57 protein-coding genes and 3 pseudogenes (2 of these 60 cut by a window edge) are annotated in these 56776 nt (G+C 52.5%); 29 read left to right on the top strand and 31 right to left on the bottom strand.

What is annotated here, in order from left to right; translation table 11 throughout:
- Both J1G48_RS21650 and J1G48_RS21645 read right to left on the bottom strand, forming a co-directional pair.
- On the bottom strand, positions 1–31 hold the 5' portion of the coding sequence (locus J1G48_RS21650) for an AzlD domain-containing protein (protein ID WP_000527677.1). Its footprint begins 293 nt before the window's first position; only the first 31 of its 324 coding nucleotides appear in the window; its start codon is at positions 29–31; its stop codon lies off the left edge, out of view.
- Complete coding sequence (locus tag J1G48_RS21645) at positions 31–690, bottom strand: AzlC family ABC transporter permease (RefSeq protein WP_000683586.1); 660 nt, start codon at positions 688–690, stop codon at positions 31–33. Before J1G48_RS21645 ends, J1G48_RS21650 begins: the two co-directional genes overlap by 1 nt.
- Positions 691–790: 100 nt before the next feature.
- Here J1G48_RS21645 and J1G48_RS21640 point away from each other — a divergent pair, with 100 nt between their 5' ends.
- Positions 791–1339 (top strand): XRE family transcriptional regulator, encoded by a 549-nt coding sequence (locus J1G48_RS21640; protein ID WP_001517951.1) that lies wholly within the window; start codon positions 791–793, stop codon positions 1337–1339.
- An 88-nt stretch (positions 1340–1427) separates the two neighbouring features.
- Here the strand turns inward: J1G48_RS21640 and rhaM are convergent, their stop codons facing one another.
- The 5 genes from rhaM to rhaB form a co-directional block, all read right to left on the bottom strand.
- Positions 1428–1742, bottom strand: coding sequence for an L-rhamnose mutarotase (gene rhaM, locus J1G48_RS21635; protein WP_000619478.1), 315 nt, complete (start codon positions 1740–1742; stop codon positions 1428–1430).
- A complete protein-coding gene (gene fucO, locus J1G48_RS21630) occupies positions 1739–2887 on the bottom strand; it encodes a lactaldehyde reductase (protein ID WP_000009264.1) in 1149 nt (382 codons plus the stop codon). The genes rhaM and fucO overlap by 4 nt, the downstream gene beginning before the upstream one ends.
- 126 nt (positions 2888–3013) lie before the next feature.
- A complete protein-coding gene (gene rhaD, locus J1G48_RS21625; protein ID WP_001179690.1) occupies positions 3014–3841 on the bottom strand; it encodes a rhamnulose-1-phosphate aldolase in 828 nt (275 codons plus the stop codon).
- Between the two features lie 142 nt (positions 3842–3983).
- Positions 3984–5243 (bottom strand): L-rhamnose isomerase, encoded by a 1260-nt coding sequence (locus tag J1G48_RS21620; protein WP_000211478.1) that lies wholly within the window; start codon positions 5241–5243, stop codon positions 3984–3986.
- Positions 5240–6709: a rhamnulokinase gene (gene rhaB, locus J1G48_RS21615; RefSeq protein ID WP_000143967.1), complete on the bottom strand. Its 1470-nt coding sequence runs from the start codon at positions 6707–6709 to the stop codon at positions 5240–5242. Before rhaB ends, J1G48_RS21620 begins: the two co-directional genes overlap by 4 nt.
- 287 nt (positions 6710–6996) lie before the next feature.
- Between rhaB and rhaS the strand changes: the two genes are divergently transcribed.
- Positions 6997–7833: an HTH-type transcriptional activator RhaS gene (gene rhaS, locus J1G48_RS21610; protein ID WP_000217112.1), complete on the top strand. Its 837-nt coding sequence runs from the start codon at positions 6997–6999 to the stop codon at positions 7831–7833.
- 152 nt (positions 7834–7985) lie between these two features.
- On the top strand, positions 7986–8834 hold the full coding sequence (gene rhaR / locus J1G48_RS21605) for an HTH-type transcriptional activator RhaR (RefSeq protein WP_000013290.1): 849 nt from the start codon (positions 7986–7988) through the stop codon (positions 8832–8834).
- Here rhaR and rhaT read toward each other — a convergent pair.
- Entirely contained in the window at positions 8831–9865 is a 1035-nt protein-coding gene (rhaT, locus tag J1G48_RS21600) for an L-rhamnose/proton symporter RhaT (RefSeq protein WP_000063533.1), read from the bottom strand. The two genes, rhaR and rhaT, sit on opposite strands and share 4 nt — an antisense overlap.
- A 618-nt stretch (positions 9866–10483) precedes the next feature.
- On the opposite strand from rhaT, the gene J1G48_RS21595 reads away from it, so the two are divergent.
- Positions 10484–11167 carry an oligogalacturonate-specific porin KdgM family protein gene (locus tag J1G48_RS21595; protein ID WP_000378721.1) on the top strand — a complete coding sequence of 228 codons (684 nt, stop codon included), beginning with the start codon at positions 10484–10486 and terminating at the stop codon, positions 11165–11167.
- Between the two features lie 156 nt (positions 11168–11323).
- On the opposite strand, the gene J1G48_RS21590 is transcribed toward J1G48_RS21595, so the two are convergent.
- On the bottom strand, positions 11324–12586 hold the full coding sequence (locus tag J1G48_RS21590) for a TRAP transporter large permease (RefSeq protein ID WP_001687840.1): 1263 nt from the start codon (positions 12584–12586) through the stop codon (positions 11324–11326).
- Positions 12540–13214: pseudogene (dctP, locus tag J1G48_RS21585) on the bottom strand (TRAP transporter substrate-binding protein DctP); the annotation flags it as partial. The pseudogene dctP and the gene J1G48_RS21590, both read right to left, overlap by 47 nt.
- A 329-nt stretch (positions 13215–13543) precedes the next feature.
- Here dctP and sodA point away from each other — a divergent pair.
- From sodA to J1G48_RS21565, 4 genes are all read left to right on the top strand, one after another.
- Complete coding sequence (sodA, locus tag J1G48_RS21580) at positions 13544–14164, top strand: superoxide dismutase [Mn] (protein ID WP_000122629.1); 621 nt, start codon at positions 13544–13546, stop codon at positions 14162–14164.
- 69 nt (positions 14165–14233) lie between these two features.
- Complete coding sequence (yiiM, locus tag J1G48_RS21575) at positions 14234–14923, top strand: 6-hydroxyaminopurine reductase (RefSeq protein ID WP_000559218.1); 690 nt, start codon at positions 14234–14236, stop codon at positions 14921–14923.
- An 11-nt stretch (positions 14924–14934) separates the two neighbouring features.
- A complete protein-coding gene (locus J1G48_RS21570) occupies positions 14935–15330 on the top strand; it encodes a nuclear transport factor 2 family protein (RefSeq protein WP_000133442.1) in 396 nt (131 codons plus the stop codon).
- Between the two features lie 120 nt (positions 15331–15450).
- The gene (locus J1G48_RS21565; RefSeq protein WP_000338671.1) at positions 15451–15654 is read left to right on the top strand and encodes a hypothetical protein; all 204 of its coding nucleotides are present in this window, start codon (positions 15451–15453) and stop codon (positions 15652–15654) included.
- 47 nt (positions 15655–15701) lie between these two features.
- On the opposite strand, the gene cpxA is transcribed toward J1G48_RS21565, so the two are convergent.
- Together cpxA and cpxR are read right to left on the bottom strand one after the other, a co-directional pair.
- On the bottom strand, positions 15702–17075 hold the full coding sequence (gene cpxA, locus J1G48_RS21560; RefSeq protein WP_000580402.1) for an envelope stress sensor histidine kinase CpxA: 1374 nt from the start codon (positions 17073–17075) through the stop codon (positions 15702–15704).
- Positions 17072–17770, bottom strand: coding sequence for an envelope stress response regulator transcription factor CpxR (gene cpxR, locus J1G48_RS21555; RefSeq protein WP_001033731.1), 699 nt, complete (start codon positions 17768–17770; stop codon positions 17072–17074). The genes cpxA and cpxR overlap by 4 nt, the downstream gene beginning before the upstream one ends.
- Before the next feature lie 150 nt (positions 17771–17920).
- Between cpxR and cpxP the strand changes: the two genes are divergently transcribed.
- The 11 genes and pseudogenes from cpxP to J1G48_RS21500 form a co-directional block, all read left to right on the top strand.
- Positions 17921–18421 carry a cell-envelope stress modulator CpxP gene (cpxP, locus tag J1G48_RS21550; RefSeq protein WP_001233463.1) on the top strand — a complete coding sequence of 167 codons (501 nt, stop codon included), beginning with the start codon at positions 17921–17923 and terminating at the stop codon, positions 18419–18421.
- Positions 18422–18568: 147 nt separating this feature from the next.
- A complete protein-coding gene (fieF, locus tag J1G48_RS21545) occupies positions 18569–19471 on the top strand; it encodes a CDF family cation-efflux transporter FieF (protein WP_001077320.1) in 903 nt (300 codons plus the stop codon).
- A gap of 184 nt (positions 19472–19655) precedes the next feature.
- Complete coding sequence (gene pfkA, locus J1G48_RS21540; RefSeq protein WP_000591793.1) at positions 19656–20618, top strand: 6-phosphofructokinase; 963 nt, start codon at positions 19656–19658, stop codon at positions 20616–20618.
- 203 nt (positions 20619–20821) lie between these two features.
- The gene (locus J1G48_RS21535) at positions 20822–21811 is read left to right on the top strand and encodes a sulfate ABC transporter substrate-binding protein (RefSeq protein WP_000758714.1); all 990 of its coding nucleotides are present in this window, start codon (positions 20822–20824) and stop codon (positions 21809–21811) included.
- A gap of 100 nt (positions 21812–21911) precedes the next feature.
- The gene (locus J1G48_RS21530) at positions 21912–22667 is read left to right on the top strand and encodes a CDP-diacylglycerol diphosphatase (RefSeq protein ID WP_000750762.1); all 756 of its coding nucleotides are present in this window, start codon (positions 21912–21914) and stop codon (positions 22665–22667) included.
- Between the two features lie 263 nt (positions 22668–22930).
- Positions 22931–24265, top strand: a complete 1335-nt coding sequence (locus tag J1G48_RS21525) for an MFS transporter (RefSeq protein WP_000777316.1) — start codon at positions 22931–22933, stop codon at positions 24263–24265.
- Positions 24266–24275: 10 nt separating this feature from the next.
- The gene (locus J1G48_RS21520) at positions 24276–25235 is read left to right on the top strand and encodes an aminoimidazole riboside kinase (protein ID WP_000646505.1); all 960 of its coding nucleotides are present in this window, start codon (positions 24276–24278) and stop codon (positions 25233–25235) included.
- 9 nt (positions 25236–25244) lie between these two features.
- Positions 25245–26285 (top strand): ADP-ribosylglycohydrolase family protein, encoded by a 1041-nt coding sequence (locus tag J1G48_RS21515; RefSeq protein WP_000557882.1) that lies wholly within the window; start codon positions 25245–25247, stop codon positions 26283–26285.
- Positions 26286–26347: 62 nt separating this feature from the next.
- Entirely contained in the window at positions 26348–27070 is a 723-nt protein-coding gene (locus J1G48_RS21510; RefSeq protein WP_001535809.1) for a GntR family transcriptional regulator, read from the top strand.
- 97 nt (positions 27071–27167) lie between these two features.
- Positions 27168–27287 (top strand): annotated as a pseudogene (locus tag J1G48_RS21505) (hypothetical protein); the annotation flags it as partial.
- A gap of 57 nt (positions 27288–27344) precedes the next feature.
- Positions 27345–27485, top strand: a pseudogene (locus J1G48_RS21500) (CDP-diacylglycerol diphosphatase); the annotation flags it as partial.
- Between the two features lie 89 nt (positions 27486–27574).
- On the opposite strand, the gene J1G48_RS21495 reads toward J1G48_RS21500, so the two are convergent.
- From J1G48_RS21495 to lsrR, 3 genes are all read right to left on the bottom strand, one after another.
- Entirely contained in the window at positions 27575–27925 is a 351-nt protein-coding gene (locus J1G48_RS21495) for a cupin domain-containing protein (RefSeq protein ID WP_001173083.1), read from the bottom strand.
- Between the two features lie 13 nt (positions 27926–27938).
- Positions 27939–29531: an autoinducer-2 kinase gene (lsrK, locus tag J1G48_RS21490; protein WP_000113085.1), complete on the bottom strand. Its 1593-nt coding sequence runs from the start codon at positions 29529–29531 to the stop codon at positions 27939–27941.
- Positions 29532–29617: 86 nt separating this feature from the next.
- Positions 29618–30577, bottom strand: a complete 960-nt coding sequence (gene lsrR / locus J1G48_RS21485) for a transcriptional regulator LsrR (protein ID WP_001283049.1) — start codon at positions 30575–30577, stop codon at positions 29618–29620.
- A gap of 256 nt (positions 30578–30833) precedes the next feature.
- Here lsrR and lsrA point away from each other — a divergent pair, with 256 nt between their 5' ends.
- From lsrA to J1G48_RS21450, 7 genes are all read left to right on the top strand, one after another.
- Positions 30834–32369 carry an autoinducer 2 ABC transporter ATP-binding protein LsrA gene (gene lsrA / locus J1G48_RS21480; protein WP_001167248.1) on the top strand — a complete coding sequence of 512 codons (1536 nt, stop codon included), beginning with the start codon at positions 30834–30836 and terminating at the stop codon, positions 32367–32369.
- Complete coding sequence (gene lsrC / locus J1G48_RS21475; protein ID WP_000911134.1) at positions 32363–33406, top strand: autoinducer 2 ABC transporter permease LsrC; 1044 nt, start codon at positions 32363–32365, stop codon at positions 33404–33406. The genes lsrA and lsrC overlap by 7 nt, the downstream gene beginning before the upstream one ends.
- The gene (gene lsrD / locus J1G48_RS21470; protein WP_000981831.1) at positions 33403–34404 is read left to right on the top strand and encodes an autoinducer 2 ABC transporter permease LsrD; all 1002 of its coding nucleotides are present in this window, start codon (positions 33403–33405) and stop codon (positions 34402–34404) included. Before lsrC ends, lsrD begins: the two co-directional genes overlap by 4 nt.
- Positions 34405–34432: 28 nt before the next feature.
- The gene (lsrB, locus tag J1G48_RS21465) at positions 34433–35455 is read left to right on the top strand and encodes an autoinducer 2 ABC transporter substrate-binding protein LsrB (protein WP_000090743.1); all 1023 of its coding nucleotides are present in this window, start codon (positions 34433–34435) and stop codon (positions 35453–35455) included.
- Between the two features lie 28 nt (positions 35456–35483).
- On the top strand, positions 35484–36359 hold the full coding sequence (lsrF, locus tag J1G48_RS21460) for a 3-hydroxy-5-phosphonooxypentane-2,4-dione thiolase (protein ID WP_000774146.1): 876 nt from the start codon (positions 35484–35486) through the stop codon (positions 36357–36359).
- An 81-nt stretch (positions 36360–36440) separates the two neighbouring features.
- Complete coding sequence (gene lsrG, locus J1G48_RS21455) at positions 36441–36731, top strand: (4S)-4-hydroxy-5-phosphonooxypentane-2,3-dione isomerase (protein WP_001543603.1); 291 nt, start codon at positions 36441–36443, stop codon at positions 36729–36731.
- A 9-nt stretch (positions 36732–36740) separates the two neighbouring features.
- Positions 36741–37505: an epimerase gene (locus tag J1G48_RS21450; protein WP_001088050.1), complete on the top strand. Its 765-nt coding sequence runs from the start codon at positions 36741–36743 to the stop codon at positions 37503–37505.
- A gap of 91 nt (positions 37506–37596) precedes the next feature.
- Here J1G48_RS21450 and tpiA read toward each other — a convergent pair whose 3' ends face one another.
- On the bottom strand, positions 37597–38364 hold the full coding sequence (tpiA, locus tag J1G48_RS21445; protein WP_001216335.1) for a triose-phosphate isomerase: 768 nt from the start codon (positions 38362–38364) through the stop codon (positions 37597–37599).
- A 112-nt stretch (positions 38365–38476) separates the two neighbouring features.
- The gene (locus J1G48_RS21440; RefSeq protein ID WP_000802241.1) at positions 38477–39073 is read right to left on the bottom strand and encodes a YiiQ family protein; all 597 of its coding nucleotides are present in this window, start codon (positions 39071–39073) and stop codon (positions 38477–38479) included.
- Positions 39074–39173: 100 nt separating this feature from the next.
- Between J1G48_RS21440 and J1G48_RS21435 the strand changes: the two genes are divergently transcribed.
- Complete coding sequence (locus tag J1G48_RS21435; RefSeq protein WP_000155231.1) at positions 39174–39602, top strand: DUF805 domain-containing protein; 429 nt, start codon at positions 39174–39176, stop codon at positions 39600–39602.
- 105 nt (positions 39603–39707) lie between these two features.
- Here the strand turns inward: J1G48_RS21435 and fpr are convergent, their stop codons facing one another.
- The 4 genes from fpr to J1G48_RS21415 form a co-directional block, all read right to left on the bottom strand.
- Positions 39708–40454 carry a ferredoxin--NADP(+) reductase gene (fpr, locus tag J1G48_RS21430; RefSeq protein ID WP_000796303.1) on the bottom strand — a complete coding sequence of 249 codons (747 nt, stop codon included), beginning with the start codon at positions 40452–40454 and terminating at the stop codon, positions 39708–39710.
- A gap of 96 nt (positions 40455–40550) precedes the next feature.
- Positions 40551–41561 carry a class II fructose-bisphosphatase gene (gene glpX / locus J1G48_RS21425; RefSeq protein ID WP_001250624.1) on the bottom strand — a complete coding sequence of 337 codons (1011 nt, stop codon included), beginning with the start codon at positions 41559–41561 and terminating at the stop codon, positions 40551–40553.
- Positions 41562–41672: 111 nt separating this feature from the next.
- Positions 41673–43181 carry a glycerol kinase GlpK gene (gene glpK / locus J1G48_RS21420; RefSeq protein ID WP_000136809.1) on the bottom strand — a complete coding sequence of 503 codons (1509 nt, stop codon included), beginning with the start codon at positions 43179–43181 and terminating at the stop codon, positions 41673–41675.
- Between the two features lie 20 nt (positions 43182–43201).
- Positions 43202–44047 carry an MIP/aquaporin family protein gene (locus tag J1G48_RS21415; RefSeq protein ID WP_000084285.1) on the bottom strand — a complete coding sequence of 282 codons (846 nt, stop codon included), beginning with the start codon at positions 44045–44047 and terminating at the stop codon, positions 43202–43204.
- A gap of 398 nt (positions 44048–44445) precedes the next feature.
- On the opposite strand from J1G48_RS21415, the gene zapB reads away from it, so the two are divergent.
- A complete protein-coding gene (gene zapB / locus J1G48_RS21410) occupies positions 44446–44685 on the top strand; it encodes a septal ring assembly protein ZapB (RefSeq protein ID WP_000051370.1) in 240 nt (79 codons plus the stop codon).
- Positions 44686–44906: 221 nt separating this feature from the next.
- Here zapB and rraA read toward each other — a convergent pair whose 3' ends face one another.
- The 7 genes from rraA to priA form a co-directional block, all read right to left on the bottom strand.
- Positions 44907–45392, bottom strand: coding sequence for a ribonuclease E activity regulator RraA (rraA, locus tag J1G48_RS21405; RefSeq protein WP_000872918.1), 486 nt, complete (start codon positions 45390–45392; stop codon positions 44907–44909).
- A 92-nt stretch (positions 45393–45484) separates the two neighbouring features.
- Complete coding sequence (gene menA, locus J1G48_RS21400) at positions 45485–46414, bottom strand: 1,4-dihydroxy-2-naphthoate polyprenyltransferase (protein ID WP_000139637.1); 930 nt, start codon at positions 46412–46414, stop codon at positions 45485–45487.
- A gap of 66 nt (positions 46415–46480) precedes the next feature.
- Entirely contained in the window at positions 46481–47812 is a 1332-nt protein-coding gene (gene hslU / locus J1G48_RS21395; RefSeq protein ID WP_001293360.1) for an HslU--HslV peptidase ATPase subunit, read from the bottom strand.
- Positions 47813–47821: 9 nt separating this feature from the next.
- Positions 47822–48352, bottom strand: coding sequence for an ATP-dependent protease subunit HslV (gene hslV / locus J1G48_RS21390; RefSeq protein WP_000208240.1), 531 nt, complete (start codon positions 48350–48352; stop codon positions 47822–47824).
- A 91-nt stretch (positions 48353–48443) separates the two neighbouring features.
- Positions 48444–49418, bottom strand: coding sequence for a cell division protein FtsN (gene ftsN, locus J1G48_RS21385; RefSeq protein WP_000068812.1), 975 nt, complete (start codon positions 49416–49418; stop codon positions 48444–48446).
- A 93-nt stretch (positions 49419–49511) separates the two neighbouring features.
- Positions 49512–50537, bottom strand: a complete 1026-nt coding sequence (cytR, locus tag J1G48_RS21380; protein WP_000841337.1) for a DNA-binding transcriptional regulator CytR — start codon at positions 50535–50537, stop codon at positions 49512–49514.
- Between the two features lie 154 nt (positions 50538–50691).
- A complete protein-coding gene (gene priA / locus J1G48_RS21375; RefSeq protein ID WP_000109382.1) occupies positions 50692–52890 on the bottom strand; it encodes a primosomal protein N' in 2199 nt (732 codons plus the stop codon).
- Between the two features lie 203 nt (positions 52891–53093).
- Between priA and rpmE the strand changes: the two genes are divergently transcribed.
- Complete coding sequence (rpmE, locus tag J1G48_RS21370) at positions 53094–53306, top strand: 50S ribosomal protein L31 (RefSeq protein WP_000715284.1); 213 nt, start codon at positions 53094–53096, stop codon at positions 53304–53306.
- Positions 53307–53350: 44 nt separating this feature from the next.
- On the opposite strand, the gene J1G48_RS21365 is transcribed toward rpmE, so the two are convergent.
- From J1G48_RS21365 to metJ, 3 genes are all read right to left on the bottom strand, one after another.
- Positions 53351–54013 carry a TIGR02117 family protein gene (locus J1G48_RS21365; protein WP_000792803.1) on the bottom strand — a complete coding sequence of 221 codons (663 nt, stop codon included), beginning with the start codon at positions 54011–54013 and terminating at the stop codon, positions 53351–53353.
- 200 nt (positions 54014–54213) lie between these two features.
- Positions 54214–56004 carry an aryl-sulfate sulfotransferase gene (locus J1G48_RS21360; RefSeq protein WP_000899631.1) on the bottom strand — a complete coding sequence of 597 codons (1791 nt, stop codon included), beginning with the start codon at positions 56002–56004 and terminating at the stop codon, positions 54214–54216.
- Positions 56005–56460: 456 nt separating this feature from the next.
- Positions 56461–56776, bottom strand: partial view of a met regulon transcriptional regulator MetJ gene (metJ, locus tag J1G48_RS21355; RefSeq protein WP_000852811.1) — the 3' portion only. The gene runs 2 nt beyond the window's last position; 316 of the gene's 318 nt are visible here — the last part of the coding sequence; the start codon is cut by the window's right edge — 1 of its three bases falls inside, at position 56776; the stop codon is at positions 56461–56463.

The following is a 56776-nucleotide window of genomic DNA, read 5'->3' as shown; positions in this document are numbered from 1 at the left end:
TACCGATAATAAATAGCGTCATATTGCCCATTATTTTTTCCTCGCCAGTAGGCCAAGCAGCGAAAGCAACACCGGCAATCCGGCAGCTACAAAGGGAACGGCGGCAAGCGACAGCGCGGCGCCGCTGCAACCACGAATCAATGTGGTGCGGTTTTTAAACGCCGGGATCACCAGCGCCAGTAAGATTGCCGGGAATACGGCATCCAGACCGATGGTTTCTGGGGCCGGAAGCAGTTTGCCGACACCAGCGCCAATCAGTGTGCCAATCGGCCAGAATAGGGCGACGCCCAGACCGCATAGCCAGTAGGCGGCTTTACGTTGTTCGGGTGTTTTTTGCGACAGGCCGAACACCACGCTCTCATCATTCATAATATGGCAGCCGAAAAAGCTGGCGGCGCGGGTGCCAACCAAATCGCGCACCGTTACGCCAAACGGCACGTGGCGCGCATTCACCAGCAGTCCTGCCGCCGCCGCCGCTAACGGATTGCCGCCGCTGGCAACAATGCCGATAAACATAAATTCGGACGCGCCCGCCAGCACAAAAATAGAGAGGACAAACGGCACCCACAGTGGGAAACCGTAGGCCATCGCCAGTGAGCCATAGGACATGCCGACGACGCCCACGGCCAGGCACACTAAAAATATCGCTTTTATCGTGTCTCCCTTGAGACAGGAAAAATAGTGTTTCATCTTCTTTAGTCATATCGAACGAATTTTCATTATAATGAACGGAACAGATTTGCTTTACAAGACGAACATTTCGTTCGTTATAGTGAACGTTGGATGCTTTATGACACAACCTATTAGCGTCATTGCCAGAAGTCTGGTACGCGAACGCCAGCGAACCGGACTGTCGCTGGCGGAGATTGCGCGGCGCGCAGGCATCGCTAAATCTACGCTTTCACAACTGGAAGCAGGGAACGGCAACCCCAGCCTGGAGACGTTATGGTCGCTATGCGTCGCGCTCGACATTCCCTTTGCCAGGCTGCTGGAGCCGCAGGTACAAAAAACGCAGGTGATTCGCCGCGGAGAAGGCACCAAAGTGGTGGCGGAGCAGGCGCATTATCAGGCGATATTACTGGCGGCATGTCCGCCCGGCGCGCGGCGTGATATCTATCTGCTGTTGACGCAGCCGGGGGCCGACCGGATCTCTCACCCGCATCCGCCGGGGTCGGTGGAACATATTATTGTTACGCAGGGAAAAGCCCTCGTCGGCTTAACCGAGGCGCCGGAAGAGCTGGCGGAGGGCGATTACATTTGTTATCCCGGCGATCAGGCGCATATCTTTAAAGCGCTGGAACCGGATACTCAGGCTATCCTGGTAGCGGAGCAGAATTGAAATTGCCGGATGGCGGCGTAACCGCCTTATCCGGCCTACAAAAAATAAAACCGTAGGCCCGGTAAGCTTGCGCCACCGGGCACACGACTTACTGCAGATAGAACACCTCTTTTAGCTCTGCGCTGACCGGGCTGTTATCCGGATTCGCGGGCATAACGTCACGCATATGTTTCCACCAACGCTGGCAAACGTCGGTGCTGGCAACGGCGTTCCAGCGCTCCTCGGATTCAATCTCAACGGTGGCGAACAGCAGATTGCGCTCCTGATCGAGATAAATCGCGTAGTGATGCGCGCCGTGAGATTTTAATACGGCTTCCAGCTCCGGCCAGATTGGGTTATGACGACGCTGATACTCCTCGTGCGCGTCGGCATTTACCTGCATCACAAAGGCTTTGCGGATCATAACGCCTCCAGGTACAGCCCGCGAACTTCATCGCGGCTGGCGGTGCGCGGGTTACACGGCGCGCACGGGTCGGCGAGGGCTTTATCCAGCCAGCCTTCGATATCTTCTTTTGTGACGCCCAGCTTGCTGAAACCTTCTGGAATGCCGACGCGTTTGCTCAGCGTACGGATAGCGTTAATCGCTTCCTGACTTGCGGCTTCGTCAGACATACCGCGCGTCTCTACGCCCATCGCCTGTGCGATACGGGCAAAACGCGCGACGGCGTTCGGACGGTTAAAGTTCTCGACAATTGGCAGCAGGATAGCGTTGCAGACTCCGTGCGGCAGGTTGTGAGTTGCGCCCGGCTGGTGCGCCAGCGCGTGAACCAGCCCCAAACCGGCGCTGTTGAACGCCATACCCGCCAGGTACTGGCCGAATGCCATTTGCTCACGGGCTTCGAGGTTATGGCCATCGTCAACCGCTTTCGGTAGCCACAAATTGATTAAGCGAATCGCTTCCAGCGCGTTAGCGTCGGTAAGCGGATGCGCGCCAACGGAGACATAGGCTTCCACCGCATGGGTCAGGGCATCCATGCCGGTTGCGGCGGTCACAGACGCCGGGATTTCCAGCATGACGCTGGCGTCATCCACGGCGATATCCGGGATGATGTTCGGGTCGATGATTACCTCTTTGACCTTACGGGAAGAGTCGATAATCACCGCGTTGCTGGTCATCTCTGCCGCGGTACCTGCCGTAGTATTAATCGCTACCAGCGGTACGCCGGCGTTTTTCACTTTGCCGACGCCGGAGTAGGCGGTAGATGGGCCTGGGTTGGCGGTGAGGATTTTCACCGCTTTTGCGGTATCGATCGGGCTGCCGCCGCCGAAGGCGATAATGTAGTCACATTCTGCGCTCTGATACGCCGCAAAACCTTTCTGCACCAGCTCTTCTGTCGGATTTGGGAACACCTCATCAAACAGGTGGTAAGACATTTGATGTTCATCCAGTGCGCTAAACAGGCTATCCAGCAGGCCCTGCTTTACCAGTTGACCATCGGTAACGATCAGCGCTTTGCCCCATTGCTTATTCGCCACGAGGTTCACCATATCGGCAATCGCTCCAGCGCCATGCAGGCTAATTTTTGGCAGTGCCAACATAAAGCTCATCACTATTCTCCTTAAAAAAATTCCCTGTTGCCCGATGGCGCTACGCTTATCGGGCCTACGGTAAAATGCGCACCGACCTGTAGGCCGGATAAGGCAAAGCCGCATCCGGCGTTGAGTTGGGAGGTATCAGTACAGCGCTACGGCGCTGGCCAGCGGTGTCACGCCAAAACGTTTGCCGAGTGCGACCAGTTCTTCGCGCGTGATGGTCTGCTTCATACCGCCCATCGAATAGATTTTGACTAATACCTCAGCGGATTTCTCTGCGGTATCTATCAAACCGAAGGTTTCATCCAGCGTAGGTCCGCTTCCGAACACGCCGTGGAACGGCCACAGCACCAGCGAATGTTTCTGCATTTCTTGCGCGGTGGCCTGGCCGATTTCATCGGTGCCTGGCACCATCCACGGCAGAATGCCGACACCGTCCGGGAATACCACCAGACATTCGGTGCTGCCTTCCCACAGTTTGCGGGTGATCAGCGCAGTGTTGTTTTCCAGTACGTAGGTGAGGGCGATCAGGTTAGTCGCATGGCAATGCATAATGACGCGGTCTTTGCCGTGGGTGGCTTTGATGCGTTCGCAGTGGGAAAGGAAATGCGCCGGGAGTTCAGAGGTGGGTACCGCGTCGTGGGTTAAGCCCCACAGAATGTGGTAGCCTGCGCCGTCGCTGTCGATTTTGACCACGCCTAAATTGGCTGCCGGATCGAGCTGCACGTTGCGGAAGAATTTGCCGGAACCGGTAACGATAAACGGCGTATTCGCCAGCAGCGGCATGGGTTGACTTAGCGCGATATAGCGTGGTTTTTCGTGGAAATTAGTCGCAAAAGGCGCGATATCGGCTTCATCCAGACGCAGCGTCAGGTTACCGCCATTACGTTCGTCCCACCCTTTCAGCCACGCATCAGACGTGGCTTTAATCATGCCCTGGACAAACCAGGAATCGGTAATATTTTGCATGTTCGTGTTCCCATTTATTGCCCGAAGGTTATTCGGGTCTTACGTAGGCCGGATAAGCGCAGCGCCATCCGGCAATCGTGTTTCATTTATTGCCGGATGGCGACGCGGGCGTCTTATCCGGCCTACAGATCAGGTGTCGCTGTCAGCTACGTTTGCTCAGGATCTCTTTTTCGTAGGTGCGAACGCTGTCCAGCCACTGGCTGCCAGTCGGCGTGTCGTGACGCTGGCAATACATTTCCCAGACGGCCTGCCACGGCAGGGATTTTTGCTCTTCCAGCAGCGCCAGACGCACGGTGTAATCGCCGCTGGCCTCAAGCTGACGCAGTTGATCTGTGGGTTCCAGCAGAGCGCGCAGCAGCGCTTTTTTCATGTTGCGGGTACCGATAACCCACGCGGCGACACGGTTGATAGAGGCGTCGAAGAAATCCAGGCCGATATGCACACGGTCGAACAGGTTATGACGGACGATCTCGCTGGCAATTGCCTGGGTTTCATCGTCCAGGAGCACCACGTGGTCGCTATCCCAGCGTACCGGGCGGCTGACGTGCAGCAGCAGCCGTGGCACGTAGAGCATGGCGGCGGAAATTTTGTCGGAAATCACTTCGGTGGGATGGAAGTGGCCCGCATCAAGGCACAGCGCGGTCTGACGGCTGGTGGCGTAGCCCATGTAGAACTCATTGGAGCCGACGGTGTAGCTTTCCGCGCCGATGCCAAACAGTTTGCTCTCAACGGCGTCGATGTGGTGCGCCGGGTCGAATTTCTCGCTAATGACCTCATCCAGCGCTTCCAACAGGCGCTGGCGCGGGGCTAAACGGTCGACGGTAATGTCTTTCATGCCGTCCGGAATCCAGATGTTCATCACCGACGGCGTACCGAGCTGCTCACCAAAGTATGCCGAGACGCGGCGGCTGGCTTTGCAGTGATCGATCCAGAACTGGCGAATTTTCGCGTCGGGATGAGAGAGGGTAAAACCGTCAGCGCTCAGTGGATGAGAAAAACAGGTGGGGTTGAAATCCAGCCCCAGCCGGTTCGCTTTCGCCCACTCCACCCAGTTTTTAAAATGCTCCGGTTTGATCTGGTCGCGAGCAACCGGCGTATCCGACTCAAGGTAAATGGCGTGTAGGTTCAGCCGTTTTGGGCCTGGGATCAGACGCAGCGCCTGTTCCAGATCGGCGCGCAGTTCGGTGGCGTTACGCGCTTTGCCCGGATAGTTGCCGGTCGATTGAATTCCGCCCGTCAGCGAACCTTCCGGGTTCTCGAATCCGGCAACATCGTCGCCCTGCCAGCAGTGCATGGAAACCGGCAGGCGATCGAGCTGGCGCAGCGCCTCCTCGACATCAATACCTACTGCGGCGAAACGTTGTTTTGCCAGTTCCCAGGCTTGTTCCAGTTGAGTGGTCATGCGCAAAGCTCCTTTGTCTGTCGTTTGGGTTGAAACTGCGCAACGTGGCGGGCAATTTCACTATCAGGATTAGGGATATAGGTTGTCAGGTCGTAGTTAGCGCTGACGACCTGACGGAAGTCATCGACGTTGTTTAATTCGTCGAGGGTCATAAGCTGAATACCAATATTGCCAAGGGTGGAGGCTTCAACCGGCCCGGCCATCACGCGAATGCCACATGCATCGGCGCACAACTGGTTGAGTAGCGAGTTTTGGCATCCGCCGCCGACAATATGCAGTTGGGTAAATTTTTCACCGCGCAGATTTGCCAGTTCGTGCAGAATGTCGGCATACAAAAGCGCCAGACTGTCGAAAATGCAGCGCGCCAGTTCGGCATCGCTGACGGGAACGGGCTGGTCGGTCTCGCGACAGGCGGCCTGGATTTCAGCGCGCATATCGTCAGGATTGATAAAGCGATCGTCATTCGGGTTAATCAGGAAACGGCAGGCCGGCAGCGCTTCTGTTTGGGCGATAAGCGCAGGCAGATCGGTAATGCGCCGTTCTTTCAGCACACGCTGGAGCAGCCACAAACCCATAATGTTTTTCAGTACCCGATAACGCCCTTCCGCGCCGCCTTCGTTGGTGATATTGGCGGCCAGCGCCTCATCAGTGGTGTAGGGCATTTTGCTTTCAAAACCCATCAATGACCAGGTGCCTGAAGACAGGTAAGCGCTATGTTTATTTGCCAGCGGAGAGGCAATAACGGCGCTGGCGGTATCGTGGCTGGCGACGGCTACCACCGGAATACGGTTGCCCTGCGGGCAAATCCAGTCGCCGATAACATTGCCAGGGTGCGAGGGGCGGCCGAACCAGCTCTTTTTCGCGCCGGTCCACGCCAGCAGGGTATCGTCCCAGTCATCGGTATTGATATTGACCAACTGGGTGGTCGTGGCGTTGGTGTATTCCCAGTTCATTTCACCGGTCAGGCGGTAGCTGAAATAATCGGGCATCAGCAGCGCATGAGCGACCTGCGCCGTTAACTCAGGCTGTTGTTTCGTCAGCGCGCGTAGCTGATAGATGGTGTTAAACGGCAGAAACTGAATCCCGCTGCGGCGATAGATTTCGCTTTTGCCGATCTGGACCAGCGCTTGCGGCATGATGCCCGTGGTACGGTTATCGCGGTAGGAGACCGGCAGGCCGACACGCTGACCTTGTTTATCCAGCAGGACATAATCGACGCCCCAGGTGTCGATGCCGATGCTGTCGATAAGAATGCCTTCATTGCAGACTTTCTTCAGACCAAGACGGATATCCTTTTCCAGACTGTCGATGTCCCAGGTGTCAAACCCGTCTGTTTTTTGTAGGCAGTTCACAAAACGGTGAATTTCACGTAGCGTCAGGGTACGGTGTTTGCTGTCGTAACGCGCCAGCATCACGCGCCCGCTGGATGCGCCGAGATCAACCGCGACACAATGGCGAAAAGTCATAATCAGGTCCTTCTTAGAGTCATTGCGCACAGTCTAAAAAAGCCCTCAAAGACCTACCTTCTCGTTACTGACAGGAAAATGAGCCGCTGGCAACAAGGCAAAGATGAACGTGATAGCGTTCACAGTTTCTACTAATAGGCCGGTGTGATGTCGTCCGCATTTCCCGCTTTTTCCCGCCTTTTCTTGAAAAAAAGACCATGTTTGCGCGCTTTAGCGTCAAAAATTTAAGGTGAGGCCGATAACCCTTAATTACTATTCGGACATGTTGAATTCAGGAGGAAGCAACCATGACCGTACTGCATAGCGTGGATTTTTTTCCATCAGGTAAAGCGCCCGTGGCGATTGAACCTCGTCTGCCGCAAGCCGCTTTCCCTGAACATCATCATGATTTTCATGAAATCGTGATTGTGGAACACGGTACGGGCATTCATGTATTCAACGGGCAGCCGTATACCATCAGCGGCGGTACCGTGTGTTTTGTTCGCGATCACGACCGGCATTTATATGAACATACCGACAACCTATGCCTGACGAATGTACTGTGGCGTTCACCGGACGCCTTCCAGTTTCTGGCGGGGTTGGATCAATTGCTGCCGCAGGAGCAGGATGGTTACTATCCTTCTCACTGGCGGGTGAATCAGAGTGTGTTGCAGCAGGTGCGCCAGTTGGTCGGTCTGATGGAGCGCGCCGGAGACGGCATGGATGCGCCTGCCGTGGCGAATCGCGAAATTTTGTTTATGCAACTACTGGTGTTGTTACGCCGCAGTAGCCTGATGGAAGGCGCGACCAATAACGACGCCAAACTCAACCAACTGATGGCATGGCTGGAAGACCATTTTGCGGAGGAGGTCTGCTGGGAGGCGGTAGCTGAACAGTTTTCGCTGTCGCTACGCACGCTGCATCGTCAGCTTAAACAGCATACCGGGCTGACGCCGCAACGTTACCTTAATCGCCTGCGTTTGATCAAAGCCCGGCATTTATTGCGCCATAGCGATCATAGCGTGACAGAAATCGCGTACCGCTGCGGTTTTGGCGACAGTAACCACTTTTCGACTCTGTTTCGCCGAGAATTTAACTGGTCGCCGCGGGATATCCGTCAGGGACGCGATGCGATAATCCAGTAACGCGAACGCTATCAACGTTTTCGTCGCCAATATGCTGATAATTATACCCTTTAATACCGGATGGCGGCTGCGCCTTACCTGGCCTACGGCGGCGAGCGGTAGACAGAATAAGCGTAGCGCCATCCGGCAAGCATTCAACATGAGGTGCTGCGGTGGCAAATCAGTTAATCCTTTTGAAAAAAGATTTTTTTACTGATGAGCAGCAGGCCGTTACGGTTGCCGATCGCTATCCACAGGATGTTTTTGCGGAACATACGCATGAGTTTTGTGAACTGGTGATGGTCTGGCGGGGCAATGGCCTACACGTTCTTAATGAGCGCCCATACAGAATTACCCGCGGCGATCTGTTTTACATTCGTGCTGAAGACAAACACTCCTATACCTCCGTTAACGATCTGGTGCTGCAAAATATCATTTACTGCCCGGAGCGTTTGAAACTCAATGTAAACTGGCAGGCGATGATTCCCGGCTTTCAGGGAGCGCAGTGGCATCCTCACTGGCGGCTGGGCAGTATGGGAATGAATCAGGCGCGGCAGGTCATTAACCAGCTTGAACATGAGAGTAATGGACGCGATCCGCTGGCGAATGAGATGGCGGAATTGCTGTTTGGTCAACTGGTGATGACGTTAAAACGGCATCGCTACGCGACCGACGATCTTCCGGCAACCTCCCGAGAAACCCTGTTGGATAAATTAATTACCGCTTTGGCTAATAGCCTTGAGTGTCCCTTTGCGCTGGATGCGTTTTGCCAGCAGGAACAATGCAGCGAACGGGTGCTGCGGCAGCAGTTTCGCGCCCAAACCGGGATGACGATTAATCAATATTTACGCCAGGTCCGTATTTGCCACGCGCAGTATCTGCTTCAGCATAGCCCGCTGATGATTAGCGAGATTTCGATGCAGTGCGGTTTTGAAGATAGTAATTATTTTTCAGTGGTGTTCACGCGGGAAACCGGGATGACGCCGAGCCAATGGCGCCATCTCAGTAATCAAAGCGATTAACTGGCCATGCCTAAACCGACAATATTCGCCGCGATAATAATTACCACGCAGCCGAGGCTTAATACGGCAACGGGACGGCGGCCAGCATTTTTCCACTCTTTTAGCACCAGACCGACAAGCCCCCCGCACAGCACATAGAAGCTCATGTGCAGCATCCAGCTCATGTAGTCATATTGCGCTGGAATGCGCGCGTGACCCCAGGCATAGAAAAAGAACTGCAAATACCACATCAGACCGCCAAGCGCGGACAGCAGAATATTGCTGATAATCAACGGTCTTGCCAGCGAGAAGTCGGCTTTTATCGACAGATTTTGTACTTTTGCCAGGCGGATAAAACAGAAACCGAGGTTAACCAGCGCGCCGCCGCCCATAATCACCACGTAACTCGGCAGCGCGACATAGAGCGGGTCAACGCCAAGCGCGGCAGCAGCTTCATGCATCGGTTTCGCGGCGTTCATGGCAAAAGACATCCCCGCCGAGAAAATACCGCACATCACTGCCAGCAGAAGCCCTTTCTTCAGATTGAACTCCTCCGCTTTAATGCCCATTTTGCGTTCTTTTAACTGTCCGGCGCGCGTCACAATCCCGACGCCGATCAGCGCGACAAAAACGCCAAGTAGCGTCATGCGTCCCCCTTCGGTATGGATTAACACATCGAAGTTACCGTTGATGATAGGCGTCATCAGCGTGCCGACGATAAGCGTAATGCCGATAGCGATGCCGATACCCATGGACATCCCGAGATAACGCATGGTCAGACCGTAATTAATATTGCCGATGCCCCACATGGCGCCGAACAGAAAAACCGGTAAAAGGGTGGAGAGGTTAAACTGCCCATAATAGGCCCAGAAATCAGGCAGTAACAGAGCGCTAATTGCCCACGGCAGAATAAGCCATGAGACGATGCCGCCCACTGACCACATGGTTTCCCATGACCACTGTTTCACTTGCTTGAACGGGGCATAGAAGCAGGCTGCACTGGCCGCCCCTATCAAATGCCAGAAAATACCCATCGTAATCGCGTTACTCATGACATGTTCCTCATTATTTTTTATGGACGGGATACCCCTTCCGTTTGCATGAGTTTAAAAATTACGCAGCCTGGTAACCTTATAACGATTGCCGCCGTTGGGTGTATTCTGGCAATCAGCACGTTAATGAAGTGATTAACTTCACGTTTTAAAAAAGTCGGAGCGCATCGTGACCGTCTGGATGTTATTTAAATCAGTGGATAATATTTTTTTTCTAAAATACCTTCATCATAACGACACGAAACGACTTAGCTGGCAGTAATGCAAAGAAAACGCTGCGTGAGATCACATAATGGGAATAGTCTGACTTACCGTTTGATAAAAGGGTAGTTATACAGTAATTATTTAGTTGTTTTATTTGTATTTACAATTTAAATATATTGAAATTAACGTTAGGAATCAATGAAATATAAATATAAGGAAATCCCTATATTGGCGTTGTTGATGGAGTTTTGATTTTTATTTTATATGACGAATATGAATTTCATTTATTTTATTTTGCTTTTTGAATATTATCCCAATTTTAAATTAAAGATCTTTGTCTATATTGTCGCCATTCACATTGCGTATTATGGTTGTAATGGTCTGACATGAAACAACGTTTTAATTTTAAATTAAATGGATTCTGTTATGAGAAAATCTCTTTTCTTACTATTACCTCTTGTTGTAACAAATGCGCATGCAGTATATGTCGATGTTCGTCATGAATATCTTGATGATAGTAAAGCTAACTATGACCGTGCGTATATTTCTCATCGGTTTGCGAATGGTGTTGGTTTTGCGATAGAAGCTATCTCAAAATCAGGCGGGGATGACACCAATAAAGCGTTTAATGACCTGGAAACACAGGGCAACGAATATACGATAAGCTACCAATTTAAAACCGGTGATGTCGCCTGGCAACCGGGTTTCGTGCTGGAAACAGGCAACGGTTACTCTACCTATAAGCCTTACTTCCGCGCGACGTGGACATTAAATGAAAGCTGGTGGGTTGGTGCGCGCTATCGTTTTGAATATGTACGCCGTTCTTCTGATATCCGTGATGATGATACCATCAATCGTATGGATGTCTGGGCGGGTTATAAATGGAACAACTTTGACTGGACAATCGAAGGAATTTATAAGAAAGCTGATAAATATGATCTTTACGATGGCGGCAAAGATAACTATGAATATAACTTCAGAACTGCCTATATTATTGATCAATGGTCGCCATTCGTTGAGGTAGGTAATGTTTCCGTCAATAGCAACAGCGATGAAAGACAAACCCGTTTCCGCGTGGGTATAGGCTACACATTCTAATCATTATCCCTGTTTATTATTTATTCCCTTTTCCGGCTACTTTATAGGTAGCCGGTTTTTTTACCTGGTGATGACCTGCGGATAATTATTATCGTGCGTTGGCCGGATAAGACGCGAATCGCCATCCGGCAACGAGATGTGCAGGAAACTATGCGCTTACATGATGCCCAGTAGACGGGGTAAGAACAGTGTGATTTCCGGAATGTAGGTAATTAATAACAGAACGCCGATAATCGCGCCGTAAAAAGGCAGCAACGGTTTAATCACTTCCTCAACTTTGACCTTACCGACGCTCGCCCCGACATATAAACCACTGCCAACTGGCGGCGTAATGGTGCCAATCGCCAGGTTATAGATCATGATAATGCCAAAATGCACCGGATCGACGCCCAGTTTAGCCATGATCGGCAGCAGAATCGGGGTAAAAATCAGAATGGCCGGACCGATATCCATAAATGCGCCGATAATCAACAAAAAGACGGTAATGACTAACAGGATAACCAGTTTATTGGCGGAAATACCGAGGATCATATCGCTCAGCGCCGCAGGAATATTGGTGATCGACATCGAGAAGGACATCGCCGAAGAGGTTGCCAGCAGGAACATGATGACCCCGGTCATTACCACTGTCTGGAGCAAAATCGAAGGCAAATCCTTAATTTTCAGCGTGCGGTAAAACACCATCGTCAACAATAATGTATACACCACGGCAATCGCGGAGGCTTCAATGGCGGTGAAAATCCCCTGCACAATGCCGCCGACGATAATCACGATCAGCAGCAGGCTGGGAATGGCCTCAACGGCAACTTTTAGCGCCATGCCTTTTTGGACGGTGAAGAAAACCCGATAATTTCGACGCTTAGCGACCACCAGCGTGACCAGCATACAGCCAACGCCCCACAGCACTCCCGCGACCAGACCGCCGGCGAACAGAGCGGCAATCGATGTTCCCCCGCTTGCCAGCGCATAAAGGATAAAAGCCGTGGTGGGCGGAATTAACATTCCCGTCGGCGCGGAGGCGATATTCACCGCGGCCGCAAAGCCGCGATCGTAACCTTCGCGCGCGCTCATCGGCACCATCACGCCGCCGATGGAGGTTGAGGCGGCAATTGCCGATCCGGAAATTGCACCGAACATCATATTGCCGACGATGTTGGTATAAGAGAGCGAGCCGGGCAGTTTGCCAGTAAACAGTTTGGCAAAATTGACCAGCCGGGCGGCAATTCCCCCGCTATTCATGATCACCCCGGACAAAACGAAGAACGGCACGGCCAGCAAGGCAAAACTGTCCAGGCTGGAGAACATTTTTTGCGCGGTGGCGAACATCGAAATATCGAAAGGCAGTACCAGCATCATGGTGCTGAAAGAGGCGATAACGGGCGACTTCGCCGTGGCGGGCGATGGTGAGAGCGAACTCATTGTTTTCCGCGCCGTCGAGAATGCCTTGTTGTAACGAGGTATAGACCTCCGCCTGGCTCATGGCGATGGGCGAAGCGCCCAGCAGTTTGAGAGTTTGGATCGCCGTCTCACTCTGCATGACGCGGATCTTCTTCCCGCGTAAATCCTCAATGCGTTTAACCGGCGCTTTGCTCATATAAAAATTACGCGCGCCGGAATCATACCAGCCTACGCCGACAAACCCCTGTGCGGCGGTGGACTGATAAACAGGCTCCATCACCTGTGGGTTATCCATTACGCGGTAGTATTCCTCGACGGTGGCAAACAGGTAGGGAAGTGAGAACACGCCGTACTCAGGCGAAAAACTCTCCATCAGCCCGGACGACACTTTAGTGATGTCGACGACGCCGACCTGCGTCAACTCCACCAGTTCGCGCTCGCCGCCAAGCTGTCCGTCCGGGAAGTACTGTACTTTGATATCGCCGCCCGTTTTCTCTTCAACTTGCTGCCCCAGGAAGTGCAACGCATCTTTTACCGGCTGGCTATTTTCAGCGTAGGCCAGGCGCAAAATGGTTTCGCCGTGGGAGAAGAAAGAGAGTGTGGAGAGTAAGGCCAACGTAGCCAGACGTATAAAACCAGGTTGCTTCATAATTCCCTCGCAATTGTAATAATTTACCGGGAATGTAATTGCATGGTGAAATTATAACCTTCTTGATTTTGCCACCGCTGACAAAAATTGGCACCAAAAGAAAGATTTTGAAACCCTGTTTCACATTTCATGATTTCCAGGAATTCATCAACAGGCGGTTTCGGTTGGAGGCGTAAAAAACGATTTTTTTTCAGCGGATGCCGTAACGTTTATAACCCTGGAAAAAGTACGGCATTGATAATCATTTTCAATATCATTTAATTAACTATAATGAACCAACTGCTTACGCGGCGTTAACACTGTGCCGCTCGACAATAATGGAGATGATTATGAGTTATACACTGCCATCCCTGCCGTACGCTTATGATGCACTGGAACCGCACTTCGATAAGCAGACGATGGAGATTCACCACACCAAACACCATCAAACCTATGTCAACAACGCTAACGCGGCGCTGGAAAACTTGCCAGAGTTTGCTGACCTGCCGGTTGAAGAACTGATTACTAAACTGGACCAGGTGCCAGCGGACAAAAAAACCGTGCTGCGTAATAACGCGGGCGGCCACGCTAACCACAGCTTCTTCTGGAAAGGCCTGAAAAAAGGCACCACCCTGCAGGGCGATCTGAAAGCGGCTATCGAGCGTGACTTCGGTTCCGTTGACAACTTCAAAGCTGAATTCGAAAAAGCAGCAGCAACCCGTTTCGGCTCCGGCTGGGCGTGGCTGGTGCTGAAAGGCGACAAACTGGCTGTGGTTTCTACCGCAAACCAGGATTCCCCGCTGATGGGTGAAGCCATTTCCGGCGCTTCCGGCTTCCCGATCCTGGGTCTGGACGTGTGGGAACACGCTTACTACCTGAAATTCCAGAACCGCCGCCCGGACTACATCAAAGAGTTCTGGAACGTGGTGAACTGGGACGAAGCAGCAGCGCGTTTCGCCGCTAAAAAATAATTTGCATTGCACGACTGTAGAAGCGAGTCTGATGACTCGCTTTTTTTGTATCCGCGTAAGGAGCAGCAGATGCATTATCCGGTTGACGTGTTTATTGGCAAAATTCGTGACTATGACGGCAGCCGCCCGAGCGCTATCGCCAAAGTGCAGGCCGATGGCGAACTTATGCTGACCGAGCTGGGTCTGGCAGGCGATGAGCAGGCCGAAAAGAAAATCCACGGCGGCCCCGACCGCGCGCTATGCCATTACCCCCGCGAACACTATGCTGATTGGATTCGCCAGTTCCCCGAGCAGGCGACGCTGTTTTGCGCCCCGGCGTTTGGCGAGAATCTGTCGACGGACGGAATGACCGAACACAACGTGTTTATTGGCGACATCTACCGCTGGGGCGAGGTGTTGATCCAGGTCACTCAGCCGCGCTCTCCATGCTTTAAACTTAATTTCCATTTTGCCATCAGCGACATGGCCCTCCTTATGCAGAACAGCGGAAAAACCGGCTGGCTGTATCGGGTCATTGCGCCTGGTAAGGTCTCCAGCGATGCGCCGCTGGAACTGGCGTCGCGTCTGAGCGATGTCTCGGTTCATGAAGCGGGTGTTATCGCCTGGTCTATGCCGTTTGATGACGAACAATATCACCGGCTGTTGAGCGCCGCCGGGCTGTCGGCGAGCTGGAGCCGCACCATGCAAAAGCGTCGTTTGAGCGGCAAAATTGAAGATAGCGCCAGACGACTGTGGGGGGATAAAACTCCGCCAAAATGAAAGGAAGGGTTATGACTGAAGCTGAAAATGCGGTGGCGATCGTAAAAGAATTTTTGGTGGCCTCGATGATTCCCGATGCTGAACGCGCCGCAACGTATATGCACCCGGAGGTGAAAATTACCTTCACCGGAGGCCGGGCGATGGCGGGCGCGGCAGATATCGCGCAGTTTAACGGCGCTCGCTACAAGTGGGTGAAGAAGGCGCTGGGCGAGTTTGATGCGGTGCAGCATGATGATTACGTTGTGATTTATTCCAACGGTACGTTGTATGGCGAATGGCCCGACGGTCGCCCGTTTGCCGATAACCGCTTTATCGACCGCTTCGAAGTGCGCGATGGCAAAATTACCCGGATGGACGTGTGGAATGACAGCGCCGAGTGGATTTTAGCGCCGGAAATCTCCCGATAGCGTGGTGCGTAGGCCGGATAAGCGTAGCGCCGTCAGGCTGTCAGGTGTACATTGCCGGATGACGGCGTTTGCCTTATTCCGCTGGTAACCTATTAATTATTCACAAAAGATATGTAAATTATGGACGCACATATTCTCGAGGCTTGTACGGAAGAAGTTAAGCACATCTTATTCGAAGAGTATCACCTCAAATCTATCGAGGAGCTTTGGGAGCGGTCTCTGGATGAGGATTTTTTAGCTGAGTTGTATCAACAGTTTAAGTTCATAACGGAAAAGTATGGCGTGAATGGTGATGAATTGGACAGCATCCTCGATACGCTTTAAATGGTTAAGGCTCGGTAAGAGAAAGTATTACCGAGCCATGAATAACATTAGGTTCGCTTGTACAGCGGTAGCCACAGCGTAAGCCGCAACCCACCCAGCGGGCTATCGTCAGCCTTCACCCAGCCGCGGTGCTGCTGCATGGCGCTTTCGACAATCGCCAGCCCCAGCCCGGTGCCGCCAGACTCGCGGTCGCGCGCCTCATCAGTGCGATAGAACGGACGGAAGATCTGCTCGCGGTCTTCAGGGCTGACGCCCGGCCCGTCGTCATCGACCGTGATCGTAATACCGTCTTTATCCACCGAGAAGCCGACTTCAATCTTCGTATGTGAATAGCGCAGCGCATTACGAACTATATTTTCCAGCGCGCTTTCCAGCGCGTTTGGGTTGCCATAGAGCGGCCACGGCCCCGGCGGATAATTTACCGTTAACGACTTGCCCATCTGTTCGGCTTCAAAGGCGGCGTTATCCAGCACTTCGCCCCATAGCTGATTGGCTTTCATCGTTTCGCTGACCAGCGCATTTTTCTGTTGGTTACGCGACATCACCAGCAGGTCATTGATCATGCTGTCCAGACGCTGCGCTTCGGTTTCAATACGCTCCAGCTCTTTGCTTTCGCCGCCACGACGACGCAGCAGCGCGGTACCCAGTTGCAGGCGCGTAAGGGGCGTTCGCAGCTCATGGGAGATGTCTGACAGCAAACGCTGCTGCGAGGTCATCATCCGTTCCAGCGCCGTCACCATCTGGTTAAAACTGGCGCCAGCGGCGAGGAACTCCTGCGGACCCGCCTCCAGCTCCGGATGCTGACGCAGGTTGCCTTGCGCCACTTCATCAGCCGCGTTTTTCAACTTACGCGCCGGTTTCGCCAGACTCCATGCCAGCCATAGCAAGAGCGGCGAACTGACCAGCATCGTGACAATGAGCAACAGGAGCGGGCGGTCAAACAGCAGATTAATAAAATCGGATTGCGAACTGCTGGCCGGTCGAATCAGGTAAAGCTGGTAATTATCCTCTCCGTCACGAACGGAGAACGGCCCCACCATCTCTACGCGGCCATATTTTTTCTTCTGCGGATGATCGGCGTTATCCGCCTGACCAATGAAGTTACGAATGATCTGCATTTCGCTGCGTTCAGCGCCGATCACGCGTCCTTCAGAGGTCACCAGTAATAACCGCTGTCCAGGCGGCGCCCACTTATCGATCGCGCGGAACAGGCGACGCCACCACATCAGGTCGTTGGGCGGATCGTTCGCAAGTTCAGCTTCTACATGTTGCTCTATCATCAATCCCTGGCGCTGTTCGCTGTCCAGCAGCTCGGTCATCTGGCGTGAATCGAGCTTGGGCAACATCAGTACCAGCATTAGCACCAGCGCCAGCGTCAACCAGAAGATGGCGAAGATGCGCGCGGTTAAACTTCCTATCATGAAGCGGAAACCATCAGATAGCCGCGACCACGCAATGTTTTAAACCACGGGTGACCGTCTTTGCGTTCCGGCAGTTTGCGGCGCAGGTTAGAAATATGCATATCAATGGCGCGATCGAACGGCGTCAGGCGCTTACCCAGCACTTCCTGGCTTAAATGTTCACGGGAAACCACCTGGCCGAGGTGTTGCGCCAGCAAATAGAGCAGGGTGAATTCCGTACCGGTCAGCTCCAGCGTTTGGCCATCGAAACTGGCTTCCTGGCGACCCGGATTAAGGCTTAGCGCATCGACTTCCAGCGTCGGCGAGCCGTTGTCGCTGCTCTGCTGCTGTTCGCTCCAGTGGGAACGGCGCAAAATAGCCCTGATGCGCGCTACCAGCTCGCGGTCGTTAAACGGTTTGGGCAAATAGTCGTCCGCGCCCAGCTCAAGGCCGAGAACGCGATCCAGCTCGCTGCCGCGCGCGGTCAGCATAATGACAGGCGTCTGGTGTGTCTGGCGAAGCGCTTTCAACGTATCGATACCGTTTTTCTTCGGCATCATGACGTCAAGCAAAAGTAAATCGATGCTGTCATCCAAAAGCTCAAGCGCCTGCTCGCCGTCGTGGGCCACCAGGACATTAAAACCTTCCATTTCGAGGAGCTCTTTTAACAGGGAAGTCAGCTCTCGGTCATCATCAACTAACAGGATTTTATTCATTGTTTACGTACCTCCGAGGCAGAAATTACGTCATCAGGCGTCGCTAATCCATGACTTTACGTTGTTTTACACCCCCTGACGCATGTTTGCAGCCCGAATCGTAAACTGTCTCTCGTTGAATCGCGACAGAAAAGATTTTGGGAGCAAGCGATGCGCAAAGTTACCGCTGCTGTTATGGCCTCAACGCTGGCATTCAGTTTTTTAAGCCACGCAGCTGAAGTTGTTACAAGCGATAACTGGCACCCCGGTGACGGGGCCACGCAGCGTAGCGCGCAAAATCATATGTTTGACGGCATAAGTTTAACCGAACATCAGCGTCAGCAGATGCGAGATCTTATGCAACAGGCAAGGCACGAACAGCCTCCTGTTAATGTTAGCGAAATGGAGACAATGCATCGGCTTGTCACCGCAGAAAAATTTGATGAAAGCGCTGTGCGCGCTCAGGCAGAAAAAATGGCGCAAGAGCAGGTTGCCCGCCAGGTCGAAATGGCCCGCGTGCGTAACCAGATGTATCGCCTGTTAACGCCGGAGCAGCAAGCGGTTTTGAATGAAAAGCATCAGCAACGAATGGAGCAACTGCGCGACGTGGCGCAATGGCAAAAAAGTTCATCGTTGAAATTATTGAGTAGTAGCAACTCACGTTCCCAGTAACAACCCTGTTTTCCTTGCCATAGACACCATCCCTGTCTTCCCCCACATGATGTGGGGGTTTTTTTTATCTCCAGTTTGTCATTCTGTTATTAGCTTACTGTTTTAAACCATCCGTTATACTACCGGCAGAAGATAGCGGGAGTATTTATGAATCAAACCTATGGACGGCTGGTTAGCCGGGCGGCTATCGCGGCAACAGCGATGGCATCAGCGTTACTTTTGATCAAAATTTTTGCGTGGTGGTATACGGGATCGGTGAGTATTCTGGCGGCGTTGGTGGACTCGCTGGTGGATATTGCCGCGTCATTGACGAATTTGTTGGTCGTGCGTTATTCGCTGCAACCCGCAGATGATGAACACACGTTTGGGCACGGTAAAGCGGAGTCGCTGGCGGCGCTGGCGCAAAGTATGTTTATTTCCGGTTCGGCGTTGTTTCTGTTTTTGACCAGTATTCAGAATCTGATTAAGCCGACGCCAATGAACGACCCCGGCGTGGGGATTGGCGTTACCGTCATCGCTCTGATATGCACTATTATACTGGTCACGTTTCAGCGCTGGGTGGTACGCAAGACCCAAAGTCAGGCGGTACGGGCGGATATGCTTCATTATCAGTCTGATGTTATGATGAACGGAGCGATTCTTATCGCGCTGGGGTTATCCTGGTACGGTTGGCATCGTGCGGATGCCCTGTTTGCGTTAGGTATCGGCATCTATATTTTGTATAGCGCGTTGCGTATGGGGTATGAGGCGGTGCAGTCATTATTGGATCGCGCGCTGCCCGATGCGGAACGACAGGAAATTATTGATATCGTGACGTCATGGCCGGGAGTCAGCGGCGCGCACGATCTCCGCACGCGGCAGTCAGGGCCGACTCGCTTTATTCAGATTCATTTGGAAATGGAAGATAATCTGCCGCTCGTTCAGGCGCATTTTGTGGCTGACCAGGTAGAGCAGGCGATTTTACAGCGTTTTCCGGGTTCAGATGTCATTATTCATCAGGATCCCTGTTCAGTCGTTCCCAGGGAAGGCAGGAAGTTCGAGCTTGTATAATTGATTGTTAAAAAGTGAGCCAGGCCAGCATTTTGTGTATAAATTACCGCCATTTGGCCTGACCTGAATCAATTCAGCAGGAAGGGATTGTTATACTATCTGTATATTCGTTGGATCGTTTCGAAGTGCGAAATCGGCTTCCGGCAATAGATTTCATTTTGCATTCCAAAGTTCAGAGGTAGTCATGATTAAGAAAATCGGTGTGTTGACAAGCGGCGGTGATGCGCCGGGCATGAACGCGGCAATCCGCGGTGTTGTGCGCGCAGCGTTGACGGAAGGGCTGGAAGTCATGGGCATTTATGACGGCTATCTGGGCCTGTATGAAGATCGTATGGTTCAGCTTGACCGTTACAGCGTATCTGACATGATCAACCGTGGCGGTACTTTCCTCGGTTCTGCCCGTTTCCCGGAATTCCGTGACGAAAATATTCGCGCTGTCGCGATCGAAAACCTGAAAAAACGCGGTATCGATGCGCTGGTAGTTATTGGCGGCGACGGTTCTTATATGGGTGCAAAACGTCTGACTGAAATGGGCTTCCCGTGCATCGGTCTGCCAGGCACTATCGATAACGACATCAAAGGCACCGACTACACTATCGGCTATTTCACTGCTCTCGGCACTGTAGTGGAAGCGATTGACCGTCTGCGTGACACCTCCTCTTCTCACCAGCGTATCTCTATCGTTGAGGTGATGGGCCGTTATTGCGGCGACCTGACGTTGGCGGCGGCTATTGCTGGCGGCTGTGAGTTTATCGTGGTGCCGGAAGTTGAATTTAATCGCGAAGATCTGGTGGCCGAAATCAAAGCCGGGATCGCGAAAGGGAAAAAACACGCTATCGTCGCTATTACTGAGCATATGTGCGATGTTGACGAACTGGCGCACTTTATTGAAAAAGAAACGGGCCGTGAGACGCGTGCGACGGTGCTCGGCCACATTCAGCGCGGTGGTTCCCCGGTACCTTACGATCGCATTCTGGCTTCCCGTATGGGCGCGTATGCTATTGACCTGCTGCTGGAAGGCCATGGCGGTCGTTGTGTCGGTATCCAGAACGAGCAGCTTGTTCATCATGACATCATCGATGCGATTGAAAACATGAAGCGTCCGTTCAAAAGCGACTGGATGGAGTGCGCGAAAAAACTGTACTGATTGTTTTTGCGCGCCTGATGGCGCTACGCTTATCAGGCCTACAGGTTGCAGAAACGTGTAGGCCGGATTAGGCGCTAGCCGCCATCCGGCAATCCCTCAGATTTATTCCTCGAAGTTATAGCCAATCTTTTTTTATTCTTTAATGTTTGGATCTCTTTCTGGCACGCTTTGCTCATCACAACACAACATAAGCGAGTCGGGCGATGAAAAAGTGGGGCGTGGGGTTCACATTATTGCTGGCGTCAACCAGCATTCTGGCAAAGGATATTCAGTTACTTAACGTATCATACGATCCAACGCGTGAGCTGTACGAGCAGTACAACAAAGCGTTTAGCGCGCACTGGAAGCAGGAAACCGGCGACAACGTCGTGATCCGTCAATCGCACGGCGGTTCGGGTAAACAGGCGACTTCCGTTATTAACGGCATTGAAGCCGATGTCGTGACGCTGGCGCTGGCTTACGATGTGGACGCTATTGCGGAACGTGGTCGTATCGATAAAAACTGGATCAAGCGTCTGCCGGATAACTCAGCACCTTACACCTCCACCATCGTTTTCCTGGTCCGCAAAGGCAATCCAAAACAAATTCATGACTGGAATGATCTGATTAAACCCGGTGTGTCGGTGATTACGCCAAACCCGAAAAGCTCCGGCGGCGCACGCTGGAACTATCTGGCGGCATGGGGCTACGCCCTGCACCACAACAATAACGATCAGGCCAAAGCGCAGGACTTTGTCAAAGCCCTGTTTAAAAACGTTGAAGTGCTGGACTCCGGCGCGCGCGGCTCAACCAATACTTTCGTTGAACGCGGTATCGGTGATGTGCTGATTGCCTGGGAAAACGAAGCGCTACTGGCGACGAATGAACTGGGTAAAGATAAATTCGAGATAGTGACCCCGAGTGAATCTATTCTCGCAGAGCCGACCGTGTCCGTGGTGGATAAAGTCGTTGAGAAGAAAGGGACGAATGCGGTGGCGGAAGCGTATCTGAAGTATCTCTACTCGCCGGAAGGGCAGGAGATAGCAGCGAAAAACTTCTACCGTCCGCGCGATGCTGACGTGGCGAAAAAATACGACGATGCGTTTCCGAAGCTGAAGCTGTTCACCATTGACGAGGTGTTTGGCGGCTGGGCGAAGGCGCAAAAAGATCACTTCGCTAATGGCGGTACGTTCGACCAAATTAGCAAACGCTAAACCGTTTATAAACCCGGTAACGTATTATGTTACCGGGTTTTTTCTTTGCCACAATTTTGCGTTACTCTTCCCCGTCTATGGGTCACAGGGAACGCATATCATGAAAAAAACAGGCTACTTTTTACTGGCGGTGATAGTGATTGTCGCCGCGGCGGGCGTCGGTTACTGGAAATTTTCCGGCAATCCTGATGCATTACGGGAAATCGTGCTTGAACAATGCCTGCCCGATCAGTTACAGCATCAAAACCCAGCGCCTTGCGCGGAAGTCAAACCTCGCGCCGGCTATGTCGTCTTTAAAGATCGTCACGGTCCGTTGCAATATTTATTGATGCCCACCTACCGTATCAACGGTACAGAAAGCCCGCTATTGCTGGAACCCGCTACGCCCAACTTTTTCTGGCTGGCCTGGCAGGCTCGCGGCTATATGAGTAAAAAATACGGGCATGATATTCCGGATAGCGCGGTCTCGCTGGCGATTAATTCGCGGCTTGGTCGTTCACAGGACCATTTGCATATCCATATTTCTTGCATCCGTCCTGACGTTCGGGAACAACTGGATAACGATCTCACGCGCATCAGCACTCGCTGGCTTCCGCTGCCGGGTGGCCTGATGGGGCATGAATACCTGGCGCGCCGGGTAACTGAGAGCGAACTGGCGCAGCGTAGTCCGTTTATGATGCTGGCGGAAGAGGTGCCGGAAGCGCGCGATCATATGGGACGCTATGCGCTGGCGGTGGTACGCCAAAGCGACGACTCTTTTGTCCTGCTGGCGACCGAGCGTAACCTGCTGACGCTTAATCGCGCATCGGCGGAAGAGATTCAGGACCATAGTTGCGCCATTTTGTCTTCCCGCTGATTTTCGTTACACCCCCCTGCTCATTATCTTATTGATTCTTATCCCGGTTTAAAACTGGGGTAAGATCGTGTCTATAAAAATATGTGAAACCGATCAAAAGATATAAAGGTATACCTTTATATCTTTTGATGGTTCGTTACACTCTCTTCATAGCCTCCATAGATTGTCTGGTGGATGGCTTATATAAAAACGTTTTTATTTCATGTAGTGACATCATTAATTGTTCACCAGATTTGCGCTGCTAAGCGTAAAGGAATATCAACATGAAACTTTCTATTGTGGAAAAAATCGGCTTCGGCGCGGGAGATATGGCGATAAACGTTGTGATTATCGCCATGCAGCTGCTCCTCGCCTATTTCTATACCGATATCTACGGCCTGAGCGCCGCTGATGTTGGCGTACTGTTTGTGGTTGTGCGGATGATTGATGCCATTATCGATCCGGCCATGGGGGTTCTTACCGATAAACTGAACACGCGCTGGGGGCGTTATCGCCCGTGGCTGCTGTGGTTTGCTATTCCTTTTGGTTTCGCCGTGTATTTGATGTTTATTACGCCTGACATGGCTTATATGGCCAAGCTGGCGTGGGCCTATGGCACCTATATTCTTATGACCCTGGTCTATACTGCGATCACCATTCCCTATATTTCGATGATTGGCGTCATTACCAGCGACCCCGTCGAACGGTTAAGCGCCAACGGCTATCGTTTTGTGATGACCAAGATTGCCGCTTTCCTGGTGACTATCGTCGTACCGATGCTTGCCGTCTGGCTGGGGCAGGGCAACAAGGCGCTGGGTTACCAGTTTTCGATGGGGCTGATGGGGGCGATGGGCGCCTTGCTGTTTATCTTCTGTTTTCTTACCACGCGTGAACGCAGCGAGCCGGAAATTACGTCGTTATCGGTGGGGAAACAGTTTAAATATCTGTTACGCAACGATCAGTGGATTATTCTCGGCGTTGTTATTCTGCTGCTGATGTGCGGTTATGTTATTCGCGGTTCCGTTGCCGCTTATTACGCCAAGTATTATCTGAACGGCGGAGATAGTCTGATTTCACCCTTCCTGACTACCGGCGTCGTTGCCTCTATTTTAGCGATGATCGCTACCACCTGGATAACCAAGTTCTGGGACAAAATTAAGATGTTCCGCTACACCCAGATTATTACCTTTATCCTGAGCGCGCTGATGTATTTCTCCGTCGGGCGTGAAAATCTTATCCTGGCGTTTGCGTTCTATTTTCTTATTAATTTCTTCTGCGATATGCAAATGCCGGTGTTCTGGTCCTCTATCGCCGAAGCGGTGGATTACGGAGAAAAGAAAACCGGTCTGCGCGTTTCCGGGTTGGCGTTTGGCGGCATCCTCTTCTTCCAGAAGTTTGGGATGGGGATCGCGGGCGGGATACTCGGATTCCTGCTGAGCCACTTTGGCTATCAGGCCGATGTTGAACAGACCGCACGTTCGCTCACCGGTATTGCGCTGATGATGACGCTCATTCCTGCTCTGTTCCACCTTGCGGTTGGGCTGCTTATGAAAAAGTATCTGATTAACAACGAATATTATCGTGATATTCAGCTCGCCCTGGCGCAGAAACAGGCATAAGGAGGCGCAAATGAAGGCCATGAATAAGGTTTGGGTTATCGGCGATGCCTCCGTTGATCTGGTGCCGGAAAAACAGAACAGCTATCTGAAATGCCCCGGCGGAGCGTCGGCGAACGTGGGGGTATGCGTTGCCAGGCTGGGCGGAGAGTGCGGTTTTATTGGCTGTCTTGGCGACGATGACGCCGGTCGCTTCCTGCGCCAGGTTTTTCAGGATAACGGCGTGGATGTCACGTTTCTACGCATGGATCCGGCCCTGACCAGCGCGGTGCTGATCGTCAACCTGACGGCTGATGGGGAGCGCAGCTTTACCTATCTGGTACATCCGGGGGCTGATATCTACGTTTCGCCGCAGGACCTGCCGCCGTTCAGGCAGTACGAATGGTTTTACTTCAGTTCAATTGGCCTCACCGACAGTCCCGCTCGCGAAGCATGTCTGGAAGGGGCGAGACGCATGCGAGAAGCCGGTGGCTACGTGTTATTCGACGTCAACTTACGCAGCAAGATGTGGCGCAATACCGATGAAATCCCTGACCTGATCGCCCGGTCCGCCGCACTGGCTTCTATCTGCAAAGTCTCGGCAGATGAGCTGTGCCAGCTCAGCGGGGCCAGTCACTGGCAGGATGCGCGTTATTACCTGCGCGATCTAGGCTGTGACACCACGATCATTTCGCTGGGGGCCGATGGCGCGCTGTTGATTACCGCCGAGGGGGAGTTCCATTTTCCCGCACCACGCGTCGATGTCGTCGATACCACTGGGGCAGGCGATGCTTTTGTCGGCGGCCTGCTGTTCACCCTTTCCCGCGCAAATTGCTGGAACCATGCCCTGCTGGCGGAGGCTATCAGCAATGCCAACGCCTGCGGCGCCATGGCGGTAACGGCAAAGGGCGCAATGACCGCTTTACCGTTTCCCGACCAGCTAAACACTTTTCTTTCCAGCCATTCGCTGGCACAAGCCATGACCGTGAAATAAGGAGTCATCATGCACGTTGATCAAAACAAAATACTGGGATGCCTGGTGGGCGCCGCCGCCGCGGACGCGATGGGAGCCGCGACGGAAGTACGCACCCAGCAGCAAATAAAAGACTATTTTGGCGGCTGGGTGACGACCTTTCAAAAACCGCCAGCGGACACGTTTGGCCGCTGCAACGAAGCGGGGATGTGCACGGATGATTTTATTCAGGCGAAGTACATCATGGATGCGCTGCTGCGCCATCAACGCCAGGTCAGCGACGAGGCGATGCGCGAGGCTTTTCAGCAGTGGCTGGATTACCCGTACTACGCCAACTTTACCGGCCCGACGACGCGTGCGGCAATGAAGGCAATATTCAATGATAACCGCGCCTCTTTACAGGGTGAGCTGGAAGGCGAGAAACAGTCGGTACAGATTATTAATAAGGGTAACGCGGAGGCAACGAACGGCGCCGCCATGAAGATTTGGCCAGCGGCGGTGCTGCACCCGGGTGATATTGACGCGGCGATTGACTGCGCGCTGCAGATTTGCCGTTTTACGCATAATAACGTGCTGGCGATGTCCGGCGCAGCGGCGATGGCGGCGGCAACCAGCGAGGCGTTAAGAGCGCAGACCAATGCAGACAGCATTATTGCCGCCGGTATTTACGGTGCGCAAAGGGGCTATCTGCTGGCGCAGGAGCAAGGGGCGATGATGGTGGCAGGTCCTTCCGTTGCCCGACGCATTGAACTGGCCGTAGATATCGGTAAACGTCATCGCCATTGGGAAACGGCGGTGGTGGAACTTGCTGATATTATTGGCTCCGGGCTGCACGTGAGTGAAGCGGTGCCGGCGGCCTTTGGCCTGTTCGCGTGTTGTCCGAATTCTGCCGTAGATGCTATTATCTCCGGCGTTAATATCGGCAATGATACTGATACTGTCGCCACCATGGTCGGGGCGATTTCCGGCGCATTCCATGGCGTGGAGGCTTTTCCCGCCGATTATTTAACGACTTTGGATCGTATGAATCATTTCGATTTGGCAGAACTGGCCAGGCAAATCGCAGGGTAGCGACTTCACCCTGCCGGGGACGGTAAAACGTCCCCTGCTGGCGAAGACGTGAGGTGCGCAGCTTGCAGGTTGATAAAACGAGCTTTACTCCGCTTTATAAGCAACTATTTTTTATCATCTGTCAGCAGATCCAAAATGGATCCCTGCCTTTAGGCAGCCAGCTGCCGACGCAAAAAGAGATTGCCAGAGCCTACAACGTCTCGCTGATTGTGGTTAAACAGGCCTGGAGCGAATTAATCAATGCGGGTATTATTTCCTCCCAGCGCGGGAGTGGTTCGGTGGTGTGCTCGGTACCGGAAGGCGTGAGCTACGGGCACACGTTTCGCGGTATTACCCGCGATCTCCAGGACGCCAGCGTGGCGATTGAGAACCGTATTCTGGAAATCGCGCCGCGCCGCGCGCGCGACGCTCAGGCAGACGGCTTGAGCCTGCCCGCACAGCATCACTATCTCTATATTTCGCGTATTCGTTGCCTGAATAACCGTCCGTTTAACCATGAAAAGATCTATCTCGATCTTAGCTTCTTTCCCGATCTGCAACTTACACCGCAGGCGCTGGAGCATACGTCGCTTTATTCGTTATTAAACGTCACAAGCGACTCGGCGATAGAAAAAGTTGAGGCGATTTTACCTTCCGCTGACCTGTGCGAAAAATTGCAAATCGCCGCCAATAAACCGCTGTTATCCGTCGCCAGACAGACGTTTCAGGCCGGGAAGGACAGCCCTTTTGAGTATTGCCGCTATTACGTGCTGTCTGAATACTTTGGTGAAATTCATTATCACTGATCTGTCCACTTAATCCTGCGATAACCCCACTATATCTGGCGTTTACCTGCCTGACTGTCCGTCGTATTCTTGCTGAAAAAATCGTCAGGAGACAGGTATGTCGCTCTGGTTGTCCCATCCTCTGTTCCTCCCGTCCATCATCGTTGGCGTTACTATCCTTCTGTGGGCGACTTCGCTACTGCCGGAGTTTATGACCGCACTGCTATTTTTTGCTGCTGTGGTGGCGATGGGACCAGGGAAAGTTCCTGCGCGGGCGGGGATGCTGTGATGTATCGCGCTGGCGGTGGTACGCCAAAGCGATGGCTCTTTTGTCTTGCTGGCGACCGAGCGTAATTTACTGATCTTCAATCGCGCTTCTGCCGAGGAAATTCAGGATCATCAGTGTGATATCTTGAACCAACAGGTCATCAAATGACAGCTTGATATTGCATTAACGAATGCCGTTTGGAGGCCGGACAAGGCTCTTGTGGCGCTATCCGGCAAAATCTGGCGATGGCGCGGGCGTTACCAGGCCGGTGGATCTGCGGGGTGGCTGTCATTTTCCAGATGCGGCGATTTAATAAACACGCCTTTCCAGGGTTTATCGCCGTTATTAATGAGATAATGCGCCTCCCCAGGTTCGCACTGTAAAACATCTCCAGTTTGCAGGATATGAGGTGTTCCTTCCAGATACAGGCACACTTCACCGCTTAGGGTATAAAAAACCTCACAAGCGGTATTATGGCGATGGTTAGGGAATGACTGCCCTGGTTGTAGTATGACGACGCCCATATCGCAGCCCGGCCCACGGATTAAGTATTTAGGGCCATTATCGCCAAAGCGGTATTCATGATTCTTCTCATTCGTTTTTTGCATGCTTATTCTCCTGTTACAGGCCTGGCGCTTTCCAGAGGGATGTCGTTAAGCCACCATCGACCAGCGCGCGTTGATCCTGATAAACGGCCTGCCATTTTTCTCTGGCCTGCTGGTAGACAGCGAAATTTTCAGGATTAGGTTTATGCTCCCGATCCCAGCGCACTAGCTTTTCTCCCGTTTCCGCCAGCGATGGCCAGACACCCACGCCAACGCCTGCGGCAATAGCGCACCCTAGCGCGGTAGCTTCTTTGACGACAGGTACGTGAACGGTGAGTCCCGTAACGTCGGCAAGGATTTGGCTCCATAATTTGCCTTTAGATCCTCCGCCGGCAAAAACCAGCGAGTCGGCCTGTACGCCGGAAAACGCGGCAATTTGCTGTAAATTGCAGGCGGAAACAATGGCGGCATTCTCTTCCAGCGCGCGAAATAGGGTCGCTTTATTACACTTTTCAGGATCGATAGACAGATTGATAAACGACGGCGCGGCATGGTACCAGCGTTTAAAACGCATAACGTCAGAGAAGATGGGCATCACACCGTACGCGCCGGGAGGCACCCGGCTGGCCATATCTTCCAGCAGGGAATACGCATCAATACCTAACCTTTCAGCGATTAGTTTTTCCTCGGCGCAAAAGGCGTCGCGGAACCAACGCATCGTTAACCCAGTAAAAAAGCTAATAGACTCGGTTTGTACCATACCGGGGATCACATGAGGATTGATGCGAACGTTCATGTTTGGGTCGGTGACCGGCGCGGGAAGATTGACGACCTGTTGCCAGAAGGTTCCGCCCAGCACGGCCGTTTGCGCCGGGCGTACGACGCCCAGCCCCAGACAGCCTAACTGCACATCGCCGCCGCCAACGATGACCGGCGTACCCGCTTGCAGGTCGCACTGTTCAGCCGCTTTCTGTGAAATGTGACCGAGCAGCGTCCCGGTTTCTTTTACCGGCGAGAGAATGTCAGAACGCAGGCCCGCCATCTGTAACAGACTACGTTTCCAGTTGCGGGTCACCAGATCCAATAACCCCGTCGTGCCTGCGTTGGAGGGATCGACCGCCAGTTCGCCGCTGAGCATAAAGGCCATCCAGTCGCTGATCATAGTGACGGTTGACGCGCGATGATAAATATCCGGACGATGGTGGGCAAGCCAGAGCAGACGCGGAATAGCGCTGAGCGCCAGCGTTTGCCCGGAGCAACGATAAACTTCCTCCTCAAAGGTGTTATCGTGCAGCTCTTTTAATTCACTGACTTCGTGCGCCGCGCGGGCGTCAACATTAGCGCAGGCCCAAATTGGTTCGCCGTTACTGTCATAAATAACAATGCCTTCACGCATCGAGCAGGCCGATACGGCAGCGATAGCCGTTGCAGGGATGGCGGCTTTCTGTAGTGCCTGACGGATACACTGGCAAGCCAGTTGCCAGTTTTTGGCAAGATCAAACTCCATCGAACCAGGCACATCCGGCACGGCCAGATGCTGCCATTCCGCTTGACCGACAGCTATTTGCTTTCCTTGTAGATCAAAAATTACTGCTCTGACGCTACCGGTACCGGCGTCAAGAGCCATCAGGTAATGTCCTGATTCAGTATGGGTACAGAGTCGAGCCATTTTTTTACCCTCGGCTATTTTTACATCGTTACATAAAATCCTGTCAGTTATTGTTTATTGAATTGAGGTAAGTGTTATTTTATTTGTTATTTTTCAATAAGTTGAATTATTTTCCCTGCGGTTTTCTGATCGGTAACCAGCGCATTGATATAGTTACCGCGCATAGCGGCAATAATAGCTTCTGCTTTTTGTTCGCCGCCGGCGACGCCAATCACGGTTGGGATCGTGGAAAGTGAATTTAACTTCAGGCCAATTAATTCGTTATGGATTTTGATGTCTGGAATAATTTCGCCATGAGCATCAAAAAAATAGCCCAGAATATCGCCTACTGCGCCTTTGCGGCCAATCATGAGTTGTTCACCCTGAGTGATATAACCGGATTTTAAGATACTGGCTTGATCTTTCTGGTTAATTGCCCCAATCCCCACGATGGCGGCATCGGCAGCTTGCGCTGTGAGCATCACATCCCGCACGCTATTTTCATTGCGCAGCGTGCAGGCAATTTCCTGCGATGATGCGCGCAGCGGCGCGGGCATAATACTTACGCTACAAGCGGCATCAAGCTGGCCTATTCCGGTCATATACGGCCCCACGCCGCCGGATAACGTGACCAGTCGGATTTGTTGCGCCGAGATAAATCCGCTGAGGCGTTTTAATGTGGTCATCGTGGCTTCGCCAAAGCCGACGGCCAGCAGTTGCTGTGGCCGCAGAGACTCCATCAACATATGGGCGGCGCCGATTCCTAAGCGCAGACCAATATCGGCATCGGGTAATGCCGGCAGCACGCGGATATTCTGCAATGCGAAGTGGTTGCGCAAGGCATTTTCATACTCAAGACACCCTTCAAAGCGGGAGTTGATTTGTACGCGAATAATACCGGACTGATGCCCTTTCTCCAGCAGACGAGAAACCTTTAGCCGGGTTAGCCCCAGACGCTCGCTGATTTCACTCTGCGTCAATCCATCGTGATAGTAGAACCAGGCAATACGCGCCACCTGCTCTTCTTCGCACATTCCATAATCAGATACCAACGTATTATCGCTCATTGTCATAACCTGGCTTTTACTTTGAACATTTCTAAATCATTAACACAATTGTTCAGTTATCACTCCGAAATAACCGTGATTAACGCCACAAAAACGCGCCAAATCTGAACATTTATCATCTAAAAATTCATTTATTCATAAAACGTGATCTGGATGAGAGTTTTTTAACCAAATAACTACTACCGTTTTGAACAATTTCTTTTTCAAAAAACATTTGTTCAGTCCCGTCAGTCAACATTGAGGGAGCGGAGGCAACATGCAAATCAGTCACAATACTGCATCCCCTCTGATTTGTGTGCAGAACATTTATAAAAGTTATTCCGGCGTCGAAGTACTAAAGGGAATTGACTTTACTCTGCATGCGGGAGAGGTGCACGCATTGCTTGGCGGCAATGGTGCGGGTAAATCAACATTAATGAAGATTATTGCCGGTATAGTCCCGCCAGATGGAGGGACTATCGATATTGCTGGTGTGCGTTGCAGTCATTTAACGCCTCTGAAGGCGCACCAGTATGGCATTTACCTGGTTCCCCAGGAGCCTCTGTTATTTCCGAGTTTATCTGTGCGGGAAAATATCTTGTTTGGCTTGCAGGGACGTCAGGCCTCCACGGAAAAAATGCAGCAGCTATTAAAGGCGATGGGATGCCAACTCGATCCGGCGAGCGCTGCGGGTACGCTTGATGTTGCAGACCGCCAGATCGTTGAAATTATGCGCGGCTTGATGCGCGACTCGCGAATCTTAATTCTTGATGAGCCCACGGCGTCGTTAACGCCAGCCGAAACTGACCGGTTATTTACGCGTCTGCAAGAGTTGCTGAAAAAGGGTGTCGGAATTGTATTTATTTCTCATAAGCTACCAGAAATTAGACAGTTAGCTCACTGCGTTAGCGTGATGCGTGACGGTAAAATCGCATTATTCGGAAAAACGCATGACCTTTCTACCGACGAGATTATTCAAGCTATCACCCCGGCAACGCAGGGCGTCAGTCTTTCCGCGAATCAAAAGTTGTGGCTGGAATTGCCTGGCAGCCGCCCGCAGAACGAACGTGGTGCGACGGTATTAGCGCTGGAGTCACTGACGGGCGAAGGTTTTATGAATATCAACCTTGAGGTGCGGGCAGGCGAAATCCTTGGTCTGGCCGGGTTGGTCGGCGCGGGACGCACAGAACTGGCTGAAACGCTGTACGGTATTAGACCGGTCAATGCGGGGCGGATGCTGTTCAATGGCGAAGAAATTAACGCCCTGACAACCCAACAGCGGTTGCAGCTCGGCCTGGTCTATTTGCCGGAAGATCGGCAGTCATCCGGGCTGTATCTTGACGCTTCCCTGGCATGGAATGTCTGTTCGCTGACCCACAACCAAAAAGGATTTTGGATAAAGCCCCAGCGGGATAACGCCACCCTTGAACGTTACCACCGCGCGTTAAATATCAAACTCAATAATGCCGAACAGGCGGCGCGTACTTTATCCGGCGGTAACCAGCAAAAAGTATTGATTGCCAAATGCCTGGAAGCCTCTCCGCAATTACTGATTGTCGATGAACCGACCCGCGGTGTCGATGTCTCCGCCCGCAGCGATATTTATCAGCTGTTGCGCAGTATCGCGCAACAAAATGTCGCGGTGCTGTTTATTTCCTCCGATCTGGAAGAGATAGAGCAGATGGCCGATCGCGTATATGTCATGCACCAGGGGGAACTGGGGGGGCCTGCGTTATGCGGCGAGGAAATTAACGTTGATACCATCATGCACGTTGCGTTTGGCGAACATGGTGCGTCGGAGGCAACATGTTGAAATTCATCCAAAATAACCGGGAAGCGACGGCACTGCTGGCAATAGTCTGTTTATTCGTGTTTCCTGGCGCGCTGGATAGCCAGTATTTGAGCGTGCAAACGCTGACAATGGTTTTCAGTAGCGCGCAAATTTTGATGCTGTTGGCGATTGGCGCGACGATGGTAATGCTCACCCGCAATATTGATGTATCGGTGGGCTCGACGACAGGCATGTGCGCGGTATTGCTGGGAGTGATGTTAAACGCCGGCTATAGCCTGCCGGTCGCCTGCCTGGCCACACTAATATTAGGAATTGTCGCCGGATTTTTTAATGGCGTACTGGTTGCCTGGTTGAAGATACCCGCCATTGTCGCCACGCTGGGAACGCTGGGCTTGTATCGTGGGATCATGCTGCTATGGACAGGGGGGAAATGGATTGAAGGATTACCCGCAGGCTTAAAGCAACTCTCTGCTCCGGTGTTTCTGGGAATTTCCGCAATCGGCTGGTTTACCCTGGTGTTAGCGCTGCTTATGGCCTGGCTCCTGGCGAAAACCGCCTTTGGCCGCAATTTTTACGCCACCGGCGATAACCTGCAGGGCGCCCGGCAATTGGGTGTCCGTACCGAGATGGTACGCATCATGGCATTTTCACTTAATGGCGGTATGGCGGCATTGGCTGGAATCGTGTTTGCCTCGCAGATTGGCTTCATTCCCAATCAAACCGGCACGGGGCTGGAAATGAAAGCCATCGCGGCCTGCGTATTGGGGGGAATTAGCCTGTTAGGCGGGTCAGGCACGGTCATCGGCGCTATTCTCGGCGCTTATTTTCTTACGCAAATCGATAGTGTGTTAGTGCTGCTGCGCATCCCCGCCTGGTGGAACGATTTTATTGCTGGCCTGGTATTGTTGGGCGTACTGGTATTCGATGGGCGGCTGCGTTGCGCATTACAACGCAATCTGCGCCGCCAGAAATATGCCCGTTTTATATCACCACCCACTCCACTACAGACGGAAGCAAAAACGCACGCACAACAGAATAAAAACAAAGAGGTGGCATGATGAATCCATGGCGACGCTATAGCTGGGAAATTGCGCTGGCAGCCTTATTGATCTTTGAAATTCTGGCTTTCGGTGTGATTAATCCACGTTTATTAGATATTAATGTCTTACTTTTTAGCACTAGCGATTTTATTTGTATCGGTATTGTCGCTTTGCCGCTAACAATGGTTATTGTCAGCGGTGGTATGGATATTTCATTTGGTTCTACAATCGGGCTATGCGCGATTACCCTGGGTGTGCTGTTTCAGCTCGGTATGCCGCTACCTTTAGCGATTATTATTACCCTACTACTCGGCGCAATATGTGGGCTGATAAATGCCGGACTTATTATTTATACCGGCGTAAACCCGTTGGTGATTACCCTGGGAACCATGTATTTATTTGGTGGTAGCGCATTATTGTTATCTGGTATGGCTGGCGCCACAGGTTATGAAGGTATTGGTGGATTTCCCACAGCGTTCACTGATTTTGCCAATATTTCATTTCTTGGTATTCCCATGCCGCTTATTTTTTTTCTTGTGTGCTGTCTGTTTTTCTGGCTGCTCATGCATCGCACGCATATGGGACGCAACGTTTTCCTGATTGGCCAGAGCGCCCGTGTCGCGCAGTACAGCGCGATCCCGGTGAATCGCACGTTGTATACCGTGTATGCCATGACCGGATGCGCCTCCGCTATCGCCGCCGTATTACTGGTTTCTTACTTTGGCTCCGCACGTTCGGATCTGGGCGCCTCTTTCCTGATGCCGGCCATTACGGCGGTTGTGCTGGGAGGCGCCAATATTTATGGCGGCTCCGGGTCGATTATGGGGTCCGCGTTGGCGGCGCTGCTGGTGGGATTTTTACAGCAGGGGCTACAGATGGCCGGAGTGCCGAATCAAATTTCCAGCGCATTGTCCGGTGCGCTTCTCATTGTTGTTGTCGTTGGTCGTTCCGTCAGTTTGCATCGTCACCAAATCCTTGAATGGTACTCACGCCGTCGCAATGCGCATCAGGCATGATTTCCTTTTGAAATTTATGGAGAAAAAAATGGCAAGACACAGCATTAAAATGATCGCCTTACTCACTGCGTTTGGTCTGACATCTGCGGTAATGACCGTACAGGCGGCAGAGCGGATTGCTTTTATTCCCAAACTGGTTGGCGTGGGCTTTTTTACCAGCGGCGGCAATGGCGCGCAGGAAGCGGGAAAAGCGCTGGGCATTGACGTAACTTACGATGGCCCTACAGAGCCCAGCGTCTCAGGCCAGGTTCAACTGGTGAATAACTTTGTCAATCAGGGGTATGACGCCATTATCGTTTCTGCCGTTTCGCCTGATGGCCTGTGCCCGGCGTTGAAGCGGGCAATGCAAAGAGGCGTGAAAATATTAACCTGGGATTCCGATACCAAGCCGGAGTGCCGTTCTTACTATATCAATCAAGGGACGCCAAAACAGCTCGGCAGCATGCTGGTAGAGATGGTCGCTCATCAGGTGGACAAAGAGAAAGCGAAAGTCGCTTTCTTCTATTCCAGCCCAACGGTGACCGACCAGAACCAGTGGGTAAAAGAAGCTAAAGCCAAAATTAGCCAGGAACATCCGGGGTGGGAGATAGTCACTACCCAGTTTGGCTATAACGATGCCACGAAATCGCTCCAGACGGCGGAAGGTATCATCAAAGCGTATCCCGATCTGGATGCCATCATCGCGCCTGACGCTAACGCTTTACCTGCTGCGGCACAGGCGGCGGAGAACCTTAAACGTAATAATCTCGCGATTGTTGGTTTTAGTACGCCGAATGTGATGCGCCCTTATGTTCAGCGCGGCACTGTTAAAGAGTTTGGCCTGTGGGATGTCGTCCAACAGGGAAAAATTTCCGTATATGTCGCCAACGCGTTGCTGAAAAATATGCCAATGAATGTCGGTGACTCACTGGATATTCCCGGCATCGGCAAAGTCACCGTTTCACCTAATAGTGAGCAGGGATATCACTATGAGGCAAAAGGTAACGGCATTGTGTTATTGCCGGAGCGTGTCATTTTCAACAAAGACAATATCGACAAATATGATTTCTGATAACTGTTATGTATCGACGGAGTAAAGAATGGCTGATTTAGATGATATTAAAGATGGCAAAGATTTTCACACCGATAAACCACAAACTAACACTTTGTTCGCATTAAAAGGCTGTGGCGCGCTGGATTGGGGAATGCAGTCCAGACTGGCGAGGATTTTTAACCCCAAAACCAGAAAAACGGTCATGCTGGCCTTTGACCATGGATATTTCCAGGGGCCGACAACCGGACTTGAGCGTATTGATATTAATATTGCGCCGCTCTTTGAATATGCTGATGTCTTAATGTGTACTCGCGGCATATTACGCAGTGTGGTACCTCCGGCAATCAATAAACCAGTCGTTTTACGTGCGTCCGGGGCGAATTCTATTCTCACTGAATTAAGCAATGAGGCGGTTGCGGTGGCGATGGATGACGCTGTGCGGTTGAATAGCTGTGCTGCTGCCGCACAGGTTTATATTGGTAGTGAGCATGAACATCAGTCGATTAAAAATATTATTCAACTGATTGATGCCGGGTTACGCGTCGGGATGCCAATAATGGCAGTGACCGGAGTGGGTAAAGATATGGCTCGCGACCAGCGTTATTTTTCACTGGCAACGCGTATCGCTGCGGAAATGGGGGCGCAAATTATCAAAACGTATTATGTCGATAAAGGTTTTGAGCGTATTGCGGCAGGTTGTCCGGTGCCGATTGTCATCGCCGGCGGTAAAAAACTGCCTGAACGTGAAGCATTGGAAATGTGCTATCAGGCGATTGACCAGGGGGCTTCTGGCGTAGATATGGGGCGTAATATATTCCAGTCAGAAGATCCGGTAGCCATGATTAAAGCGGTACATGCCGTCGTTCATCATAACGAAACAGCAGAGCGTGCTTATGAGCTGTTTTTGAGTGAGAAAGGTTAAATGAGATCGCTTCCCCATCTTTTATCGATGCGAGGAGATGGGGATGACTGTTATTTTATTTGGAATAATCAGGGGTTAATGATGCACGTTACGCTGGTTGAAATTAACGTTCATGATGACAAGGTTGAACAATTTATCGATGTTTTTCGGCAGAATCATCTGGGCTCAATTAAAGAGCCGGGTAACTTGCGTTTTGATGTTCTGCAGGATCCGCAGGTGCCTACGCGATTTTATATTTATGAAGCCTACGTTGATGAACAGGCCGTCGCTTTTCACAAGACAACGCCACACTATAAAACTTGCGTGGAGCAGCTTGAACCGTTGATGACCGGTCCGCGGACAAAAAAAGTTTTTATGGGTTTGATGCCTTAAGGAGTGCTCATGAACAGCCAGTTTGCCGGATTAACGCGCGAAGCATGTGTGGCATTGTTAGCGTCATATCCGCTTAGTGTGGGTATTCTGGCAGGGCAGTGGATTGCGTTGCATCGCTATCTGCAACAGTTGGAAGCGTTAAACCAGCCGCTGTTGCATTTGGATTTGATGGATGGTCAATTTTGCCCGCAGTTTACCGTTGGGCCATGGGCAGTTGGGCAACTGCCGCAAACTTTTATCAAAGATGTTCATTTGATGGTAGCGGACCAATGGACGGCGGCGCAAGCCTGCGTGAAGGCGGGCGCACACTGCATCACGCTTCAGGCAGAAGGCGATATTCATCTGCATCATACGCTAAGCTGGCTTGGTCAGCAGACCGTGCCCGTTATTGGCGGTGAAATGCCGGTGATCCGGGGGATTAGTTTATGCCCGGCAACGCCTCTGGATGTCATTATCCCCATTCTGAGCGACGTTGAGGTTATTCAACTACTGGCAGTGAACCCTGGATACGGCAGTAAAATGCGCTCCAGTGATTTGCACGAGCGCGTGGCGCAGCTTCTCTGTCTACTTGGTGATAAACGCGAAGGTAAAATTATCGTTATTGATGGGTCGTTAACGCAGGATCAGTTGCCTTCGCTGATTGCACAGGGCATCAATCGTGTTGTTTCTGGTAGTGCGTTATTTCGTGATGATCGGCTGGTTGAGAATACGCGGAGCTGGAGGGCGATGTTTAAGGTTGCCGGGGATACTACTTTCTTACCCTCCACAGCATAAATGCCGGATGGCGGCTTTACCTTATCAGGCCTACATAAGCACTCGGCTGGTAGGCCTGATAAGCGCAGCGCCATCAGACATAGATTGGCAATTAAGCCTGTTTAGCAGCTTCTGCTGCTTTCACGATCACGGCGAAGGCGTCAGCTTTCAGAGAAGCGCCGCCTACCAGCGCGCCGTCGATGTCCGGCTGCGCGAACAGTTCGGCTGCGTTGGAGGCATTAACAGAACCGCCGTACTGGATAATGACCTGTTCAGCGATTTTCGCGTCAGCTTTAGCAATGTGGTCACGGATGAATTTGTGCACTGCCTGCGCCTGCGCAGGCGTTGCAGATTTACCGGTACCGATCGCCCATACGGGTTCGTAAGCGATAACCGCGCCTTCAAAGGCTGCCGCGCCCTGCGTTTTCAGTACCGCGTCGATCTGGCGTGCGCATACTTCTTCTGTTTTGCCCGCTTCGTTTTCCGCTTCGGTTTCACCGATGCACAGTACCGGCGTCAGACCTTGTTCTTTCAGTACGGCGAATTTTTTGGCGATCAGTTCGTCAGATTCTTTGTGATAAGTACGACGCTCGGAGTGGCCGATAATAATGTACTGCGCGCCGATATCTTTCAGCATTTCAGCCGAAGTTTCACCGGTGAATGCGCCAGACAGATTCAGATCAACGTTCTGCGCGCCCAGCATGATGTGGCTGCCGGCAGCAGCGCGTTTCGCCAGATCGATATACATTTCCGGCGGAGCGATTGCCACGTCGCAGCCTGCTACGCCCGCCAGTTCTTTACGCAGGTTAGCCACCAGTTCGTTTACCATGTGGCGGCTGCCGTTCAGTTTCCAGTTACCCATCACTAAAGGATGTCGCATTTCATTTCTCCACGCTTAGTCAGCGAATTAAGGAAGATGGCCGCTCGTCAGAGCAGCATGGTCTGTGAAACAGTATAGAGATTCATCCCCGGAAAGGCTTTGCTTTTTGTCATCAATTCGCCCCTTCCAGATTTTCAGATAACGCCAGCTTAATCGGTTCAACCGCGAAGGTCAGCCCCTTTTCGCCGTTATCTGCGACAACATAACGTACCGCGCCTTCTGTCTCGGCGTAATAGTGTTTACCTTTACCGGCGATAAGCATCTTTTGCAGTTTTTTCTGGCTTTGCTCTTTTGTCAGCAACGGGGCGACAGTACGAATAATGGCGGCCATATATTCCAGCGCTTTCGCTTTCGCCGCTTTCTGTTCCGGCCCCTGAATGGGCAGCCAGGTAATCTGCATACTTTTCACTTTGAGCGTACCGCGCTCCAACGCCGTGGAGGCATACAGATTTTCGTTAATCTTACTGGCGGCGCGGGTCAGATTCGCCTTATCGCGGCTATTCTCAATGGCGCGAAATTCATTGAGCGGCAGATCGGGATTCTGGCGGTTAAAGTTCTCACGAAACTGGCTAATAGAAAGATCAAAGGTTGGCGAGCCCGCCAGCAGATAGGGCGCTGTCGTGGTCGATGAAGAGAGCTGCGCGTGCGCCGTTATGCTGGCGGTGAGAGCAGAAAACAACAGTAAAAACAGAGTACATCCTGGCTTCATCAATCTTACCTTTCGTTAGGACTGCTCACGATTAAAACGATAACTGTCGGGCTTGTCAAAAGGGTAAACTGTAGCGGAAGGCAAAATATAAGGAACTTACATGACCATACAGCAATGGTTATTCTCATTTAAAGGGCGTATCGGACGCCGTGATTTCTGGATTTGGATCGGCCTCTGGTTTGCCGGGATGCTGGCGCTATTTTCGCTGGCGGGGAAAAATCTGCTTGATATCCAAACGGCGGCATTTTGCCTGGTGTGCCTGCTGTGGCCGACCGCCGCCGTCATGGTCAAACGTCTGCATGACCGGGGACGCTCCGGCGCGTGGGCGTTGCTGATGATTCTGGCGTGGATGCTGCTGGCCGGAAACTGGGCGATGCTGCCGGGGATGTGGCAGTGGGTCGTCGGGCGATTTATTCCGACGCTGATCCTGGTGATGATGCTTATCGATCTGGGCGCGTTTGTCGGTGTTCAGGGGGAAAATAAGTTTGGGAAAGCGACACAGGACGTGAAGTTTAAAGCAGAGCTGTAGCGGGCGGTAAACCATAATTTGCCCGGTGGCGCTGACGCTTGCCGGGCCTACAGATTGGTGATGATTTGCAGGCCGGATAAGCCCCAGCCGCCATTCGGTAAAACATCACCAGTAATGTTCAGCCGTCATATGCCCCGGTCGGCGGCGCAGATGTTTAGTCATCTGTCGGGTCTCTTTCAGCAGTTGCTGCGTATCGCGCACCATCTGCGGGTTCCCGCACAGCATGACGTGGCTGGTCTCTTTATCCATCGGTAATCCAACGGCTTTTTCCAGCTCGCCGTTTTCAATGAGCGCTGGCACGCGTCCGGTGAGCGAGCCTGGCACGCTCTCCCGGCTGACCACCGTTTGGATGCGCAGCTTGCCTTCATAACGCTGTTGCAGTTCCAGCATTAGCGGCAGATAGCTTAAATCGGCGGCGAAGCGTGCGGCGTGGACCAAGACCAGATTTTTAAAGCGCGCGACATCCTGCCCATATTGCAGAATAGACAAATACGGGCCAATAGCGGTTCCGGTCGCCAGCATCCATAGCGTCTCGCAGTCAGGCACTTCATCCAGTACAAAGAAACCCGACGCGTCGCTGACCACTTGCACCTCATCGCCAGGTTTTAGCGCCGCCAGCCGCGGGCTGAGCTTTCCTTGCGGCACCGTCACCAGATAAAACTCTAAATTCGGATTGTCAGGCGCATTGACATAGGAATACGCGCGCTGAACGCGCTCGCCATCGATCTCCAGTCCGAGTTTGGTAAATTGGCCTGCAGTAAAAGGATTAATGGGGGCGTGAACGGTCAGGCTGAACAGTGCGTCAGTCCAGTTTTGCACCTTAGTGACTTTACCTGTTACCCAATCGGCCATGGTTTTCTCCTGTTCTGAATCGCTAACCTTATCTTCGTTCGTCAGGAGAAAGATTTCCAGCCCCGCGAGGCTGGAAGGCTCTAACTAACAAATGCGCTAGAGGATATGCGCCTGTACATCCGGATCTTTACGATCAAGATAGTGGATAGACTGAATGCGGCGGATGGTGCGTGATTTGCCGCGGATCAGCAGCGTTTCCGTCGTGGCAATATGGCCTTTCCGGCTAATTCCTTCCAGCAGATCGCCTTTCGTGATGCCGGTCGCGGAGAAAATAACGTTATCGCTACGCGCCATGTCGCCCAGGCATAACGCCTTGCCCGCTTCAATGCCCATTGCTTTGCAGCGCGCCAGTTCCTGTTCGCCAATGCGGCGGTTTTCTTCGCTGTCGCCTTTCACATCATGGCGCGCCAGCAGACGACCCTGCATATCGCCGTCCAGCGCGCGGATCACCGCTGCGGATACCACGCCTTCTGGTGCGCCGCCAATCCCGTACAGCACGTCGACTTCGCTATCTGGCATACAGGTCAGAATTGAGGCCGCGACGTCGCCGTCAGGAATGGCAAACACGCGTACGCCCAGTTTGGCCATCTCTGCGATGACCTCGTCATGACGCGGTTTTGCCAGAATGGTCACGGTCAGATCGCCAAGCGGTTTACCCAGCGCATCCGCGATGTTGCGTAGGTTATCCGCCAGCGGCAGATTGAGATCGATCGCCCCTTTGGCGCCCGGACCGACAATCAGTTTTTCCATATACATATCGGGCGCATTCAGGAAGCAGCCTTTATCGCCGACCGCCAGCACCGCCAGCGCGTTCGCCTGACCCATCGCCGTCATGCGCGTGCCCTCAATCGGATCGACGGCGATATCTACCGCATCGCCGTGGCCGGTACCGACTTTCTCGCCGATATAGAGCATCGGGGCTTCGTCGATTTCGCCTTCGCCAATCACGATGGTGCCGTCAATGTTGACCTGGTTGAGCATGATACGCATGGCGTTGACCGCCGCGCCGTCCGCGGTATTTTTATCGCCGCGTCCCAGCCATTTGTAGCCAGCCAGCGCCGCCGCTTCGGTCACACGGGAAAATTCGATGGCAAGTTCTCGTCTCATAACAAACTCGTAGCAAAAAGGAGTGGCGCGCAGTGTAGCACAGGGGAAGGAGGGAATAATTGATGTGTGTGCGGAGTTGCCTCCGCACAAAGATTTTGCCGGATGGCGACCTTACTTGTCGTGCTCTTCCCACGCCATTGCGCGTTTAACCGCTTTCTTCCAGCCGCTGTAACGGTAGTTACGCTCGGTGGTTTCAATGCCGGGGCGGAATTCTCGCTCAATGACGGCTTTTTCCTGCAGCTCGTCCAGGTTCTGCCAGTAACCGACGGCCAGGCCAGCCAGATAGGCGGCGCCCAGCGCGGTCACTTCGCGCACTTCCGGGCGTTCCACCCGCGTGCCGAGAATATCTGACTGGAACTGCATCAGGAAGTTGTTGGCCACTGCGCCGCCGTCCACACGCAGAGCGTGCAGGCGGATACCGGAGTCGGCCTGCATCGCTTCCAGTACGTCGCGGGTCTGGTAAGCGATGGATTCGAGCGTCGCGCGGATAATGTGATTAGAGTTCACGCCGCGGGTCAGGCCAAAAATGGCGCCGCGGGCATACGGGTCCCAGTACGGCGCGCCCAGACCGGTGAAGGCCGGAACCACGTAGACACCGTTGGTATCTTTCACTTTCGTGGCGAAATATTCGGAGTCGAACGCGTCGCTGATGAGCTTCATTTCATCACGCAGCCATTGAATGGACGCTCCCGCCATAAACACCGCGCCTTCCAGCGCATAGTTGACTTCGCCGCTTGGGCCGCAGGCGATGGTGGTCAGCAGGCCGTTTTCCGATTTTACCGCTTTCTCGCCGGTGTTCATCAGCATAAAGCAGCCGGTGCCGTAGGTATTCTTTGCCATTCCTTCCTTTACGCACAGTTGGCCGAATAGCGCGGCCTGCTGATCCCCGGCAATCCCGGCGATAGGAATACGTGTACCGCCTTTACCGCCAATATTGGTCTGGCCGTAGACTTCGGAGGACTTACGTACCTGGGGCAGCATCGCGCGTGGGATATCCAGCACGTCCAGCATCTTATCGTCCCAGTCCAAATCATGGATGTTGAACAGCATGGTTCGTGAGGCGTTGGTGTAATCCGTAACGTGGACGCGGCCCTGCGTCATCTTCCAGATAAGCCAGGTATCCACCGTACCGAACAGCAGCTCGCCACGCTTCGCGCGTTCGCGCGAACCTTCCACATGGTCAAGGATCCATTTCACTTTAGTGCCAGAGAAGTACGGGTCGACGACCAGACCGGTATTGTCGCGGATGTAATCTTCCAGGCCGTCGCGTTTAAGCTGTTCGCAAATATCGGCGGTACGACGGCACTGCCAGACAATAGCGTTGTATATCGGTTTGCCGGTTTCACGTTCCCAGACGATCGCGGTTTCACGTTGGTTGGTGATACCGATAGCGGCAATCTGATCGGAACTGATATCGGCCTTAGCCAGCACTTCTACCAGCGTTGAGCTTTGGGACGCCCAAATTTCCATCGGGTCGTGTTCTACCCAGCCTGGCTTAGGATAAATTTGCTCAAATTCACGCTGTGATACGCTGACGATATTCGCGTCATGATCCATAACGACCGCGCGGGAGCTGGTGGTACCCTGGTCGAGCGCAACGATATATTTTTTTTCAGTCATAATTTTGTCCCGTAATCAGATTACAGCGAAGCATTTTGTTGTGTGGTCGCGGTGGAGTCCTTCTCTTCCACGACGCAGGTATCGCACGGCAAATGACGGCCAATAAATTTGCGATAAGCAAACGCGCCCAGAATGGCGCCGACGATGGGGCCAAACAGTGGCACCAGGAAGTAAGGAATGTCTCTACCGCCGGTAAACGCAATTTCACCCCAGCCGGCAAGCCCGGCGAACATTTTGGGGCCAAAGTCACGCGCCGGATTCATCGCAAACCCGGTCAACGGCCCCATAGAGGCACCGATAACGGCGATCAGTAAACCAATGAGCAGTGGCGCAAGCGGACCGCGAGGTACGCCGTTTCCGTCGTCGGTCAGCGCCAGAATCAGCCCCATCAGAATAGCGGTAATCACCATTTCAACCGCGAAGGCCTGCACAAAATTGATATGAGGATTCGGGTAAGTTGAGAAAATGCCTGCGAGATCGAGACTTTCAACGCTGCCACGGACGATATGGTGGGTTTGTTCGAAGTCCACAAAAAGATTGTAATAAAGCCCGTAAACTAACGCCGCTGCGCAAAAGGCGCCGGCAACTTGAGAAATAATAAAAGGAACAACTTTACGTTTGTCGAAACAGGCAAATAGCCAGAGTGCGATGGTCACTGCCGGGTTCAGGTGTGCGCCAGAAACACCTGCCGTCAGGTAAATAGCCATCGCTACTCCCAGACCCCAGATGACGCTGATTTCCCACTGTCCAAAAGTAGCTCCGGCAACTTTAAGCGCAGCGACACAACCCACACCGAAAAAAATCAACAACCCGGTACCGAGGAATTCAGCAATGCACTGGCCTTTTAAGGTTGATGTTTGACTCATAATCGGATCCTGAAGAGTATGTAATGATTATTGGTATGCGAGGAGGTCATGGACATCCACGATGCCCTGTAGGCACACTGTTAATTTATCGTTAACGAGCAAAAACGAGAAATATCGAAATCAAAATGTGTGTACTGCGTCAATAAAATGAGCGTTATCGCGCCATGAGGCGCATTTTGAGACAGCAGAAGAGAGTGAATTGAATCATTTCATTAACCAATATGTTAACACTTTTAAGTTATTGAATGAATGTTACCAGGAGATGGATGAAAATTGCTGCAAACCGCGATCTACGCGGTATGTCGCTGGACAGCGAGAGCGGGGCTTCATACAATCGACACTATATATTGTGCGCGTTTACGTGAAGCGTCGCCTTGCAATTCAGGAGAGGTAAGATCATGTCTTTAGAAGTGTTTGAGAAACTGGAAGCAAAAGTACAGCAGGCGATTGACACCATCACCCTGTTACAGATGGAAATTGAAGAGCTGAAAGAAAAGAACAACAGCCTGACGCAGGAAGTGCAGTCTGCACAGCATCAGCGTGAAGAACTCGAGCGTGAAAATAATTCTCTGAAGGAACAGCAGAGCGGCTGGCAGGAACGTTTGCAGGCGCTGCTTGGTCGTATGGAAGAAGTCTAATCCTCGTCATATTTCACGTTATGGCGGCGTTGGCTGCGTGCGTTCACCCCAGTCACATAGTGGCCTATGCTCCTGGGGATTCACTTACTTGCCGCCTTGCCCTGACGCGAAATCTATAGAGGATTTAGAATGCGGATACCGGTGGGCCGGATAAGGCGTAAGCTGCCATCCGGCAATCAGCGACAACGCATAAAAAAGGCGCCTTACGGCGCCTTTTTTGATCACTCGATATCAAGCGGGTCTTCGGAAAGGATAATCCCGGTGTTGTCGGCATAGAGATGATCGCCGGAGAAGAACGTCACGCCGCCGAAATTGACGCGCACATCGCTTTCCCCAATGCCTTCACCTGCGGCGCCAACCGGAATGGCGGCGATCGCCTGAATGCCGATATCCAGCTCTTCCAGATCGTCCACCTGACGCACCGCGCCATAGATAACCAGCCCTTCCCATTCATTTTGCGTGGCCAGACGCGCCAGCTCCGCATCGACTAATGCACGACGGACAGAACCGCCGCCATCGACCAGCAGAACCCGACCACGGCCATTTTGTTCGAGCAGATCGTACAGCAACCCGTTGTCCTCGAAACATTTTACCGTGATGATTTGTCCGCCAAACGACGACCGCCCTCCAAAATTAGAGAACAGCGGTTCCACGACGTTGACATCTTCCTGATAGATGTCACAAAGCTCGGAAGTATCGTATTTCATAGGCTTAACGTTCAGTTGCTGCGAGAATTTTTAGTATATCGCGCTAAGTATACTGTTGGCAAAATCATCAATTGTTAATTGATATTTGTCAGTTAAACGGCCCACTGACTTAAGAGTATCCCAATCACAAATAACAGGTTGGTTAACAACGCGCCTTTAACGGTACGTTCAAGCATCGGGCGCATTGCCGCAGGCTCCCTTTCGCGCATTACGTAGCGCGCTTGTTTAATGAGCAAGGGCGCGGCCAGAATAAACAACCATCCCCACGGACTGTGTAGCGAGAGCAGATTAAACAGCGCCAGACAGAGCAGCGCGCCTAGCAACAGGCAGGCGTGATAACGACGCGCGTTGACATCGCCCAGTCGTACTACAAGGGTGTTTTTGCCGTTCTCTCTGTCGCTATTAATATCGCGCAGGTTATTAATATTCAGCACTGCCGTCGCCAGTAAACCGCAGGCGGTGGCCGGGAGAATCAGCGCCGGAATCAGCGTATGCGCCTGGAGATACCAGCTCCCCATGACACTTAGCCAGCCAAAGAATACCAGAACAGAGATATCACCCAGCCCGATATAGCCGTAGGGCCGATTACCCACGGTGTAGGTGATGGCGGCGATAATCGACAGCCCGCCCAAAATCAGGAAGCCGATAAAATCGGTTAACGTATGGCACGCGACCGCCACCAGCGCCAGTCCGGAGATACAGATCAGCACGACGGTAATGATTAACGCCCGCTTCATCTCCTGCCGGGTGATGACGCCTTTTTGCATCCCCCGCAGCGGCCCGATGCGATCCGGTTTATCGCTGCCTTTGACAGCGTCGCCATAATCGTTGGCGAGGTTGGATAAAATTTGCAGCAGCCCGGCGGTGATAAGGGCCAGCAGCGCGACCAGAGGATCGAAATAGCCTTGCCACCATGCCAGGGCCGTACCGACGATAATCGCTGCGAAGGCGAGGGGTAAGGTTTTGGGTCGTAAGCTTTCCAGCCAGGCCTGGGTGCGGCTAATTTGTTGTTGTTCAGTCATATTTAGCGCCAATAAAAATGGGGCTTTTCAGCCCCATCAACAGTGATGAAAATGCATTGGACGCGATTATAAGATAAAACGGCTTAGATCTTCATCTGCGACCAGCGCATCCAGATGTTTGCTCACATATTCCGCATCAATTGTGATGTTTTGGCCGTGCAGATCGCTGGCGTTATAGGAAATTTCTTCCATCAGACGCTCCAGTACGGTATGCAGACGGCGCGCGCCGATGTTTTCGGTGGTTTCGTTAACCTGCCAGGCGGCTTCGGCAATACGTTTAATACCGGAATCGGTGAACTCGATATTGACGCCTTCAGTTGCCATCAGCGCTTTATACTGCACGGTGACGGACGCGTTTGGCTCGGTCAAAATGCGTTCGAAATCGCTGGTGGTCAGCGCCTGAAGTTCAACGCGAATCGGCAGACGGCCCTGCAGTTCCGGGATCAGATCAGACGGCTTCGCCACCTGGAACGCGCCAGAGGCGATAAACAGAATATGATCCGTTTTGACCATCCCGTGTTTGGTCGAAACCGTGCAGCCTTCTACCAGCGGCAGTAAGTCGCGCTGTACGCCTTCGCGTGAAACATCCGGGCCGGAGGTTTCGCCACGCTTACAAATTTTGTCAATTTCATCGATAAACACGATGCCGTGCTGTTCAACCGCGTCGATAGCGTCCTGTTTCAGCTCTTCCGGGTTGACCAGCTTAGCAGCCTCTTCTTCAACCAACAGTTTCATCGCGTCTTTAATTTTCAGCTTACGCGGTTTCTGTTTCTGACCGCCCAGGTTCTGGAACATAGACTGCAACTGGCTGGTCATCTCTTCCATGCCCGGAGGCGCCATAATCTCTACGCCCATCGGCGCGGCGGCGAGGTTAATCTCGATCTCTTTATCGTCGAGCTGGCCTTCGCGCAGTTTTTTGCGGAACGTTTGGCGGGCGGCAGAAGGCTCCTGCTGCTGTTCGGCCTGGCCCCAGTTATTTTTTGCGGGTGGGATCAGTACGTCGAGAATACGTTCTTCCGCCAACTCTTCCGCACGATAGCGGTTTTTCTCGATAGCCTGTACGCGAACCATTTTCACAGCGGCATCGGTCAGATCGCGGATGATAGAGTCCACTTCTTTCCCGACGTAGCCCACTTCGGTGAATTTGGTGGCTTCGACTTTAATGAACGGTGCGTTGGCGAGTTTTGCCAGACGACGGGCGATTTCGGTTTTACCGACGCCGGTCGGGCCAATCATCAGAATATTTTTCGGCGTTACTTCGTGGCGCAGCTCTTCATCAAGCTGCATACGACGCCAGCGGTTACGCAATGCAATCGCCACGGAACGCTTTGCGTTATCCTGGCCGATAATGTGTTTGTTCAGTTCGCTGACAATTTCGCGTGGGGTCATTTCAGACATGAGGGGTCCTTACGCTTTGGCGGTCAATTCTTCAATGGTGTGGAAATGGTTGGTGTAAATGCAGATATCGCCTGCAATATCCAACGCCTTTTCAGCAATTTCGCGCGCGCCGAGCTCGGTATTTTCCAACAGAGCGCGAGCGGCAGCCTGGGCATAAGGACCGCCGGAGCCGATAGCAATTAAATCGTTTTCAGGTTGCACGACATCGCCGTTACCCGTGATGATGAGCGAAGCGGTTTCATCCGCGACGGCCAGCAACGCTTCCAGTTTGCGTAGCATGCGGTCGGTACGCCAGTCTTTCGCCAGTTCAACGGCGGCTTTGACCAGGTGCCCCTGATGCATTTCCAGTTTACGTTCAAACAGCTCGAACAGCGTGAATGCATCCGCAGTACCGCCCGCAAAGCCCGCAATGACCTTGTCGTTGTAGAGGCGGCGGACTTTCTTCACGTTGCCTTTCATTACTGTGTTACCCAGTGTGGCCTGACCATCACCGGCGATTACCACGTGGCCGTTACGGCGTACGCTTACTATTGTTGTCACGAGCAGACCCCTTGGTTACTAATGCTGAATTGCGGCCCCGTACGGCGTACGGGGCATAATGCAAGTATAGATGGGGGAGATTTTGAGGGTTTCAACCCCCGGTGGCGAGTCGAATGCAGTTTGTATGGCCCGCCATCTTCAGACGGTTAATGGTGCTGTCGGCATTTTCTTTACCTTTCACCGGCCCGATAACCACGCGATTCCAGCCGTTATTGGTGGTAATTTTGGAGTCAAAGCCTTCAAACGCCAGCTGAGCGCGGACGCTTTCTGCCTGCTCGGCGCCTTTGAATGAACCACATTGCACCATCCAGCGACGTTCATCTTTTTTCTCTGCTGTCGCCTTCGGCGCTTCAGGCGCGCGCGTAATGGGCGCGGCTTTTGGCGCTGCCGCGCTGGTATGCGCCGGCGTTTGCAGCAAATCCTGATAAGGTTGCTGCGAGGCCGTCTGCTTCGGCGGCTGACTTTGGCGCGCGGGTTGCGCCGGGGCGGACTGTACCGTGCGCGTTTGCGACTGTTCGTTTACCCGCGGCTGCGTACGTGGTTGCTGAACAGGCTGCGTTTGAGCCCACTGCTGCTGCTGCGCCTGACGCTGGCGCTGTAGCGTTTGCTGGCGTTGTTCTGGCGTCTGCTCGTTCCACGGCACTTCGTTAAGTTGCGTTGGCTGCTGACGCATATCCGCCTGCATCTGCTCCAGAAGTTGACGCTGCTCGCTGGTGAGCTGATTCGGGTTCATGACTTCACCGCCGGCGGACGGTTCCGTTGGCGTACGCACGCCTGGCTGGCGACTTTCCAGCTCTTTGATGTAACGCCAGCGCTCTTCCGGTTTTGGCGGAAGCCCATTGCCGGTGACTTTCTGGTTTTGTAGCGTTTCGGACTCTTCTTTCTTATGGTGAGTAATGAAGTACAGACCGCCGATAAAGGTCACAAGGACGGCTGCCGCAATCGCGACCATTGCCGGCGAGACGGCAGGCATGTTGCTTTGCTTCTTCCGTGAGTTCCGTGAGGTGCTCTTTTTGCGCCGCGAAGGAGCCGGTTGGCCGCGACGTACATAATCTCGTTGTGCCACTATCGTTTCGCTGTATTTATTCGTTCGTCAGCCCGTCATGTTACTGAAGCGGCGGGCCTTTGACCAGACAGGTGAGTCTTAAAGCTATTTACTTTAGGGTAAAGCGCGCGTAGAACCGCGAATAATCAGCTCGCAATCCATTAAACGCGAGCCGCTGCTCACATTTTGCCCCTGCATCTGATCGAGCAACAGCAGCATCGCTTCGCGACCAATGTCAAAACGCGGCTGCGCCACGGTTGTCAACGGAGGGTCGCAAAACTCGGCCAGCGCGATATTGTCAAAGCCGATAATCGACAGATCGTCAGGTACTTTCAGACCCTGGCGCTTGGCCCAGGAGAGGGCGCCCAGCGCCATTACGTCGCTATGACAAAAGACGGCGGTAGGCGGCAACGGTTGCTCAAGCAACTGCTTTAATGCGTTTGCCCCGGCTTCAAAGGTAAAGTCGCCACGGGCGATGTAATGCGGATCGACCACAATGCCACTGCGTCTTAATGCCTGTACGTAACCTTGTAAGCGATAGTGACAGAGCGGCATATCTTCCGGCCCCGCAATACAACCAATCCGCTTGTGGCCCAAATCCAACAGGTAATTCATGGCGTTGAACGCGGCGGTCAGGTTATCGATATGTACCGTCGGCAATTCAAGCTCCGGCGCGAACTCATTCGACATCACCATCGGAGGCAAATTGCGCTGCTCCTCAACGCTGGCGTCAAAGGGCAGTCGGGAACTGAGAAGTACCATGCCGTCGATCTGTTTGGTGATGATGAGATTAAGAAAGGTTTTTTCTTTCTGGTTTTGATGGGCGCAATCGCCAATCAGCACCAGATACCCCTGTTCTGCCGCGGTCACTTCGATACCGCGGATAATTTCACTGAAGAAGGGATCGCAAATATCCGGGACAATCACCAAAATCGTACGGGATTCATTGCGTTTTACATTTCGCCCCATCGACTGCGGGAAATAACCCACTTCAAGCGCGGCCTGTTCAACCCGGCTACGGGTCGACTGGGAGACTTTATCGGGGTTCATTAACGCGCGGGATACGGTTGCCGTAGAGACTTTCGCCTTCAACGCAACATCCTTCATCGTAGCGGCAGTAACCTGCTTGTTCGATTTCACTCTTTCTCCTCGCCTGGGAACTGCTGGCGCAGATCTATCCCTGGTAACACTCATCGAAAACATTTTTATCAGATAGTGCGTGGAAGCGGTTACAGAATTTTCATAAAAAGTGTGATGGATCTTTAATTTTACGATCCGCCTCGCATCGTGAGGACTATCCTTCAATCGGATCGACGTCCAGAACCCATTTAACTTTCCGCGCTTCCGGGAGCGTATTGATCAACGCCAGCGTGCCGCTGATGATGTGTTGCAGGCGAATCCGTGAAGGATGCTGAAGTAAAATTTGCCAGCGATAGCGGCCGCCGCGTTTTGGCGCGAGGGCCGGAACCGGACCTAAGATCCACAGCTTATCGTCTGATAGCGGGCTGGCCTGAATCAGATTACGCAACTGTTGGAGAAAGACGGGCGCCTGCTGATTGTTATGATCCTCTGCGCGAATAATGACGTGGCTGGTCCACGGCGGAAGCTGGAGCGTTTGCCGTTCCGCCAGCGCCTGCTCCGCAAACGCATCATAGCCTTTATACAGTAACGTTTGCAGCAGGGGATGCTCAGGATGGTGCGTTTGGAGCACCACTTCGCCCTGTTTGCCCGCGCGCCCGGCGCGGCCGGAAACCTGAGTGTAGAGCTGGGCGAAGCGTTCCGCCGAACGAAAATCTGCGGAAAAAAGCGCGCCATCGACATCCAGCAACGCCACCAGTGTGACATCCGGAAAGTGATGGCCTTTCGCCAGCATTTGTGTGCCTATCAGGATGCGTGCTCCGCCGCGGTGAACTTCCGCCAGATGCTGCTCCAGCGCGCCTTTACGACTGGTGGTATCACGGTCGATTCGTGAGATCGGCACGCCGGGGAAGAAGGGCGCCAGCACCTGCTCCAGCTGTTCCGTCCCTAACCCAACCGGTAACATATGTGTGGAGCCGCAGGAGGGGCACTGACGCGGTACCGGACGCTGGCTGTCGCAGTGATGACAGCGTAAATGATGCTGCGCCTGGTGCAGCGTGTAGTAGTGATCGCAACGCGGGCACTCTGCAATCCAGCCGCAGTCGTGGCAAAGCAGCGCGGGCGCGAATCCCCGGCGGTTAAGAAATAAAATTACCTGATTGTCGGCCTGGAGATGTTGGCGCATACGGGCGATAAGGGCGGGCGCCAGTCCCGCCTGAAGACGCTGGCCTTTTAAATCCAGCACATGCTGCAGGGCTGGGCGGGCGTTGCCTGCGCGCCGCGTCAGACGCAGCATCCGGTATTTTTTCTGCCGCACGTTGCATAGCGTTTCCAGGGCTGGGGTGGCGGAGCCGAGAATAATCGGGATCTGCTCGCTATGGGCGCGATACACTGCCAAATCGCGGGCATGGTAGCGCCACCCTTCCTGCTGTTTATAAGAGCTGTCGTGCTCTTCGTCGATGACAATCACGCCAAGATTTTTAAACGGCGTAAACAGCGAGGAGCGCGTGCCGATGACAATCGCCGCTTCGCCGTTTTTCGCTTTCAGCCATGCCGAAAGACGCTCGCTGTCGTTTAGCCCGGAATGCAGCACTTCCACCGGCGCGTTAAAACGTTCGCGAAAACGGGCGATCGTTTGCGGCGTCAGGCCGATTTCCGGCACCATCACCAGCGCCTGTTTGCCCTGGGCGAGGACGTTTTCCAGCACGCTCAGATACACTTCGGTCTTGCCGGAACCGGTTACGCCTGCCAGCAACCAGGCGGAGAAACCGTCCGACGCGCTGTGAATTGCGCCGACTGCTGTCGCCTGTTCGGTATTCAGCCGCAGGCGCTCTCCTGCGATGGCATAATGCTCCCGCCAGTCGGTAAACGCGGGCGCTTCACTGGCAAGCTCACAAAGCCCCTTACGCCGCAGCGTTTGCAGCGTGGCGTCAGTAAAATCAAGCTCGGCTACCTGATAGCGCCAGATCTTTCCTTGCCGTAGCGCCGCCAGCGCCTGTTGTTGTTTGGCGGAGCGTTTCAGGCTGTTGATGTCGACGGCTTGCCCCTCTTCGGTGGCGAACCAATACCATAGGGGCGCGTTGCTGGCTGGTTTTCCCTGACGCAGTAAAACCGGCAGAGCGTGAAACAGAACGTCGCCGAGGGGGTGGTGGTAGTAATCCGCCGCCCAGAGGAGTAAGCGCCAGATGGAGGGAGAAAAGATTGGTTCGTTATCCAGGATGTCAATGACCGATTTTAATTCATCGAGCGGCAATTCGCTGTGGTCGCTAACCGAGACGACAATGCCCACGCGCTCTTGCTGCTTGCCGAACGGCACACGCACGCGGCACCCGGCTTTGGCGACCCCGCCTTCCGGCAGCAGGTAATCAAAGGTTCGGGGAAGCGGAACGGGCAAGGCAACGTGCGCGACGGACATAGCATCTTCCTGACTTGAAATTTCGTCGGGTAGTATACACATTACGATAAGGGAGCGCGGATCAGTTTGCATACGGTGGTCAAATTCTGTATGATTCGCCGCCTTTGGTGCGTGTTGTGAGCATCAAACCCTTTACTATTAACTTCGCGTGGTGTCTGGCGTTAGGGCTGGAAGAGCGACGCGGCCTTACACTGAGGTTCCCCATGAAAAAAGGTATTCACCCGAATTACGTAGAAATTACTGCAACCTGTTCTTGCGGTAATGTTATCAAAACCCACTCTACCGTGGGTCACGACCTGAACCTGGACGTGTGCGGCAAATGCCACCCGTTCTTCACTGGTAAGCAGCGTGTTGTTGATACCGGTGGTCGTGTTGAGCGCTTCAACAAGCGCTTCAGCATCCCTGGCAGCAAATAAGTTACCGCCAGAAAAAAAGCGCCGCAGGGCGCTTTTTTTGTTTTCTAGGGATAACAGTATTTGTTCAGACACATTCTGTGATCCGTAATCGCTTTCATTACGCTTCCTGCCGTGAGTTTTAACGAAGGATTTATAGTTAGTCCCGCGCTTTCCAGCCCCTTCGCTGTCCATTTATTGCAGGTATTGAGTATGCCGTAGCGGCCATTCGCGGCGTAAAACTGGCTATCGCCGTAAATTCCTTGTTTTAACGGAATCAGATTACCCTCTTCGTCACGCGCAAAGCTGCGGCCCAGATAGCGCATCAGACTGTTACGCTGGTTTGTGTGCAGGAGCAGTGATTTTATCTCGCTACCGGCGAAATAGCGTTCTGGTTTACCGGAAAAGGCGACGATGTGCATAACCGCGCCGGATGACCAGAACATGGCCTGGAGCGTAAGCGCGGTGGTTATTTCTTGTGACTGATAAAAGCCCTTATCGCCCCAGCCGATTTCATACCACTGCGTCTCCTGAGCGAACCGTTTTTTAAGCTGTGGCAGAACGGTATTAACATCATGGGCCGGCGCAATAATTCCCGTGTGCCAGCCATGACTGACGATATAGATTTCCGTCGGGTAGGGCTGTCCGCCTGTCGTAGGTTTTACGGCTTGTGGAAAGGTTGTGCAGCCATATAGCAATAAACTTAACCAGGCGATAAAGAGATTTTTCATGACATATCACCAGCAAAGGCGCGGTATGTTGTGGCGTTTGTCTAATGACGCTGCGCTTATCGGGTCGGTGCCGGATTGGTAATTCATTGATATTTTTGCATTCCTCTTCGAGGGCAATAAGGCGAATGTCATAACTACAATACGTTTTAACCATTCAGGCGGAAGTTAGCTTCCGCCTGTTTTACTTTTACTATCTCGCTTTATTTTTTAAACATCTGCTCTGGATCGATAATCAGCGCCCGATAACCCAGCATACCGGCACGGTTACTGTGTACTTTTAGCTCCAGCATCACATCCTGAGTACCGTCTTTGACTTCATCCAGAACGGAAACGATCGGTTTTGTACCGCTCATTCCCGCTGTGGCCGAGTACATGAACATCGTTTTGGTTTCCGGGCGATATTCCGTGACGGAAGTAATGGCGCTGTACCAGTCAAAACCGCGCTCTTTACCATATTCCCACATTTGGGAAACCGTCATATTTTTTTCGTCAATCTGATATTCCACGCCGCGGGAATATTTCATTGACGGCATGGCCGGTTGTTCCATGCCGCGCGCATCGCCGTTATCAAAGGCGGTCACGACGGTTTTACCTCCGGTGCTTTTGGATGGCACTAACCAACCGGTATGTTGTGTCCATGTCCAGTCAAATCCACCGTCGCAGTGGTGAGCTTCGCAGGTTAGCGGTTTACCGTTGCTGTCTACGGGTTTCAGCACTTTTTTCGCCAGTTCGCCTTTCCAGCCGGATGGATCGGAAAGTATCCATTTCACTTTTTTATCGCGGCCAATTTTGATGATGGCAGACTGGTGGCGCGAGCTAATGATAATGCTGTCGTCGCGAGGATCGTAGCTGACGGAGTTAACATGCGCCCAGTTGCGGCCCGGGCCGGAGCCCGCGATATCGCCGAAGGGTTGTTTTGCAAGCTGCTCTTTGGTCATGACCTGACCGGAATGTTCGGCATCGACGCTCAAACATACCGCTCCCTGATCCATCGCCAGAATAACGTCGTCACGATAGGGGTCGAGGATTTTTGGCAGATCCCAGTAATCGACGGTATCGCCGTTCTGGTCAACTTCAAGAATATGATCACGCACAGTATTGATGGTGTATTTACCATTTAATGGATAATTTTCTTTTGCGACACGCAGCAGGTAGGTGCCTTTCGGCGTTTCGGTAATGGCGTGCGAAAAATCAATAAATCCTTTTGGCAGTCGTTTATCAGAAATAACGCGGCCTAAGAAATCATATTTAAAGTAACGTTGACCCTGGCCAAAAATAAGATTGCCATCGTTAACCTGATGGAAGCTCATCATGGAACCAAAACGCGTTATATCATCCTGGTTACGGAATTTATCAATATTCATATAGCCACGAACATCGCCATTCGTATCGCTAATCCAGTTGATACCGGTATAATCCCAGTTCGCCGCGCCGCCTGCGACATGCATAATGTGGCCGGCTCTTGGCATCCCCGTTATATGGTTAAAAAGATATAAGCGATTTTTAAGCGAGCTATCGACTTTAACCGGTTCTACCGTAGGAAGAACGGCAGTTTGCCCGGTAGTAGAGGGTAATGATACCGGTGCGGCGTAAATGGACCACGTATAAGTTTGTTTTTTACCTTCTTCAGTCCAGTCAACTTTAACCTTATTGACATAATCTGGATACAAGCCAAATACAGGTATGCCGTCATGGGTATTTATAGCCTGCGGGCCGACATCATAACTGATCGGGATACCTTTTTCCCCTTTCCCTAAAACGGTAACCTTCACGTCCTGTACATTATGATTGGCTTTATTAATGATTGCTGTTAATGGGAAAACGCCGCCGTAGGGAGCGACATCGACCATACCTAATGGCTCCTCATGGACTGGAATGACATCTGCTGATGCGACCATTGGCCTGTTTGGGTCTAAAACGCCTGAGGCCAAAACGCTGCCGCTCAAACACAGGCAGCATAATACAGGTAAGACTTTCCTTGTAAATAACATATTTATTTCCCCATTCGATATTATCGATAAAATGAATATATATTAACCTTCTTATTTATCGGAGATGAAAAAACATTTAAAAAAGTAAAACAATCCGCGGAGGGGAATAATGATGTTGGTCACAAATATGAGGTGTCCATGGTCTTTTTAACAATACTCATCGTTATACTATTTGTTCAGTAAATATATGGCGCTGTATTATTATTCATATGCGCTTTGCTACGTGAAACATTAAATAAATATTAGAAGTTTAAATATAATAAAATTATATCGGTTATAACATGCCGGGAATTTTTTCCAGGAAAATAACGAAGAGAAACTTATCATGTCTGACAAATTTATCCACCGAGGGCTATTCGGGAAGATGAACATTTAGAACAATGTCGGAGATAGCCGTGTACAAGGGGAATCGTTAAAAAAGCGCGGCCAGAGGCGTTCTGACCGCATGCTTTGCTATCAGTATTCCCACGTTTCCGGATCAATCCCCATCTCACGCATGATCTCTTTTGCCGCTTCCGGGATTTCATCGCTGCGCTCTTTTCGCAGATCGGCATCATCCGGCAAGGGTTGCCCGGTAAAGGCGTGCAGAAATGCTTCACACAACAGCTCGCTGTTGGTGGCGTGGCGCAGGTTGTTCACCTGACGACGCGTACGTTCATCGGTGAGGATTTTTAACACCTTCAGAGGAATGGAAACCGTAATTTTTTTGACTTGCTCACTCTTCTTACCGTGCTCAGCGTATGGGCTGATATATTCGCCGCTCCATTCAGCC

Source organism: Salmonella sp. SAL-020 (assembly GCF_017372215.1).
GTDB lineage: Bacteria > Pseudomonadota > Gammaproteobacteria > Enterobacterales > Enterobacteriaceae > Salmonella > Salmonella enterica.
The sequence above is the reverse complement of the archived record's forward strand: the minus strand, read 5'-3'. Positions and strand labels throughout refer to the sequence as shown.

Excerpts from the sequence above, each read along its gene's own strand:
- J1G48_RS21535 (WP_000758714.1), top strand. The coding sequence starts at position 20,822 with ATGAAAAAGTGGGGCGTGGGGTTCACATTATTGCTGGCGTCAACCAGC.
- J1G48_RS21590 (WP_001687840.1), bottom strand. The coding sequence starts at position 12,586 with ATGAGTTCGCTCTCACCATCGCCCGCCACGGCGAAGTCGCCCGTTATC.
- lsrB (WP_000090743.1), top strand. The coding sequence starts at position 34,433 with ATGGCAAGACACAGCATTAAAATGATCGCCTTACTCACTGCGTTTGGT.
- J1G48_RS21645 (WP_000683586.1), bottom strand. The coding sequence starts at position 690 with ATGAAACACTATTTTTCCTGTCTCAAGGGAGACACGATAAAAGCGATA.
- J1G48_RS21620 (WP_000211478.1), bottom strand. The coding sequence starts at position 5,243 with ATGACCACTCAACTGGAACAAGCCTGGGAACTGGCAAAACAACGTTTC.
- J1G48_RS21530 (WP_000750762.1), top strand. The coding sequence starts at position 21,912 with ATGAAAAAAACAGGCTACTTTTTACTGGCGGTGATAGTGATTGTCGCC.
- fpr (WP_000796303.1), bottom strand. The coding sequence starts at position 40,454 with ATGGCCGATTGGGTAACAGGTAAAGTCACTAAGGTGCAAAACTGGACT.
- J1G48_RS21360 (WP_000899631.1), bottom strand. The coding sequence starts at position 56,004 with ATGTTATTTACAAGGAAAGTCTTACCTGTATTATGCTGCCTGTGTTTG.
- rhaT (WP_000063533.1), bottom strand. The coding sequence starts at position 9,865 with ATGAGTAACGCGATTACGATGGGTATTTTCTGGCATTTGATAGGGGCG.
- J1G48_RS21640 (WP_001517951.1), top strand. The coding sequence starts at position 791 with ATGACACAACCTATTAGCGTCATTGCCAGAAGTCTGGTACGCGAACGC.
- rhaD (WP_001179690.1), bottom strand. The coding sequence starts at position 3,841 with ATGCAAAATATTACCGATTCCTGGTTTGTCCAGGGCATGATTAAAGCC.
- tpiA (WP_001216335.1), bottom strand. The coding sequence starts at position 38,364 with ATGCGACATCCTTTAGTGATGGGTAACTGGAAACTGAACGGCAGCCGC.
- J1G48_RS21495 (WP_001173083.1), bottom strand. The coding sequence starts at position 27,925 with ATGCAAAAAACGAATGAGAAGAATCATGAATACCGCTTTGGCGATAAT.
- pfkA (WP_000591793.1), top strand. The coding sequence starts at position 19,656 with ATGATTAAGAAAATCGGTGTGTTGACAAGCGGCGGTGATGCGCCGGGC.
- yiiM (WP_000559218.1), top strand. The coding sequence starts at position 14,234 with ATGCATTATCCGGTTGACGTGTTTATTGGCAAAATTCGTGACTATGAC.
- J1G48_RS21440 (WP_000802241.1), bottom strand. The coding sequence starts at position 39,073 with ATGAAGCCAGGATGTACTCTGTTTTTACTGTTGTTTTCTGCTCTCACC.
- J1G48_RS21435 (WP_000155231.1), top strand. The coding sequence starts at position 39,174 with ATGACCATACAGCAATGGTTATTCTCATTTAAAGGGCGTATCGGACGC.
- zapB (WP_000051370.1), top strand. The coding sequence starts at position 44,446 with ATGTCTTTAGAAGTGTTTGAGAAACTGGAAGCAAAAGTACAGCAGGCG.
- glpX (WP_001250624.1), bottom strand. The coding sequence starts at position 41,561 with ATGAGACGAGAACTTGCCATCGAATTTTCCCGTGTGACCGAAGCGGCG.
- rhaS (WP_000217112.1), top strand. The coding sequence starts at position 6,997 with ATGACCGTACTGCATAGCGTGGATTTTTTTCCATCAGGTAAAGCGCCC.
- rhaB (WP_000143967.1), bottom strand. The coding sequence starts at position 6,709 with ATGACTTTTCGCCATTGTGTCGCGGTTGATCTCGGCGCATCCAGCGGG.
- lsrC (WP_000911134.1), top strand. The coding sequence starts at position 32,363 with ATGTTGAAATTCATCCAAAATAACCGGGAAGCGACGGCACTGCTGGCA.
- rhaM (WP_000619478.1), bottom strand. The coding sequence starts at position 1,742 with ATGATCCGCAAAGCCTTTGTGATGCAGGTAAATGCCGACGCGCACGAG.
- J1G48_RS21525 (WP_000777316.1), top strand. The coding sequence starts at position 22,931 with ATGAAACTTTCTATTGTGGAAAAAATCGGCTTCGGCGCGGGAGATATG.
- J1G48_RS21450 (WP_001088050.1), top strand. The coding sequence starts at position 36,741 with ATGAACAGCCAGTTTGCCGGATTAACGCGCGAAGCATGTGTGGCATTG.
- cpxA (WP_000580402.1), bottom strand. The coding sequence starts at position 17,075 with ATGATAGGAAGTTTAACCGCGCGCATCTTCGCCATCTTCTGGTTGACG.
- J1G48_RS21415 (WP_000084285.1), bottom strand. The coding sequence starts at position 44,047 with ATGAGTCAAACATCAACCTTAAAAGGCCAGTGCATTGCTGAATTCCTC.
- lsrK (WP_000113085.1), bottom strand. The coding sequence starts at position 29,531 with ATGGCTCGACTCTGTACCCATACTGAATCAGGACATTACCTGATGGCT.
- lsrR (WP_001283049.1), bottom strand. The coding sequence starts at position 30,577 with ATGAGCGATAATACGTTGGTATCTGATTATGGAATGTGCGAAGAAGAG.
- J1G48_RS21595 (WP_000378721.1), top strand. The coding sequence starts at position 10,484 with ATGGATTCTGTTATGAGAAAATCTCTTTTCTTACTATTACCTCTTGTT.
- cpxR (WP_001033731.1), bottom strand. The coding sequence starts at position 17,770 with ATGAATAAAATCCTGTTAGTTGATGATGACCGAGAGCTGACTTCCCTG.
- J1G48_RS21515 (WP_000557882.1), top strand. The coding sequence starts at position 25,245 with ATGCACGTTGATCAAAACAAAATACTGGGATGCCTGGTGGGCGCCGCC.
- glpK (WP_000136809.1), bottom strand. The coding sequence starts at position 43,181 with ATGACTGAAAAAAAATATATCGTTGCGCTCGACCAGGGTACCACCAGC.
- cpxP (WP_001233463.1), top strand. The coding sequence starts at position 17,921 with ATGCGCAAAGTTACCGCTGCTGTTATGGCCTCAACGCTGGCATTCAGT.
- priA (WP_000109382.1), bottom strand. The coding sequence starts at position 52,890 with ATGTCCGTCGCGCACGTTGCCTTGCCCGTTCCGCTTCCCCGAACCTTT.
- fieF (WP_001077320.1), top strand. The coding sequence starts at position 18,569 with ATGAATCAAACCTATGGACGGCTGGTTAGCCGGGCGGCTATCGCGGCA.
- J1G48_RS21570 (WP_000133442.1), top strand. The coding sequence starts at position 14,935 with ATGACTGAAGCTGAAAATGCGGTGGCGATCGTAAAAGAATTTTTGGTG.
- lsrF (WP_000774146.1), top strand. The coding sequence starts at position 35,484 with ATGGCTGATTTAGATGATATTAAAGATGGCAAAGATTTTCACACCGAT.
- fucO (WP_000009264.1), bottom strand. The coding sequence starts at position 2,887 with ATGAGCTTTATGTTGGCACTGCCAAAAATTAGCCTGCATGGCGCTGGA.
- lsrA (WP_001167248.1), top strand. The coding sequence starts at position 30,834 with ATGCAAATCAGTCACAATACTGCATCCCCTCTGATTTGTGTGCAGAAC.
- menA (WP_000139637.1), bottom strand. The coding sequence starts at position 46,414 with ATGACTGAACAACAACAAATTAGCCGCACCCAGGCCTGGCTGGAAAGC.
- lsrG (WP_001543603.1), top strand. The coding sequence starts at position 36,441 with ATGCACGTTACGCTGGTTGAAATTAACGTTCATGATGACAAGGTTGAA.
- J1G48_RS21520 (WP_000646505.1), top strand. The coding sequence starts at position 24,276 with ATGAAGGCCATGAATAAGGTTTGGGTTATCGGCGATGCCTCCGTTGAT.
- J1G48_RS21565 (WP_000338671.1), top strand. The coding sequence starts at position 15,451 with ATGGACGCACATATTCTCGAGGCTTGTACGGAAGAAGTTAAGCACATC.
- hslU (WP_001293360.1), bottom strand. The coding sequence starts at position 47,812 with ATGTCTGAAATGACCCCACGCGAAATTGTCAGCGAACTGAACAAACAC.
- J1G48_RS21365 (WP_000792803.1), bottom strand. The coding sequence starts at position 54,013 with ATGAAAAATCTCTTTATCGCCTGGTTAAGTTTATTGCTATATGGCTGC.
- rraA (WP_000872918.1), bottom strand. The coding sequence starts at position 45,392 with ATGAAATACGATACTTCCGAGCTTTGTGACATCTATCAGGAAGATGTC.
- sodA (WP_000122629.1), top strand. The coding sequence starts at position 13,544 with ATGAGTTATACACTGCCATCCCTGCCGTACGCTTATGATGCACTGGAA.
- lsrD (WP_000981831.1), top strand. The coding sequence starts at position 33,403 with ATGATGAATCCATGGCGACGCTATAGCTGGGAAATTGCGCTGGCAGCC.
- rpmE (WP_000715284.1), top strand. The coding sequence starts at position 53,094 with ATGAAAAAAGGTATTCACCCGAATTACGTAGAAATTACTGCAACCTGT.